Below are 55,287 nucleotides of genomic sequence, written 5' to 3'. Positions count from 1 at the left end.
CACGGTGACCCCGGGGCCGTCGTCGATCTCTACACCCGGCAGTGCGCGCTGCGCGTCGACGTCCACGACCTCGCCGTCATGGGCGCCACGCTCGCCAACGGCGGCGTCAACCCGTCGACCGGCGAGCGCGTGGTCGAGGCGGGCATGGCCCGCGACGCGCTCAGCGTGGTGGCCTCGACGGGCATGTACGAGAGGTCGGGCGAGTGGCTCTTCGAGGTCGGGGTGCCGGCCAAGAGCGGCATCTCCGGGGGCATCGTCATGATGTCGCCGGGGAAGGGCGCGGTGGCGGCGTTCTCCCCGCGGCTCGACGACGCGGGGAACTCCGTGCGCGGCCGCCGCGCGGGCGCCCTCCTGTCGCGCGCTCTCGGGCTCGACCTCTTCGCGTCCCGGCCTGCTGGCACGCGCTCCTGACCAGGCTCCCGCGCCGCCCGTCCTGCGCCGTCACGGACCAGCCCGCTCAGCGCCCGTGGGGGTCGGACGCGTTCAGGGTGCGCACGACGTCGTCGTAGTCGCCGCGCGCCTCGCCGAACCGCAGGAACTTCACGCGCTCGACGAGGATCTCGTGCGCGTCGGGCTGCGTGCGCAGCAGCTCGACGACCTCGGTGACGAACTCGTCCAGCGGCATGGCGATCGCGCTGTCGCGCTGACCAGGCATGAGGTCCGTCGCCACCGACGGCGGGACGAGCTCGACGACGTCGACGCGCGTGTCGGCGAGCTGGAGCCGCAGCGCCTCGCTGAGCATGTGGATCGCGGCCTTCGAGGCGTCGTACGTCGGCGTGGCCGCGAGCGGCGCGAACGCCAGCCCGGACGACACGGTGACGATCGTCGCGCGCGGCCGGGTCTGCAGGTGCTCGACGAACGCGCCGACGAGCCGGATCGGGCCGAGCACGTTGGTCGTGACGATCTGCTCCGCGGTGTCGAGGAAGCCCTCGGGGTGGTGCCAGTCCTCGGTGCGCATGATGCCGGCCATGGTGACGAGCGTGTCGAGGTCGGGGTGGCGGTCGAGGACCTCCTTCGCGGCCGTGGCGATGCTCTCGGGGTCGGTGGTGTCGATGCGCACGGTGTCGAGACCGGGGTGCTCGACGGCGATCCGCTCCAGGAGGTCGGTGCGGCGCCCGCCGACGACGACGGTGCTGCCCTGCTCGTGCAGCGCGACCGCGAGCGCCAACCCGATGCCGCTCGTCGCGCCGGGGATGAAGACGGTGCTGCTCGTGATGTCCATGCCTCGATCCTGAACGTCGTGCGCGCGGCGCGGCAGAGTCCGGTGGACGGGGGACCGGCGATCCCTGGCACGGGCGTCGCGCACCCCGGACGATGGGCGCATGGACCGCGCCGCGCTCGCCGACTTCCTCCGCCGTCGCCGGGAGGCGCTGCAGCCGAGCGACGTGGGGCTCCCGGCCGGGCTGCGCCGTCGGGCACCGGGCCTGCGCCGCGAGGAGGTGGCGCAGCTCGCGCTCATGTCGACGGACTACTACACGCGCCTCGAGCAGCAGCGCGGGCCGCAGCCGAGCACGCAGATGCTCGCGTCGATCACGCGGGCCCTGCGCCTGTCCGACGACGAGCGCGACTACCTCTACCGGGTCGCCGGGCACGGGGTGCCCGACCGGGCGACCGATCCCGGGCACGTGGCTCCCGCGCTGCAGCGCGTGCTCGACCGCCTGGACGACACCCCGGCGCTGATCCTCGACCCGCTCGCGCAGACGCTCGCGCAGAACGACCTGGCGCGCGCGCTCTACGGCGACGCGTCGGCGTACGCGGGGTGGGACCGCAGCGAGATCTACCGGTGGTTCGCCCACCCGGCGACGGCGCGGGCGATCTACCCGGCGGACGACCGGGACCGGCAGGGCCGCGCGCTCGTCGCGAGCCTGCGCTCGGCCGTGGCGGTGCTGGGCGCGTCGTCGCGCGCGGGCGAGCTGGTGCGGGTGCTGTCGCGCACGAGCCCGGAGTTCGTCGCGCTGTGGGACCGGCAGGAGGTGGCGCGCCGGTTCGTGGACCACAAGACGCTCGTGCACCCCGTGGTCGGGGAGATCGAGGTGGACTGCCAGGCGCTCACCACGGAGGACCAGCTCCAGGTGCTCCTCGTGCTCACGGCGGCGCCGGGCACGGAGGCGGCGGACAGGATCCGCCTGCTCGGGGTCGTGGGCACGCAGGACCTCGCGGTGCCGTCGTCCGGCCCGCAGCCCTCCTGACGCCTCAGGGGTCGAGGCGCCGGCGCAGCAGGCAGAACACGTTCCCCTCGGGGTCGGCGAGGACGTGCCACGGCTCGTCGCCCGTCTGGCCGACGTCGGCGGGCCGCGCGCCGAGGGCGAGGAGCCGCTCGAGCTCGGCGTCCTGGTCGCGGTCGGTGGGGTTGACGTCGAGGTGCAGCGGGAGCTTGCCGGAGCGCGGGTCGGTGCTCGGGCTGAGGATGAGGGTCGGCTGCGGGCCGCCGAACCCGACGTCGGGCGGGCCGATCTCGATCGAGCCGTCCTCCTCGCGGTCGAGCTCGACGTAGCCGAGCACGTCGCACCAGAACCGGGCGAGCAGCTCCGGGTCGGTGCAGTCGAGGACCAGCTCGCTGATGCGGGACGCCATGCCTCGCAGCCTACGGGGCGCCCGGTCCCGGCACCCGGCGGGTGACGCCCGATCGTGGCACCCTGGCCGTCACACGTGCGGCGAGAGAGGGAGCGGGATGGGTCTGGGCAGACGGCGGTCGGGCAAGCGGGCGGACGAGCGCACCGAGGAGGCTCCCGCCGCGGAGCGCGTCGCCGTCGCGGAGCGTGCCCCTACCGGGGAGACCGACACCGCTGCGGACCGGGCCGACGCCGTCGAGCCCGCGCGCCCGGCGGGAGCGTCCGCGCTCTGGTCGGACGGCCTCGGTCGCGCGGGCACGCGCTCGGTGCAGGTGCTCGCCCTGGTCGCGCTCGTCGCCGTCGCGGTGTTCGCGGTGACGCGGCTGACGCTCATCGTCATCCCGGTCCTCATCGCGCTCGTGCTCGCCGCGGCGATCTCGCCGCTCGTCGGGCTGCTCCGGCGCAAGGGCGTGCCGTCGTTCCTCGCGACGGTCGTCGCGCTGCTCGCGCTCGTCGTCGTGCTCGGCGTGGTGGTGTGGCTCGTCGCGGCGGCGGTCGTCAAGCAGTGGCCGGAGCTGCGCGACCAGGCCGTCGAGGGCTTCGACGAGCTCCAGACCTACGTGCAGAACCTGCCGTTCGACATCACCGAGGAGCAGATCGCGTCGGTGCGGGACTCGCTCGTCGGCCTGCTCCAGTCCGACGCGGTCGGCGCCGGGGCGCTCGCGGGCGCCTCCCAGACGGTCGACTTCGTCGCCGGGTTCTTCGTGATGATCGTCGTGCTGTTCTTCTTCCTCAAGGACGGCCCGGCGATCTGGGAGTTCCTGCTGCGTCCGTTCGAGGGCGTCCGGTACGCGCGCGGGCAGCGCATCGGCGAGACGACGGTCCGCACGCTCGGCGGCTACGTGCGCGGGACGGCGATCGTCGCCGCGGTCGACGCCGTCGCGATCGGCATCGGCCTCGCGATCGTCGGGGTGCCGCTCGTCCTCCCGCTGTCCGTGCTCGTGTTCCTGCTCGCGTTCATCCCGCTCGTGGGGGCCACGCTCGCGGGCGTCCTGTGCGCGCTCGTCGCGCTCGTCGCCGTCGGGCCGGTCGAGGCGCTCATCGTCGTCGCGATCGTCATCGCGGTGAACCAGCTCGAGGGCGACCTGCTCCAGCCCGTCGTCATGGGCCGCACGCTGCGCCTGCACCCGCTCGTCATCCTCATCGCCCTCACCGCGGGCACCGTGCTCGCGGGCCTCACCGGCGCCGTGCTCGCCGTGCCCATCGCGGCGTCCATCTGGCGCGCGATCCAGGTCTGGGACGGTCCCGACCTGCCCGCGCGGTTCGCGCGCCAGAAGCGGCACGAGACCGTCGACGGCGCGCCGGCGTCGTCGTCCTGACGGCGGGCGCGGGGCGGGCTCAGGTCGCGACGTCCGCGGTGGAGGCCGCGACCCGGTCGGCGACCGCCGACGCCACCTCAAGCGCGGCGTGCGCCGGCAGCCAGTGCCCGGTGTCGAGCTCGACGAAGCGGTACGGCGCCTCGACGTGCCGCTCGGTGTCCCCGGCGGCCCACCGCCCGAGCGCCGGGTCCGCCGCGCCCCACAGGTACGTCGTCGGGACCCGGACGGCTCCGACGGGACGCGCGCCCAGGGGCAGCGCGCGGTACCAGTCCAGGGCTGCGGTCAGGGCGCCGGGCTCGCGCATGAGCGCCCCGCACCGCTCCGCCTGCTCGGCGGGCAGGCCGGAGCGACGCAGCAGCGCGGGCAACCGCGGCCGCAGGAACGCCTCGGGCAGCGCGGGGAGCTGGAACAGGGCGACGTAGAGCGACCGCAGCGCCTGGTCCGACCGCACGAGCCCGCGTGCCATCGCGCGCGGGTGGGGCGTCGAGAGCACGGTCAGGCTGCGCACGCGCTCGGGCGCCCACGCCCCGAGCGCCCACGCGACGCCGGCGCCCCAGTCGTGCCCGACGACGTGCGCCGGCCCGGTGCGCTCCAGGAGGGCGAGGACGTCCGCGACGAGGAAGGGCAGCCGGTACGCCGCCCGAGCCTGCGGGCGCGCGCCGGGGGAGTAGCCGCGCTGGTCCAGCGCGACCGTGCGCAGCCCTCGGTCGTGCAGGAGCGGCGCCACGCGGGACCACGTCGACGAGTCCTCGGGGAACCCGTGCAGGAGCACGACGGGCGCTCCGTCGGCCGGACCGTCGTCGTGCACGTCGAACGTCAGGGTGCCGCGGCGCATCGTGGTCGGTCGGGTCTCGGTCATCGTCCCAGGGTGCGGCGGGGCCGCCGCACCGGCAATCGGCGGGCGGGGCCCGCGCCGCCGCGCCAGGATCGGAGCGGGACGTGCGCGTCGCCGTCCGCCCGCAGGAGGAGGAGACATGACCCACCCCGACGGCCCGCGGGGAGCCGGCACGCTCGACGACCTCGCGCGCGGCACGACGACGGCAGGGGCGCTCGCGTTCTTCGACACGCTCGCGCCCGTCGACGGCGAGGCGCTCCCGGGGTTCTGGTGGGGATCCGGGCTGCCGACGGGGCACGTGCTCGACGGCGCGCTCGAGGCGCTCGGCTGGGCGGGCAAGCGGTTCGAGCCCGGCGGCGACGCGCACCCCCTCCTGTTCGACGGCGCGGGCGGCGGCCTCGTGGACGTCAACCCCGCGCTCGTCCCGCTCCCGCTCGTGCTGCGGGCGGCGCCGGCGCTGCGCCGACCGCCGGTCGCCCGGATCGCGCGGGCGCTCCTGCCGCTCACCCGGACGCGTGCGCCCCGGGCGCGGGTGCGCGCCGTCGTGCACCGGGGCGTGGTGACCGCGGCGATGACCTACGACGCGCTCCCGGTCGAGGACGCGCTGCGCGCCGTCGACGACGACACGCTCGTCGGGTGCATGGAGGCGCGCGGCATGGGCCGCCCGTTCTTCTTCGTGCTGCGGCGTGCCGCGGGTCAGGACACATTGCCCTGGAGCAGCCGCCGCCAGTAGATCGTGGGCTGTAGGTAGCGGTCGAACAGCAGCAGGCTGCGGCGCGGGCGCGCGAGGTCGACGACGCCGAACCCCGGGTCGGGCCGACGGTCCCGGTCGAACTCCGCGAGGAGGAGGCGGTCGCGCGACGTCGTGACGGGCGCGACCGAGTAGCCGTCGTAGCGCTGCATCGGGGTGCCGCGCCGTCGGGCCTGGATGTTGCGCGCCACGACGGGCACCTGCCGGCGCAGGGCGCCGCCCGACGGCATCGCGTCGACCGACGCGGCGTCGCCGAGCCCCCAGACGCGCGGGTGCGCGACGTGCTGGAGGGTCTCGGGGTCGACCGCGACGAACCCGTCGCTCTCGGGGGTCGCGAGCCCGCTCGCGGCGACCCACGCCGGGGCGCGGTGCGGCGGCGCGACGTAGAGCGCGTCGTAGGAGACCTCGTCGGTCCCGTGCGGCCCGCGGAGCCGGACGGTGCGGTGGGTCGCGTCGACGGACACGAGCGACGTCGCGGTGCGCACCCGCACGCCGTAGCGCCGCGCGGCGGCGCGCAGCGCGGGCTCCGCGCGCGGGTCGTCGACGAGGCGCGGCGACTCGACCGCGAGCTCGACCTGGATCGCATCGAGGACGCCGGTGCGGCGCCAGTGGTCGGCGGCGACGAACAGCGGCTTGAGGCCGACGGGGAAGCACGGCACGTGCCTTGCCGAGATCGCGAACACCACCGTGCCGGAGGTGAGCGACGACAGCAGCTCCCACGTCTTCGGCGCAAGGTCGGGCAGGTAGCTCGTCGCGGCGAACGGCGTGCCCATCGCCTGCTCGGCGCCGGGCACGGCGTCCCAGTCGACCTCCGACCCCGGGCAGACCGCGAGGTCCCCGTAGCCGAGGGTGCGCCCGCCCGCGAGGTGCACGAGCGAGCGCTCGGGGTCGACGCCGACGACGCGGTCGGGGTAGACGCGCACGCCGTCGGGCACGACGTCCTCCTGCGGCCGGGTGAGGTCGTCGAGCGTCGCCATGCCCGACGCGACGTAGGAGAGCAGCGGCCGGTACTGGTGCGTGGTCCGCGGGTCGACGACGGCGACGTCGGGGCAGCCGTCGCGGCGCAGGCGCCCGGCGAGCGAGAGCCCGGCGTTGCCGCCGCCGAGGACGAGCACGTCGTGGCGTGCCGGTGCGTTCATGGCGGGTCCGATCTGCCGGGGGCGGGTCGCTCCACGCTACGGCGGGGTCAGCCCGCACGCCCTGCCAACCCGATGCAACCAGGGGGTTGCACATGGTCTGGATGACGTGCAACCATGAGATTGCATCACGAGCGCCGGTCGCGGGTCGCGCCGGCGGGACCGAGACCCGTTCGACGGGACGCACCGGGAGGGCGACATGACCGGACTGCTGGAGGACAGGGTCGCCGTGGTCTACGGCGGCGGAGGCGCGATCGGCGGGGCCGTGGCCCGGACCTTCGCGCGGGAGGGCGCGCGCGTCTTCCTCGCGGGCCGCACGCAGGATCGTCTCGACGCCGTCGCGCGCGACATCGCCGCGGCGGGCGGCCGCGCCGAGACGGCTCGACTGGACGTGCTCGACGAGCGGGCGGTCGGGGCCCACGCCGCGGCCGTCGCCGCGGCGGCGGGCGGGATCGACGTCGTGCTCGACGCGGTGAGCGTCCCCCACGACCAGGGCACCCTGCTCGGGGACCTCTCGTTCGAGGAGTTCTGGCGCCCGGTCGAGGGGTTCCTGCGCGGCCTGTTCCTCACGAGCCGGGCGGTGGCGCCCTACCTCGCGCGCGACCGGCCCGGCGTGCTCCTCACGCTGTCCGAGCCGGGCGCGCGGCTCGTCGTGCCGGGCATCCTCGGGCACGGCGTGAGCGCCGCGGGCAAGGAGACGCTCACCCGGCTCCTCGCGGCGGAGCTCGCCCCGGCCGGCGTGCGCGTCGTCGGGCTGCGGCCCCACGCGGTCGTCGACGGGCCGGCCCACGGCTCGTACGCGCGCGAGCTGTTCGCGCCCGCCGCGGCCGCGGCCGGGCAGACCGTCCAGGAGCTGCTCGACGACGGCCCCCTCGCCGCGGGGACGCTGCGGGGACGGCTCCCGACCGTCCAGGAGGTGGCCGACGCCGCCGCCTTCCTCGCGTCCGACCGCGCCGCGGCGATGACGGGGACGATCGTCAACCTCACCGGTGGCGCGGTGCCCGACTGACCGTCACGACGCGGCGACCGCGCCGAGGCGTCGGGCGACGGCGTCGCACGCGGCGACGAGCTCGGCCGGGCCCGCGGCGAGCACGTCGGCGTCGAAGGCCGCGACGCGCGCCGCGAGCGCCACCCACGACCACGACCCGAGCCGGACCCGGCAGCGCTCCGGGCCCGCCGCCTCGACCGCGCCGTCCTCGACGAACGGCGCGACCGCGCGCGCCGGGGCGGCGAGCTCGACCCAGCCCTCGCACGGCCACCCGGGAGCCGGGGTCCCCGGGGCCCGCGTCGCGCCCGAGCCGCGGGGCGCCGTGCTGCCGGCGTCCCGGAGGGTCTGCGGACCCGCGCCCGGGTCGGTGCTCGGGAGGGCGCCGACGAAGCGCGCGGCGACGAACGCGGCGACGTCCCCGCCCGGCACCTCGCGTGCCGCGAACCGCGGTCCCGTCGGGGTGCGCGACGTCATCCGGTCGAGCCGGAAGGTCCGCCAGTCGTCGCGGTCGAGGTCCCACGCGACCGCGTACCAGCGGCCGCCCCGCACGACGACGTGGTGCACCTCCGCGCGGCGCGGCGGCAGGGCGGTGCGCGGGTCGTCGGGGAGCGCGGTGCCGGGTGGGGCGTCGGGCGGCGTTCCCGGCGCCGCGGGCGCGTAGTCGAAGCGCAGCACCTCCCGGCGGCGGGCCGCCGCGCTCACGGCGAGCAGGACGTCGAGGTCGACCTGCGCGGCGGGGTGCCCGGGTGCCGCGGCGACGGTCGTGACGTCCACCGCGTCGACGCGGTGCCGGAGCCGTGCGGGGAGCACCTGCCGCACGGTCGTGAGCGCGCGGACGGCGGCCTCCGCGAGGTCGTCGCCGACGCCGCTCGCGGTGATCGTGCGCAGCGCGACCGTGAGGGCCACGACCTGCTCGTCGTCGAGCAGCAACGGCGGGAGCTCGGCGCCCGCGTCGAGACGGTAGCCGCCCACGCGTCCCCGCGTCGCGACGACGTGGTAGCCGAGCTCGCGCAGCCGGTCGACGTCGCGCCGCACCGTGCGGGCGTCGACGCCGAGGCGGGCGGCGAGCTCGGGCCCCGTGCGGTCCGGGCGCGCCTGGAGCAGCGCGAGGAGCAGGAGGGTGCGGCGCGACGTCTCGGTCATGGCTCCATGCTCGCGCAGAATGCGGACACCATCCGTCCTGATGGAGCGCGAGAGTCGTGGGGTGCGCACGGGTCGTCGGCCCGGCGCACGGCCCCCGGCGACCGTCGCGGGCCACGAGCCTCCCGAGGAGAGCCCATGTCCGTCCAGACCACCCCGCACCTCAACTTCCGCGGCGACGCCCGTGCCGCGCTCGAGCTCTACCGGTCCGTGTTCGGGGGCGAGCTCGTCGTCACCACGTACGGCGACCTCGGCCAGGCCGCCGACCCGGCGGCCGCCGACCTCGTCGTCTGGGGCCAGGTCAGCGCCCCGAGCGGGTTCCGCGTCATGGCCTACGACGTCCCCTCCGACCGGCCGTGGAGCCCGGGCGAGGCGCCGTTCTTCGTGTCCGTGCGCGGCGACGACGTCGAGGAGGTCCGCGGCTACTGGGACGCGCTCGTCGACGGCTCGACCGTCGTCGCGCCGCTGGCGTCGTCCGACTGGGCGCCCGCGTACGGCATGCTCACCGACCGCTTCGGCGTGACCTGGGTCCTGGACGTCGCAGCGCCCCGCTGACCCTGGGCCACCGGCCACCGGCCGGCAACGTCCACCGGCGAGCACGGGACGGGCGACCGGATCTCCCCGGATCCGGTCGCCGGTCCCGTGCTCGGGCGCGAGAGGGGCGCGGTGTACGTGCCGAGGCACAGGGGCCTCCCTCCAGGTGCAGGGGGACCGAACCGAGGGGGAACCCATGCCCGGAAGCAAGAAGTCGGCACCGCGGAAGCCGAGCCGGCGCGAGGTGCCGCAGACGCCCGACACTGTCGACGCGCTGTACCCGCCGCTGCCCGAACGCATCCCGTTGACGCTCGAGTCCATCGCGGGCGACGAGCCCACGTACGCGGAGATGCTCGAGTCCATCTGCGGCGCGACCGACGACTCCCAGCCCGTCGAGCAGTACGACGGCACGCTCGGCGTCACGCGCGCGTACGTGGACGCCCACCAGAAGCAGGCCGTGCAGGTCCAGTGGAACGCGGGGCTCGGCGGCGTCTTCACCAACCCCGGAAACGTCGACGGCGTGCGCTGGGGGAGCGGCACCCTGATCGCGCCCGACCTCGTCCTCACGTGCGGTCACCTGTTCGACCAGAGCGCCGACGGCTGGGTCCTGCCCCGGCAGAACGGGTCGATGCAGGTCCTCACGCCGCAGCAGATCGCGACGAGCATGCACATCAACGTGCTCTTCCAGGTGGACCCGTCCGGTGTCCTGCGCACCGAGCAGAGCTTCCCGATCGTCGCGCTCGTCGAGTACCGGCTCGGCGGCCTCGACATGGCCGTCGTGCGCGTGGGCGGCAACCCGGGCAGCACCTACGGGTTCACCGCTGTCGCCACGGCCAACCCGGCCGTCGGCGACATGCTCGCGATCATCGGCCACCCCGCCGGGATGCCCAAGCGCGTCGAGGCCGGCCCGGCGACGGTCGTCACGACGAACCAGATCCGCTACGACGACATCGACACGCTCGGCGGCAACTCTGGATCCGGGATCCTCGGGCCCGCGGGCGAGCTCGTCGGCGTCCACACGAACGGTGGCTGCAACGCGGCCGGGACCGGGTCGAACTTCGGCACGGCGATCGCGGGCATCCGCGCGGTGTCGCCGACGCTCCAGGCCCTGCCCCACGGGGCGCGCACCGCGACCGCCGACGACGGCTTCACGTCCCTCGCGCAGGACGTCATCGCGACCGTGAAGGCCGCCGACCAGGTCGGCACGCTCCTGGGCGCCGACACCGCGCGCGCCGTCGACGTGCTGACGATCCGGCAGGCCGACTCGCACACGGTCGCCGACCAGATCGGGACGTCGTTCCTCCGGGACCAGGGCGGCACGCCGCGCGCCCTCGACTCCGTCTTCCAGGGCGACACCCGCTTCGCCGCGGACAACCCCGTCGGCACAGGGCTCGCGGGCGACATCGGCTCCGGGCCCGGCGACACGCTCCAGGAGGGGATCGTCGACCCCGGCGACCTCTTCGACCCCGTGGTCAACCCCGCGATCGGGCGGCTCGTGCAGGCGGGCGCGCTCGCCGGGGCGCGGCCGTTCGTCCAGGGCGCGGAGTCGCTCGTGGACGAGGACGGTCCGGGCGAGGCGGTCGACGTCGTCGGCGCCCTCGTCGAGGCCGTCGCCGAGGCGCGCGCGACCCTCGAGGCCGTCGAGGCGACCCTCGCCGCGCTCCAGGCCGGGCAGTGACCCGGGCGACCTCGCCCACGGACCGGACCGGGAGCCCGCGATGATCGGCATCGTGTCGCACGCGGACGACCTCCACACCACGGAGGTCGTCCGCCACCTGGACGCGCTCGGCGCGCCCCACGCGCTCCTCGACACGGGGCACGCGCCCCGCGACGTGGCGCTGACCTCGACCCAGGACGCCGCCGGGTGGCGCGCCGACTGGGTCGACACGAGCGCCGAGGGCGTGAGCGCGGTGGACACCACCACGCTGCGCGCCGTGTGGTGGCGCCGCCCGCAGCCGTTCGCGCTGCACGACGACCTGCGCTCCGCCCAGGACCGCGGCTTCGCCCAGGGGGAGGTCGCCGCGGCGGTCTCCGGGCTGTGGTCGTGCCTGCCTGCGACCTGGGTCAACGACCCGGACCGCGACGAGGCCGGCTCCCGCAAGATGTGGCAGCTCCAGGTCGCCGCAGGGCTCGGGCTGCGCGTGCCGCGCACGTGCATGACGAACGACCCGGCCCGCGCCCGCGAGTTCCTGCACCGGGAACCGGGACGGGTGATCTTCAAGCCGTTCAGCGGCACGCCCGCGACCTGGCGCGAGACCCGCCCCGTGCGGGACTCGGACCTCGCGCTCATCGAGAGCGTGCGGTACGCGCCGGTCATCTTCCAGGAAGCCGTCGCGGGGTCGGACGTGCGCGTGACGATCGTGGGCACGGAGCTGTTCGCGGCCGAGCTGCGCACGGAGGAGTCGGCGTACGCGTACGACTTCCGCGTCGACACCCACCACTGCCCGACGTCCGTGCACGACCTCCCCGAGCACGTCGCCACCGCGCTCCTGCGGCTCATGGAGGTGCTCGGCCTCTGGTACGGCGCGGTCGACCTGCGCCGCACGCCCGAGGGCGACTACGTGTTCCTCGAGATCAACCCGGCCGGGCAGTGGCTGTTCGTCGAGTACGCGACCGGGCAGCCGATCGCCGCGGCGCTCGCGGCGCTGCTGGCCCGTCTCGACCGCGAGGAGGCACCGGGCGCGACGCGGCGGCGCACCTGGCGCGGCAGCGCGGACTGAGCTCTGGCCTGTCGCCGGCCCGTCGCCGGCCCGTCGTCGGGCCGTCGCCGGCCGGTCGCAGGCGGGGCGGTGTCCGTGCGCGTCAGCGCCAGCGGTCGCGCCACCGCTCCCACGGTGGCGCGACCGTCCAGTTGAGGCGCAGCGTGCGCCACGCGCGGTCCATGCGGCGACGGCGCTGGCGCCGCCCGCGCAGCGAGCGCGCCGACACCCCGACGCGCCACGACCGGTCGAGCACCGTGCGCCGGCCCGGGCCGAGGCGGAACGACAGGTCGAGGTCGTCGTGCACCTCCGGGTCGTCGCGCACGACGGCGTCGCGCACCGCGGTCCACGCCGAGCGGCGCAGGGCCATGCACGAGCCCCAGAGCGCGGTGTGGCCGAGCGCGAGGTGGCACAGCACGTAGTACGCGCCGAGGTAGGCGATCGCGACGGCGGCGCGCGCGCCGCGCGGCAGGTCGTCGAACGTGCCCGTGCCGGTCATCGCGTCGAGCGTCGGGTCGGCGGCCATGCGGTCCGCGACGCGCTGCACCCACCCCGGATCGGGGAGGGAGTCGGCGTCGAGCCGCGCGATGACGTCGCCGCGCGCGGCGTCGTACCCGGTCGCGGCGGCGGCCGGGATGCCGACGCGGTCCTCGCGCACGACGACGGCGCCCCAGCGGCGCGCGACGAGCGCGGAGTCGTCGCGCGACGCGTTGTCGACGACCACGACCTCGAGCGGCGCGACGGTCTGCCGCGCGATGCGCGCCAGGCAGCGGTCGAGCGCGGCGGCGTCGTCGCGGACCGGGACGACGACCGACACGGTCGGGGCGGTGCGGGGCGTCACGGCCGGTGCTCCCGGGCGGCGGTGCCGCGCGCGAGGAGGACGCCGGCGACGACCGAGCCGAGGAGCCCGGTCGCGAGGTCGGTGACGGTGTCGCCGTAGCCGACGCCGATCCGGTCGTCGAGGAACGTGTGCCCGGCCCACTCGCCGAGCTCCCACAGGATCGCGAGGACCGCCCCGAGACCCGTGGTCACCACGGCGACGCCCGTGCACCACGGTCGGTCGTCGGCGTGCGGGGAGGGCAGCGCCCCGACCCGGACGAGCGTCACCGTCGCGAGCGCCGCGACGAGCCCGGTGCACACGGCGTGCACGGGCAGGTCGAGCCACGGCACCGCGCGGTACCACTCGAGCTGGGCGGCCCACGCGGAGGCGAGCAGCGCGGCCCCGTAGCCGACGTCGAGCACGCCGGTGACCCCGAGGGCGCGCGGCACCATCGTCCCGCCGAGCACGAGCAGGAACAGCGCGACGCCGACGCCGTCGAGCGTCGCGCCGGCCACGACGACGCTGAGCGCGGCACCGGCCCGGACCGCGTCGCCCGCGAGGATCGCGCCGCGTGCCGGGGCGGCGAGGGAGCCCGCCGTGGGGGCGGGGGTGGCGGCCATGCGGTGCTCCTGGGAGGGTGGTGCGGCGGCGGGGATCACAGCCTCACACCCCGGCGTCGCGCTCGCACGCCCGTCCGCCGGGAGCGCTCGTGGTCGCGCCTCCCGCCGCGCTCGTCGCGCTCGTCGTCGCGCCCCCCGACGTGGCCGTCGCGCGCGTCCGTCCGCCGTGCCCCTGCGGCACGGCGCAGGGGGTCAGTCCCAGGTCGCGGTCGCCGGGTCCACGCCGTGCGAGCGCGCGTTCGCCTCGGCCGCGGCGCGCAGCCACGCGGCCAGGCCCGGGGCGAGGCCGTCGTAGTGGGCACGGAACCCGGCGTCGTCGACGAACCGCCGCGCGAGGCACACGTGCCGCGCCGGCGGGCAGTCGAAGTGCGCGCCCATCGAGGCACGGTGCCGCTCGGCGAGGGCGGCCGCCCGCGGCGACGCGGGGTCGACGCCCGCGCGGCACGCCGCCGCGAGGTCGGTCTCCAGGGCTGCGACGTCGTCGGCCAGGCGCTGCCAGTCCTCGGGCGTGCGCTCCGCCGACCGCTCGGCGTACTGCGCCCACTGCGCGGTGTCGCCCCAGAGCTCGCGCGCCTGCCCGGGCCACGCCGGGTCCCAGCCCTCCCCGAACAGCGCGACCTGCTCGGTGGGCGTGAGCAGGAGCCCGCGCTCGCGCGCCGCGACGAGGCGGTCCAGCGCGCGTGCGGTGCGCTCCATCCGGGCGATCCGCTCCCCGAGCAGCGCCCGGTGCCTGCGCAGCGCGTCCAGCGCCTCGGCGCCGGTCGCGTCGAGGAGCGCCGGGACGTCCTCGAGCGCCACGCCCAGCTCCCGGTACGCCACCACCCGCCGCAGCCGTGCGACGTCGGCCGCCGCGTAGAGCCGGTAGCCCGCCGGCGTCCGTGCCGAGGGGCGCACGAGCCCGACCGCGTCCCAGTGGTGCAGCGTGCGGACGGTGACGCCCGCCGCCGCGGCCGCGTCGCCGACCGTCAGCGGGTCGGCGCCGCGGCCGGGCGTCGGGTCGGTGGTCACGTGACCCAGTGTCCACCGCGGAGCCGCGGTGCTCACGGGGCGGGCGCCTCGATCCCGATGCCCTCCAGGAACCGGGCGGGGTCGCTCCCGGCGACGAACGGGCGCGCCGCCGTCATGACGACGCGCGCGTTCTCCGGCGTGCGGACCTCGACCTCGACGGACCCCCACGGCATCTCGCGCGGGCCCGTCGTGCAGCCGGGCGTCACGGCCTCGCACGCGGTGACGATCGCGTCGACCTGCGACAGCACGCACGAGAAGCTCACCGTCAGGGCCGGCAGGTCGGGCGCGGGGGTGCCCGGGACGAGGAGCACGTCCTGGAACGCCCAGCGGCGCAGGTGCACCATGCCGCCCGGCACGGAGAACAGGTCGAAGAACCCGAGCCCGTGCGTCCAGAGCTCGACGGACGCCGCGAGGTCGTCCGTCGGGACGGTCACGAACTGCGGCATCCCGTAGATGCCGCGGAACGGCTCCGGAGCGACGGCGTCGGGCCCCGGGGCGGGGACGGGGGAGAGGTCGAAGGCGGGGAACGTGTCGGTCATGCGGGCAGCCTGCGCCCTGACGTCGCGTCAGGGTCAAGTGCCCGCGCGCGCCTCGTCGGCCAGGAGCGCGTACACGACGCCGTCGACCCAGCCGAGGTCCCGGTGGAGGGAGTCGCGCACCCCCACGCCCTCGCGCCGCATCCCCACGCGCTCCATGAGCCGCCACGACGGCTCGTTCGCGAGGAACGCGCTCGCCACGACGCGCCGCAGCCCGAGGTCCTCGAAGCACACCCGCAGCAGCGCGCGCACGGCCTCCGTCGCGTAGCCCTGCCCCTGGTGCGCCGGGTCGAGCACCCAGCCGATCTCCGCCTCGTCGTCGTGCGGGCGGTCGACGACGTCGCGCTGCGCCCACCCGTCGCGCACCGCGAGGTAGAGGTCCCCGACCACGGCACCCTCGCGCTCCACGACGAGGGTCGTCGCGAGCCGCCCCGGCTCGACGTGGTGCTCGCGCCACTCCTCGACCGCGGTGAACCGCTGCGTGAGCCACCGGTCCACCTCGGGCAGGCCGCGGTAGGCGAACAACGCGTCGGCGTCGTCCGGCCGGGCGCGGCGCAGCGTCAGGCGAGCGGTCCGCACGGGCCACGCGACCCGCTCCAGGGCGTCGGGGCGCACGTCGGTGGCGTCGGTCATGCGCCCACCCTGGCACGTGCGTGGCCTGCGCATCGAGGGGATTCCCGCGGCGCCGGACCGTCGGCCCGCGCCGCGGTCCCGACGACGGGCGCGTACGACGGCACGCCCCGCGCCGGTCTAGGGTCGCCCCCATGACGCTGTTCCTCGACGACCCCGACGAGGGTCTGTCGCCCGCGACGAGCCACCCCGCCTTCGTGTCCCTCGCCCCGGAGCCGTTCTACGACGAGGGCGAGGACCTCGCGCCGTTCGGCAACGACGCCGGGCACGACGCGCTGCGCGACCTCGAGGAGTGGTACGCCGCCGACGGGCGCGACGACGCGCTGCCCGCCTTCGTCGACGGCCTCCTGGCGGCGTGGGACCTCGGGGTCCCCGAGGACGTCTGGGCGTCCGGGCGGCAGGGTGCGGCGGACCGGCTCCGGGGCGGCGACGTCGACGAGGCGGCGCTCGCGGCCGAGGCCCGCGCGCAGATCGCGATCGTGCTCGGCCAGCTGAAGATCCGCGGCGGCCTCACGCCTCACGCGCGGGCCCTGGGCGTCGCGGTGCTCGACGTGCTCGCCGCGCTCAACGACCACGCGCGGGTCGTGAGCCCGGGCTGGCGGCACGCCGACGCCGACGCCGCGGCGACCGCCGCGATGGCCGCCGTCGTGCGGGCCGCACCCGACCTGCCCTGACGGCCCGGCCGCCCCGGACCGGCGCTCAGCGGGCCGCGTGCTCCGCGCCCGGCGCCACCTCGTGGAGCGCGCCGTCCCGGTCGAGCTCGAGCCGCACGTCGACCCCGAGGCGGGCGAGGAACCCGTCGTCGTGGCTCACCACGAGCAGCGCGCCCGCGTAGCCCGACAGCGCCTCGACGAGCCGCTCGACGCTGCGCACGTCGAGGTCGTTCGTCGGCTCGTCGAGCACGAGGAGCTGGGCGGGCGGGTCGGCGAGCAGGAGCCGCGCGAGCGCGACGCGGAACCGCTCGCCGCCCGACAGGGTGCCCACCGGGCGGTCGACGGCCGACCCGCGCAGGAGCAGGCGCGCGAGGTGGTTGCGGACCGTGCCCGGCGCGACGCCCGGGGCGCCGTCGCGGACGGTGTCGAGCGCGCTGCGCGCGTCGTCGAGGCCGTCGCGCCGCTGCGGGAGGTAGCCGACCCGGTCCGTGAGGAGCGTCCCGCCGGCGCGTCCCGGCTCGGGTGCGCGCCCGGCGAGCAGGTTCTCCAGGAGCGTCGTCTTGCCGGTGCCGTTGGCCCCCACGAGCGCGACCCGCTCGGGCCCCTGGACGACGACCGTGCGGTTCGTCCCGTGCAGCTCGGCGAGCCGACGGCCGCGCGGGACGTCCGGGTCCGGCAGCACGAGGTGCACGTGCTCGTCGTCGCGCACCCGGGCCGCCGCCGCGTCGAGCGCCTGCTGCGCGGCCTGGACCTTGGCGTCCAGGCCCTGGCGCATCGAGCCCGCCGAGACCTGGGCCGCGGACGCGCGCAGCCCCATGGAGATGCGCGACCCGGTGCGGTTCGCCTGGGCGGTCCGCGCCGTCCGCTCGCGGCGCGCGAGCTTCGTCTCGGCCTCGACGCGCTGGCGCTTCTCGGCGCGCAGGGTCTGCTCGGCGCTCCGCGCGGCCTGCGCCGCCGCGGCCTGGTCGACCTCCAGCTGCGCGCGCCACGCGCAGTACGGGCCGCCGAACGTGGTCAGCGTGCCCGCGTGCAGCTCGGCGGTCTCGTCGACGTGCTCGAGCAGCTCCAGGTCGTGGCTCACGACGACGAGCGTCCCGGGCCAGTCGTCGACGAGCGCCGCGAGCCGGGCCCGGGTGGCGCGGTCGAGGTTGTTCGTCGGCTCGTCGAGCAGCGTGATCGCGCTGCGCCGCACGCGCAGGCCGCTGATCGCGACGAGCATCGCCTCGCCGCCGGACAGCTCGCCGACGCGCCGGTCGAGGCCGACGCCGTCGAGCCCGATCTCGGCGAGCGCCTGGGCGGCGCGCGCCTCGACGTCCCAGTCGTCGCCGACGGCGTCGAAGTGCCGCTCGTCGACGTCGCCGGACTCGATCGCGCGCAGGGCGTCGAGCGTGGTGTCGATGCCGAGCAGGCGCGCGACGCTCGCGTCGCGGCCGAGCGTGAGCGTCTGGGGGAGGTAGGCGACGTCGCCGGTGGTGGTCACGCGCCCGGACGTGGGCGTCAGCAGGCCGGCGACGAGGCGCAGGAGCGTCGACTTGCCGGCGCCGTTGTCGCCGACGAGGCCCGTGCGGCCGGCGCCGAACGTGCCGGAGAGGTGGGAGAGCGCGACGGTGCCGTCGGGCCACTCGAACGTGAGGTCGGTCAGCGTCACCGCGGACCGGTGCAGGGTGGACATGGGTGTGCTCCTCGGCCCGCGGTGCCGCGGGCGTGGTCGTGCCGGGAAGGTCGGGCGGGACGTCGTCGCGCGGGCGCGCGGACGGGCCGCCGGTGGCGGGAGCGGTGGGGCGTCGTCCAGGCACGCCGAGGCCGCGGCACGAGCCGGGCAGGGGTCGCCGACGAGGGCTCCGACGGGGCGGGGCGGGGGCGAGGGTGCGCTGGGGCGGGCCGCCGACGGCTCGGCGGCTAGAGTCTGTCGACCTCGATGAGCACGTGCCGATGCTAGCAGCGCGGCCCGGCGGGGTCCGCGGGCGCAGGGTCCGCGGGCGCGGGTCCCCTCACCCCGCCGGAGCCTGCTCCCGGCCTGTGACGAGCGAGGCGACGAGCGAGGCGACGAGCGCCGCGGCGGCCGCGCCCGGGTGCGGTCGCGTCACGAGCCCGAGGGACCACGCCTCCGGCGCGTCGAGCGGCACCGCGACCGCGCCCGGCGCGGGCTCGTACATGTCCGCGGGGACCACCGCCACGCCGAACCCGGCGGCGACGAACGCGGGCAGGTCGCCGACGTCGGCCACCTCCGTGTCCGCGCGCGGCGCGACGCCCGCGTGCGCGAACGCGCGCTCGGCGACCACCCGGTTGCCGAACCCGCGCGGCGTCGTCACGACGTGCTCGTCGGCCAGGTCGCCGGGCGCCACCGACCGCGCCCCGGCGAGCGCGTGGCCCGCGGGCAGCACCGCGACGAACGTCGACGACGTGAGCCGCGTGTAGCGCAGGCCGGGGTGGTCCTCGGGCCCGAGCCCGGTGAACGCGACGTCCACGACGCCGCGCCGCACGTCCTCTCCCAGCCCCGTGGACCCGGCGGGCGACGGGGTGAGGCGCAGCACCACGCCGGGGTGGCGGTCCCGGAACGCGGCGAGGGTGCGCGGCAGCCCGAGGTACCCGAGGTTCGTGAACACCCCGAGCCGCACGGTGCCGCGCACGTGGTGCGGCCCGGGGGCGACGGCGGCACGGGCCTGGTCGACGGCGTCGAGCACCGCCCGGGCCCGGGGGAGCAGCGCCTCGCCCTGCGACGTGAGCGCGACCGAGCGCCGCGTGCGCTCGAACAGACGAGCGCCGAGCTCCGCCTCCAGCGCGCGCACGCCCGCCGAGACGCTCGACTGGACGGCGAAGACGCGCGCGGCGGCGCGCGTGAAGCTCAGCTCCTCGGCCACGGCGACGAAGTACTCGAGCTGGCGCGTCTCCATGCCGCTCACCCTACGACGTCTCATCGCTGACATCGATCAGACGGATCGGTACAAGTCGTTGGACACGATCAAGCGCGCAGGCGCACGGTGGACGCATGACGACGACCTCGGCACCTCCGACCCGCCCCGCACCCGCGCGACCGGACGACGCGCAGCGGCCCTCCCGGCCGCCGCGTGCGCGGCGCGCGCGGCCGCTCGTCTCGCACGGGTCCGGGTTCCTCGTGGTGGCGCTCGCGTTCGCCACGGCCATGGCGTTCTCGACGGTCCCGACGCCGCTCTACCCGCTGTACCAGGCGCGTGACGGCCTGCCCACCGTCGCCGTGACCGTCGTCTTCGCCGCGTACGCCGTCGGGGTCGCCGCGAGCCTCTACCTCGTCGGGCACCTCAGCGACCGGTTCGGGCGCCGCCGCGTGCTGGTCCTCGGCCTCGTGGCCGAGCTCGTCGCGGCCGTGCTGTTCCTGCTGCTGGACGGTCTGGGCGGCCTCGTCGTCGCGCGGCTCGTCTCGGGCGTGGGGATCGGGGCCGTCACCGCGACGGCGACCGCCCACCTCGCCGAGCTCCGCGCGGCCGCCCGCCCCGGCGGCCCGACGGACACGAGCGCCGTCGCGGGCCTGGCGAACATCGGCGGCCTCGCGCTCGGACCGCTCGTCGGCGGGCTGCTCGCCCAGGCCGCGCCCGCGCCGCTCACGACGCCGTACGTCGGCTTCGCCGTCCTGCTCGCCGCGGCGGTCCTCGCCGCCGCGCTCGTGCCCGAGACCGTGCCGCCCGCCGCCGCCCCGTACCGCTACCGCCCGCAGCGCGTCGCCGTGCCGCGCGGCGGGCGCGGCACCTTCGTCGCCGCGGCGGCCGCCGCGTTCGCGGGCTTCGCGGTCTTCGGCCTCTTCACGTCCCTCACCCCGAGCGTGCTCGCGACCGTGATGCACGAGGAGTCGCGCCTCGTCGCCGGGCTCGTCTCGGCCGCGGTCTTCGCCGCGGCCGCCGTCGCGCAGCTCGCCACGGGCCGGCTCGCCCGCCGGCGCCAGGTCGCTCTCGCCGTCACGCTGACGCTCACCGGGCTCGCCGTGCTCGCCGTCTCCGTCGGCACCGCGAGCCTGCCCGGGTTCGTCGCGAGCGCCGTCGTCGCGGGCGCGGGCGTGGGCATCCTCTTCCGGGGCGCGCTCGCGACGGCGGGGGCCCTGGCGGAGCCCGGCCGCCGGGGCGAGGTCCTCGCGGGGGTCTTCCTCGTCGCATACCTGGGGCTCGCCGTCCCCGTGCTGCTCCTGGGGCTCTCGCTCACGGTCGAGCCGCTGCGCCTCATGGTCGTCGTGTTCGCGGCGGCCACCGCGCTGCTCGTCGCGGCGGCCGCGCCGGGCCTGGCACGCCGGTCCTGAGCGGGCGGGGCGGACCGCGGTCCGCCCCGCCGTGCCGTGGGTCAGCGGGCGAGCTCGACCCGCGCGACGCCCCAGCCGAGAGCGTCGTGCCCGACGACGCGCCACCCGGCGCGCGCCGCGAGCCGCGCCACGTCGTCGGGCGTTCGCGGTCCGGACCCCGTCGTCGCGAGGGACAGCAGCGCGTGCTCGTGCGCGTGCGGGCTCAGGCCGTCGGGCGTGAGGTCCTCGACGAGCACGGCCCGACGCGCGGCCGCCCCCATCGCGGCGAGGAGCGCGACCACCTCGTCGTCGGTGCGGTGCCCGGTCCCGAGCGCGCACACGGCCAGGTCGGCGCCGGGCCAGGAGCCGGACGTGGCGTGGGACGAGCCCGTGCCGGCCTGCGCGCGCAGGACGGCGAGCGGCACGGGGTCCTCGACGAGCGTCGTCGTGCGGTCACCGGGCACGTCCGCGAGCAGGTCGGCCACGACGAGGGCCCCCGGCCCCCCGACGGCCACGGATTGCGCGCCCGACCACACGGGCCACGTCGGGAGGCCGGTGAGCACGTAGGGCAGGACGTCGGCGCCCTCGACGACCTCCGCGGCGAGGTCGGCGTCGGCCTCGACCTCTGCGCGCAGGGTCCGGCCGCGCGAGCGCGCCCACGCCGGGGCGTCCTCGCGCAGCGCCGGGGCGAGCGCGGCGAGCGCGAGGACCGCGTCGGCCTCCAGGCCTTCGTACTCCTCGCGCGCGTGCTCGTCGTCGAGGAGGTCCTCGCCGGCGTCGGCCAGGGCCACCTTGTCACCGTCGGAGGTCACGACCCCCGACGCCGCGAGGACGCCCACGAGGACCCGGACCGCCGCGGGAGCGACGCGGGCCGCCTCGGCGAGCGCCGCGACGTCGCGCGGGCCGTCGCCGAGCGCGTCGAGCAGCCCGAGCTGGAGTGCGGCGCGCGTCGCGAACCACGGCACGGGGGACGGCACGCCCGCGGGCTGCGCCGTGGGGACGGTGCCGGTCGCGGTGCTGCCGGGCGCGTCGCTCGCGGTGATGCCCGGGACGCCGCCCGCGGTGTCGCCGACGGTGCTGCCCGCGGTGTCGCCCGGCCTCGCGCCCGAGGGCGCCGGCTGTGCGTGCCAGTATCCGGTGACATCGACGTGCGTGCGGGGCACGCCGCGCTCGCGCGTGAGGTGGCGGCGCACCGGCAGCAGGGCCCGGCTCTCGCTCGCGGCCCACGCGTAGACGCGCCCGGGCCACCACGTGATCGCGCGCACCGCCTCGCCGAGCGCGACGCGGTCGCCCTCGGGCGCGACGACCCAGCGGACGGTGTCGCCGTCGCGCAGCGCGAGGTCCTGGCGCGCGGACGCGTCGACGACCGTCACGACGACCTGCACGGGCACGTCGACAGGACGCTCGTCGAGGAAGCGGCCGATCGCGGGCAGCGCCGTCTCGTCGCCCGCGAGCAGGGCCCAGTCGACGTCGTCGGGCCACACGGTCGAGGCCTTGGGGCCGACGAACCACAGGGCGTCACCGGGGCGCGCCGCCCCGGCCCACGCGGCGGCGGGCCCGTCGCCGTGCAGCACGAGGTCGAGGTCGAGCTCGCCCGCCACCGGGTCCCAGCGGCGCGGCGTGTAGTCGCGACCCTGCCGGTTCGGCGCGGGCGGCCAGTCGATGCCGTGCGCGCGCTGCACGGGCAGCGCGGACGCGACGTCGCCGTCGGACGCGAGGACGAGCTTCACGTGGTCGTCGAACCCCGGGGCGTCGAACGCCGGCATCGGCATGCCGTCGCGCTCGAACGCGCCCAGCTCCGGCCCGACGAGCGTCACGCGGCGCATGCGGGGCGTCACGTCGACGACACGAGCGACCTCGACGCGCCGCAGGACGAGAGGGTGGGTGCGCAGGCGGTGCTGGGCCATCAGGAGAACTGCTCCTCGACGACGTCGAGCAGGGCCATCGCCTCGTGGTAGTCGCTGCGGATCGTCCACGTGGGCAGCTCGTGCGCGGTGCCGGCGGCGAACGACGGCAGCGCGGCGAACACCGGGTCGGCGGCGAGCGCGTCGAGGTCGACCTCCGCGCCGTTGAAGCCGATGACGAACACGTTCGGCGCCGTGACGACCGACGTCACCTGCTCGGCCGACACCTCGAACATGTCACCGCCCGGCGTGTACGGCTCGGCTCCGGTCTGCTCCTGGATCGGCTGGACCGCGAACCCGAGCCGCTCGAAGATCGCGGGCAGCCCCTCGCCCTCCTGGAGGGCGTACGTGGTGCCCTCCGCCGTGCGGGCGAGGAACGCCGTCTCGCCCGCGGGCACGGTGATCGCGTCGCGCACCTCCGTGAGCCGGTCCTCGTACCCGGCGGCGAGCTCCTCGGAGGTCTCCGCGTCGTCGAACACGTCCTCGGCGAGGAATGCGAGCTGCTCCTGCCACGTCGTGTACGTGCCGCTCACGAGGACGGTCGGGGCGATCTGGCTCAGGCCGTCGTAGACGTCCGTCGCCTGCTTGAGCGGGAAGCCCCACCCGCCACCGACGATGAGGTCGGGCTCGAGCGCGAGGATCGCCTCGAGGTTGAAGCCGTCGGCGCTCCACTCCAGGAGCTCCGTGCCGTCGGCCTCGGCCTCCTGCGCCCAGAGGGGGGAGAAGGCCGGCTCGGGGTCGTCGGTCACCTCGGGCACGGTGGCGAGGACCGGGACGTCGAGCGCGTAGAGGTACCCGGCGAGCGCGTGGTTGAGCACGACGACGCGCTGCGGGTCCGTCGGGACGGTGACGTCGCCCTGGTCCGTGGCGACGACGCGCTCGGCCGAGGACGAGCCGGTGGGCGCATCGGAACCCTCGGGCCCGGCGTCGGACGTGGTGGTGCCGCCCGAGCACGCGGAGAGTGCGAGCGTCGCGGCGGCGACGAGCGCGGCCAGCGCGGTGAGGGGGCGGCGGGTGGGACGGCGGGACGGCAGCATGGGACCTCGCACTCGGGAGCAGGGACGCGGGGGCCGCACGGCGTGACCGGGGCGCACCTCGCGAGGTTAGGCTAACCACACCTGCGTGTCGTGCCGCGCCCGGACATGACACGGACGCGCCCGGACACGACACGACCGGGCGCGCGACGTCGCACCGTGTGCCCCGGGACACGTCCGAGGTCGTCCCGCAGGAGGTTCGGACCGGAGGGCCCGGCCGAGGAGAGGAGCGCCGCATGACCCCGACCGCGCTGGGCGCCGTCGTCCCGGAGAACGCCGTCCGCTTCCTCGGCCACGACACCCACGCGCACGACGAGCCGCACCTGGTCCACGTCGTCGCGGGCACCGCGGAGCTCGTGGCCGACGGCGCGCCCCTGACCCTGCGCACGCACGAGAGCGTGTGGCTCGCCCCCGGCGTGCCGCACTCCGTGCGCCTGCCGGGCGGGGCGATGGCCCTCGGGCCGGTGCTCTCGCCGGGCGTCGAGCCCCCCGTCCGGGTGCACCGGCTCGGCGTCGTGCCGGCCGTCACGGACGTCCTGACCGCTGTGCTCTGCGCGGGCCCGGCGACCCCGGAACAGGTCGCGCCGTTCCGCGCAGCCCTCGAGGAGGTGCTCCGCGGGGTCACGGGCGACCACTTCGTGCTGACGCTCCCGTCGCACCCGGTCGCGCGCGCCGTGGCCGAGGACGCCCGGCGCGGCGGTGCGACGCTCGACGAGCTCGCCGACCGACGGCACGCGAGCGCGCGCCACGTCCAGCGGCTCTTCGTCGAGGAGACGGGGCTCCCGTTCGGGCGCTGGCGCACGCGCGCCCACCTCAACGTCGCGATCGCGCGCCTGCGCGGCGGCTCGCAGCTCGACGCGGCGGCGCGCGCCGCCGGCTACGCGACGCGCGCCGGCCTGCTGCGTGCCCTCAGCCGGGAGACCGGGCAGCCGGTCGCCGACCTCGCGCGGGACCCCCTGGCGGTCCTCGACCGCGCGCCACGGGACGCGGGACCCGGTGCCCGGGCGGCTCGCGCCGACGAGCGTCTGAGCGCCTGAGCGCCTGAGCCGGATCAGCGGTCGCGCACGACCCGGTAGCGCAGCGCGGTGCGGACGCCCACCTCGTCGACGCTCACCTTCTCCAGGGTGGCGGGGACGCCGCCGTCGAACAGCCGGACGCCGCCGCCGAGCAGCACCGGCATGACGTCGACGGCGAGCTCGTCGACGAGGTCCGCCGCGAGGAGCTGGCGGAAGAGGTCCGCGCCGCCCACGAACGTCACGTCGCGGTCGCCGGCGGCCTCGACGGCGCGGCGCACCGCCTCCTCGACGCCGTCGGTGACGAACTCGATCCACAGCCGCTCGTTGCGGCGCGGCGCGGCGGGCAGCGGGCGGTGCGTCACGACGAAGATCGGTGCCTGGAACTCGTAGTCCTCCGCGTAGCTGTCGGGGTCCTCGGCGCCGTCGAACGTACGTCGCCCCATGAGCACGGCGCCGGTCTCGTCCTGGAGCCGGCGCATGTAGTCGCTGCCCACGAGCGTGTCGAAGTCCGCGTAGAGCGCGGCGCTGCTCCCGGCGGCGTCCTGCACGAACCCGTCGAGCGACACCGTCGCCCCGGCGATCACCTTGGCCATGGATCCTCCTCGTCCCTGTTGCGTGGTCGAGGGGGAGACCCGGGGCGGCGCGCGGACTCATCGGTCGGCGGGCGGCCTCCGGGTCGGCCCGCTCCCGGACGACGCCCGCCGTCGGGCCGTTCGGCAGTTCTCATTATCGTGTTGACCCTGGTCACGGGCCGTCGTGAGAGTGGCTGCCGTCCCACCCGCTCTCTCACCGTGGAGGCAGCATGCCGGACGACCCTCGCCCACCCGTCCCTCGTCCCCTGACCCGTCGCGCGCTCCTGCGCGGTGCCGTCGTGCTCGGCGCGGCGACCGCGACCGGCGCGCTCGCCGGCACCGTGGGCGGCATCGCCGCCCCGGCGCCCGCGCACGCGGCGGTGCCCGGTTTCCCGACCTTCCGCTACCTCGGGCAACCGCTCGACCGGAGCGCGTTGCGGTACAACCCGACGAACGAGCTGATCTTCCCCTCGGTCCGGTACGTCGCCGGGCGCGTCGAGGACCCGCTCGGCCGCTGGTACATGTACTACGCCCCGCACGACGCCCCGGGCGGCATCTGCCTGGCCTACGCCGACTCCGTCACCGGCCCGTGGCGCGAGCACCCCGCCAACCCGATCATCCCGCGCACCTGGGCGGGCTTCGACGTGAGCCACGTGTCGAGCCCCGACGCGTTATGGAACCCGGCGGACCGCCGGATCTACCTGTTCTTCCACGGCGAGAACCACACGACCCGGGTCGCGAGCTCGGCCGACGGCCGCAGCTTCACGTACCACAACCGGGTCGTGGGGACGTACATGCTCCCGGGCGTGAGCGAGACGTCGTACGCGCGCGTCTTCCCGCACCCGACGCAGTCGGGGGTCTACGTCATGCTGCTCATGGGCAACCACGGCGGGACGCGCAAGATCTACGTCGGCTGGTCGCAGTCGCTGACGTCCGGCTGGCAGGTCAAGCCGGAGCCGCTCATCACGCCTGCCGCGGGGGAGGGCGGCCAGGTCTCCGGGGCGCACTACTGGTCGCGCAACGGCGGGGGCCACGTCGTCTACCACGCGGGCTCGGGCAACATCCACGTCGCGCGCGTGGGGACGGGCTTCGACCGCGAGGACCACCTCGGGGTCCTGTACGACTCGGGGTCCGCCGCACCGGACCACGGGCGCGCCGCGGCGCCGTCGTTCGTGGAGGTCGACGGCCGCCTGCACATGTTCTACGAGGCCGGCCAGCGCGGCTCCACGACGATCGCCCTCGCCCGCGCGGACTGACGCCCCGGCCGGGCGCCCACCGCCCCGGGCGCCCGGCCGGGCCCGTCACGCGAGGTCGACGTCGGCCCACAGGGCGGCGTGGTCGGACGCCGCGTGCACGGGCGAGGTCATCGTGTCGTAGTGCGGGAACAGGGTCCCGTCCTTCCCGCCCCACACACCGCGGCGGAAGACCGACCCGCCGACGGTGCGCTCGAACAGCGCGGGGGAGAGCAGGACGTAGTCGATCTTCTGGCTCGCGGTCCCGTTGCCGTACGTCCCGGGACGCCCGTCGCCCCGGAAGTCCGGGTGCACGCTCACGTCCCGCAGGTCGGTCCCCTCGAGGAGCGGGCGCAGCGGCACCGACCCCGGTGTGTCGTTGAGGTCGCCGACGACCACGACGTGCTCCTCGCCGCGGGCGCGCAGGCCGGCGTAGATCGCCGCGGTGCGGGTCGCCTGGCGGCGCCGGGTCGCGTCCGACTCGGCCTGCGTCCCGTACCCCTTGGACTTGAAGTGGTTGACGAGCACGGTGAGCGTGCCGCCGCCCGGCAGCGCGACGACGTACTCGGGGCAGTCACGACCGAAGACGAGGCGTCCGCGCGAGTCCCGGTCGTCGACGTGGGAGCGCACCGTCCCGATCTCGTACGGTCGCCGCGTGAGCAGCCCGACGTCGATCCCGCGGTCGTCGTTGCCGTCGATGACCATGACGTGCGGGTAGAGCGCGCGCCCGGAGCGGGTGACGCCCGCGTCGGTGAACCGCTTGAGCGCGACGCGGCTCTCCGCCTCGACGACCGCGAGGACGTCGGCACCGACGTCGGCCACGACGCGCGCCGTGTGGGCCATCGCGAGCTCGTCGACCCGGTCCTTGACGAGGTCGACCCAGCCGACCCAGTCGCCCCGCCCGGTCGCGACCACCTCCGTGCGGGCCGTCCCGGCGGCCTGCGACCCGGTGCGGCGCACGAACCGCCCCCGCACCTGGCGCAGCACCGCGAGCGCGGCGGCGTCGGCGCGCAGCAGGCCGAGCGTCTCCAGGTGCTCCAGGATCTCGGCGCGGACGTCGGGGCCGTACCGCTCCTCGGCGATCAGGGCGTTGACCCGGGCGTGCGCCGCCAGGGCCGCGTTCCCCGCGGTCAGCGGGCCCGCCATCGCGCGCGGCCGCTCGAACAGGTTCTCGACGTTGAACGTCCCGATCCGGACCGTCGCCATCGTGGGCTCCCTCGCGCGGCCCGGGACCCGAGATGGGTGCGCGGCGCGGACCGGCTCCACCTGGAGGGAGGGGCGCGGCCGGTGTCCCGGACGCCGCCGCGGGCGCGGTCGCGGTCACGGTCACGGTCGCGGTCGCGGTCGCAGGACCGCACCACGCGGCCGGCCCGGCCGGTGTCACCGCCACCGGCCGGGCCGCCCGTGACCGGCCGGGAACGCCTGGCCGGAACCCGTCAGCGTCTGCGCGGGGCGGGCGCCGACGGGTAGATGTCACGGAACGCGGGCTCGAACGGTCTGGACAGGAGCGACAGACCCGCCTGCTCGGGCGTGCGCCCGCCCTTGGCCGCGTTGCACGGCTCGCACGCGGCGACGGCGTTGAGCCACGTCGTCGTGCCGCCCTGGCACCGCGGGACGACGTGGTCCATCGTCGTCGCGGTGCCGCCGCAGTACGCGCACCGGTAGCGGTCGCGGCGCAGGAGCGCGGCGCGCGAGTACGGCACGCGGCCCTGGCGCTCGTACACCCAGCGCGCGTGCACGTACCGCACGAGCGCGACCGACCGGGGCCGCTGATAGGGCCCGAACGTCTCGCCCTCGACGGCCTCCAGCACCTCGGCGACCTGCCGGTGCAGCATGCGGATCGCGTGGCGCAACGACACGCGGCCGAGCACCTGGCTGCCGCCGAGGTTGTAGATGACCACCTCGCTCATCGTCGCTCCTCCTGTCGTGCGTTCGCGTGCCGTGCCCCGGGACGACGAGAGCCGCCCCAGGACGGTGCCCCAGGACGGCTCTGCAGGTGGACGACGCACGTCGTCTACCTGAGGAGCGCCCTTCGGGACGGGTCGACGGACCACTCGTGCGTCACGCGGGTCCACCTGCCCTTCACCGGTCGTCATGGTCGAGCGTCCGGGCGGGTGTCGACCGGACGCCACGAGGCTATGCCCGCGAGCGCGCGACGTCCACGGTTTTGCGCCGGGGGCGTCAGGCGTCGTCCCGCGCGTCCGCCTCCGCCGCCGTCCCGGCCGCCGTCGGGCCCGACGGCGCCGTCGGCGCCACGCGGCGTGCGCGCACCGCACCCGAGAGCTGGACGAGCAGCGCGCCCGACAGGACCCACACGAGCCCGGCGGCCGAGGCCGACCCGCCCGCGAGCGCGGCGACCGTCCCCGCGGCCACGACGGGCACGGCGAGGACCAGCGCGGTGCGGACGTCGCGCAGCACCGCGTGCACGCCCGCGGACGCCAGGCCGTGGACGGCGAACGCCCCGACGAGCAGCGCGAGCTCGGCCGGCTCGAGCGCGCGCGCCGGGCGGTCCAGCACGCCGCCGAGCGCGCCCGCGAGCGTGGCGAGGGCCCCCGTCGTCACGAGGTGCAGGAACCACGCGACCCGGGGCGGCACGCCGGCCGGGCGCAGGAGCGCCACGCCCGCGTACCCGGAGCGCACCGTGAGCGCCCACAGCCCGACCAGCAGGGTGAACGCCCCCGCGCCCGCCACGAGCAGGGTGCGGTCCCACTCGGCCTCGCTCGCGGCGTCGATCGCCTGGATGAGGCCCTCGCCGAGCACGATGATGACGAACAGCCCGAGCCGCTCGCCGAGGTGGGGCACGTCGCTCGCGGCGGCGTCGACCGTCGTCGGGACCTCCAGGTCGCGCCGCCGCCCGCGGTCCGGCGCGCCCGGTCGTGCACGACGGCCGCCGAGCGCACGACCCCGGCCCCGGCGCTCGCGGACCTCGTCGAGGCGTTCCTGCGCGCGCCGCACGAGCCGCTCGCCCGAGAGCGTGAGGAGCAGCAGCAGGTCGATCGCGAGGCCGACGCCCCACAGCACGTACCGGGTCTGGCCGTCGGCCCACCACGACACGACCCACGGCACGACGCCGGCGAGCGCCTGCACGACGGGCAGGTCCACGACGACGGTCGTGCGCCGCCACGGGCGTGCGGCCACGAGGCGGCCCACGACGTAGGCGACGGCGAACGCCCGGGCGTGCTCGTCGTGGATGCCGGGGACGGCGGCGATCATCACGGCGAGCGCGGCCATCCCGGCGAGGATCGGCAGGGACCGCGCGCCCTCTCCCGCGACGTTGCCGTACGTCGTGAAGCACGCCCACACGAGCCAGAAGGCCGTGTACGCCACGACGTACAGCGCGAGCCCGCCGCCGTCGTGGTCCTCCTGGAGGAGGTGGGCGAGCATGCCGATGCCCGCGACGACGACGAGGTCGAAGAACAGCTCGAGCCAGGAGGCGTGGCGCTCCTCGCCGACGGGCGAGGTCCCCGCCGCGGGGGCGGCCGTCACGGGCGGCCGTCGGGCGCGTCGGGCGAGGTGGGCGAGGTGGGGACGGGCGCGGGTTCGAGCGGGAGCCGCACGACGAACCGCGTGTCGCCCGGCACGGACGTCACGGCGAGGTCGCCGTGGTGCTTGTTGACGACGATGCGCCACGAGATGTCGAGACCGAGCCCGGTGCCCTGCCCGACGGGCTTCGTCGTGAAGAACGGCTCGAAGATGCGCGGGCGCACGGCGTCGGGGATCCCGGGGCCGGTGTCGGCGACCTCGACCTCGGCGTGGTCGTCGACGCGCCGGGTGGTCACGGTGAGGGTGCCGGTGCCGGCCATCGCCTGCGCGGCGTTCTCGACGAGGTTGGTCCACACCTGGTTGAGCTCGGCGGCGTACACGGGCACGGGGGGCAGGTCGGGGCCGTAGCGACGCACGATGTCGATGCCGTCGAGGGTGTGGTCGAGCATCGTCAGGGTGGAGTCGAGCAGCTCGCGCAGGTCCACGGGCCGGAAGGGCGCCCGGTCGAGCTGGGAGTACTGGCGGGCGGCCCCGACGAGGGAGGAGATGCGCACGGTGGCGTCCTCGATCTCGGCCATGAGCTGCTCGGTCTCGATGGTGTACGCGAGCCAGCTCACCGCGCCGGTGAGCGCGCCGGCGTCGACCCGTCCGGCGACGCGCTCGAGCCACGGCTCGTCGATGCCGGCCTGGACGAGCGCGGGGGAGACCCGCCACCCCTCGGGCAGGCCGTGGTCGTCGAGCCAGTCGGTGAGGCGGTCCTCGAGGTCGGAGGTCTCCAGGGCGCCCACCGCGTCCGCGGTGCGCGTGTCCGCGTACCGCTCGAGCGCCTCCTCCTGGAGCCGGATCAGCTCGGCGAGCGTGGCGCGGTCGTAGGGGCCGTCGGCGATGAGCGCGAGCTTGTGCCGCATGGCCGCGACGCGCTCGCGCAGGGTCCCGGTGGCGCGCACGGCGGCGGCGGCCGGGTTGTTGAGCTCGTGGGTGAGGCCCGCGGACAGGGACCCGAGCGCGAGCAGCCGCTCGCGCTGCCCGACGAGCTGCTGCGCGTCGCGCGTGCCCCAGAACACTCCCTCGAGCAGGTGCACCGCCATGGGGAACCACTCGGTCATGAGCTTGGCGAAGTCGTGGGCCGCGAGCACGAAGAAGCGCGAGGGCTCGAGCGCGCGCGCCGAGTGCAGGTAGGTCTGGGGCAGCCGGTCGCCGAGGTAGGCGTTCCAGGCGCCGAGGTAGACCCCGACCTGACGGGTGCGCGAGACCTCGACCTCGTCCTCGCCGACGCGGCGGTAGAGCGCGACGCCGCCGTCGAGCAGGACGTAGAACGCCTCGGCGGGCGCGCCCTCGTGCAGCAGCCAGCCCGCGTCGTGCCGCTCGACATGGCCGGTCGCGCACAGCCAGGCGAGCTGGTCGTCGGTGAGGTGCTCGAACAGGAACGTGGCGCGCAGCTCGTCGACGTCGCACGGCAGCCAGCCGCGCGCGGCGGCGGCCGCGGCGGTGCCGGGCGCGGTGCTGGCGCCCGCGGGGGGCGGGGTCGTGGTGGGGTCCTCGGTGCTGGTCACGGTGTCGCCTCCGGGTCGGTCGGGGCTGTGTCGTCGGGGCTGGGTAGCGGGAGCGTGGCGGGACGGGGTCAGAGCTGTTCGAGGTAGCGGTGGACGAGCATGACGGCCATGGCCCCCTCCCCGACGGCGGACGCGACGCGCTTGGCCGACTCCGCGCGCACGTCCCCGGCGGCGAACACGCCGGGCACGGACGTCTCCAGGTGGTAGGGCGGACGGTCGAGCGTCCACCCGGCGGGCGGGGCGCCGTCGTGCAGGAGGTCGGGTCCCGCGAGCACGAACCCGCGGGGGTCGCGCGCGACGACGCCGTCGAGCCAGTCGGTGCGGGGCGCGGCGCCGATGAACACGAACGCCCACCCGCACTCGACGCGCGACGTCGCGCCGGCGTCGAGGTCGCGCAGCTCGAGGTGCTCCAGGTGGTCGTCGCCCGACGCCGCGACGACCTCCGTGCGGGTGAGGACCCGCACGCGCGGGTGGGCCTCGACCTGCTCGACGAGGTAGGACGACATGGACCGGGCGAGCGAGTCGCCGCGCACGACGAGCGTCACCTGCTTGGCCTCGCGCGCGAGGTAGAGCGCCGCCTGCCCGGCGGAGTTCGCGCCCCCGACGACGTACACCTCCTGGTCCTGGCACGCGGACGCCTCGGTGAGCGCCGAGCCGTAGAAGACGCCGCGGCCCACGAGGTCGGCGAGGCCCGGGCCGTCGAGCAGCCGGTAGGAGACGCCGGACGCGAGGATGACGGTGTGCGCGTCGATCGACGTGCCGTCGGGGAACCGCACCGAGCGCGCCGGGCCGTCGACGTCGAGCTCGACGGCGTCGCGCGTCGTGACGATCTCGGCACCGAACCGCACGGCCTGGCGGCGCGCGCGCTCGGCGAGCTGGGCGCCCGAGATCCCGTCGGGGAAGCCGAGATAGTTGTCGATGCGCGAGCTCTGGCCGGCCTGGCCGCCGGTCGCGGTGCGCTCGACGAGCACCGTGCGCAGCCCCTCCGACGCCCCGTACAGCGCCGCGCTGAGCCCCGCGGGCCCGCCGCCCACGACGACGAGGTCGTAGAAGTCGGCCGCGGGGCGCGTGGCGAGCCCGACGCGCTCGGCGAGCGTCGCGTCGTCGGGCGCGACGAGGGGCTCGCCCTCGGGCGTGACGACGAGGGGGAGGGTCTCGCCGTCGGCCTGCGCGGCCGTGAGCAGGCGCGCCCCCTCGGCGGACTCGGACGGGTACCACCGGTAGGGGACGCGGTTGCGCGCGAGGAACTCGCGCACCTGCGACGAGCGCGCCGACCACCGGTGCCCGACGACGACGGTCTCGGCGGGCCGGCGGCGGTCGGTCGCGGACCACGCCTCGAGCTGGGCGTCCACGACGGGGTAGAGCTTCTCCTCGGGCGGGTCCCACGGCTTGAGCAGGTAGTAGTCGAGGTCGACGACGTTGATCGCCTCGATCGCGGCCTCGGTGTCCGCGTAGGCGGTGAGCAGGACGCGCCGCGCCGCGGGGAAGAGGTCCATCGCCTGCTCGAGCAGCTCGACGCCCGTCATGCCGGGCATGCGGTGGTCGGCGAGGACGACGGCCACGTCCTCGCCGCGCAGCGCGAGCTCGCGCAGCGCCGCGAGCGTCTCCGCACCGGACTCGGCACGCACGATCCGGTACCGGTCGCCGTAGCGGCGGCGCAGGTCGCGCGCGACCGCGCGCGAGACCCCGGGGTCGTCGTCCACGGTGACGAGGGCGGGGCGGGTCGTCGCGACGGTGGGTTCCACACGGCCTCCTCGGGCACCAGGACGGGCGACTGCCATCCTCTCCCCGCCGTGGCCGCGCGTCCACGGCGGACGTGGCGCAGGTCACTCTTGACGCGAGACCGCGCTGCGCTAGGTTAGGCAAGGCAAACCTCAGGTTGCCCCGTCGCGATCCGTGGCGGTCCTCTCCCCGTCCTGGAGCCTCGCATGCTCTCAGCACGATCCGGCGCGCCCGCGCACGGTACCCCGACCGCCCCCGCGCTGCTCACCGGCGCGACCGCGGGCGCCTACGTGAGCACCCTGCACGCCGTGGTGGACGACGTCGCCGCGCGCGTGGCCGCCGTCGACCAGCCCTGGTCCGGCGCGAGCCGCACGCACCTGGCCGCGCTCGTCGACGCCGCCGACCTCGACGGCCCCGGCGTCGGGACCGACGCGGCGCTGCGCGAGGCCGCCGACCTCTACGCGACCCACGCCGTGTGGTTCCACCACCCCGCCTACGCCGCGCACCTCAACTGTCCGGTCGCGCTGCCCGCCGTCGGGGCCGAGGCCCTGCTCGCCGCGATCAACACGTCCGTCGACACCTACGACCAGTCGACCGTCGCGACCCTCATGGAGCGCCGCCTCGTCGCCTGGACCGCGGGCCGCGTCGGCTACGCCGCCGGCGACGGCGTCCTCACGTCGGGCGGCACCCAGTCCAACCTCCACGCGCTCTTCCTCGCCCGCGAGCGCGCCGTCGAGCGCGCGGCCCGCGACGGGCTCGGACGCTCGGCCGTCCTGCCGCGCCTGCGCGTCCTGGCCGCGGGATCCAGCCACTTCAGCGTCGCGCGCTCGGCCCTGCTGCTCGGCCTCGCCGACGACGCGGTCGTGCGGGTCGAGGCCGACGCCGACGGGCGTGTCGTGCCCGCGGCGCTCGCGGCCGCCGTCGCCGCGGTGCGCGCCGCGGGCGATGTGGTCATGGCGGTCGTCGCGACCGCCGGCACGACCGACCGCGGCTGTGTCGACCCGCTCGCCGCGGTCGCAGACGTGTGCGACGCGGCCGACGTGTGGCTGCACGTCGACGCCGCCTACGGGTGCGGCCTCCTCGTGTCCCCGACGCGCCGGCACCTGCTCGACGGCATCGAGCGTTCGCGGTCGGTGACCGTCGACTACCACAAGGCGTTCTTCCAGCCCGTGTCCGCGAGCGCGCTGCTCGTGCGCGAGCGCGCCGACCTGGAGCGCGTCGCGCACCACGCGGACTACCTCAACCCGCGCGAGAACGCCGAACCGAACCAGGTCGACGTGTCGCTCCAGACGACGCGCCGCTTCGACGCGCTCAAGCTCTGGACCACGCTGCGCGCGCTCGGCCCCGGCGGGGTCGGCGCGATGGTCGACGCCGTGTGCGAGCTCGGCGCGCAGGTGCACGCCGACCTCGCGGACGACCCCGAGCTGCGCGTGCTCGGCCGCACGGACCTGTCCACGGTCCTGTTCCGCTACGAGCCGCCGGAGCTGTCCGCGGCGCACGCGGACCGCCTCGTGCCGCTCGTGCGGCGCGTGCTGTTCGAGTCCGGTCGCGCGGTGGTCGCCAAGACCGTGCTCGACGGCGTCCCGTGCCTCAAGCTCACGCTGCTCAACCCGACCGTGACGCTCGCGGACGTGCGCCACGTGCTCGACCTCGTGCGCACGACCGCCCAGGCGCTCGTCGAGCGCGACGAGCTGCTGCACGACGACGACGTCGCGACGCACGCCGCGGACCTCGTGGCGTCCCTCGCGACCGCCGGGGCGGTGACCCGATGACCACGACTGCTCGCACGACGAGCGGCCCCGCCCGAGCGCCCCACGACCCGGCGCCCCACGACCCGGCGCGCGTGCGCGACGTCGTCGGCGTGGGGATCGGGCCGTTCAACCTCGGCCTCGCCGCGCTGTCCGCGCCCCTCGACGACGTCGACGCCGTGTTCCTCGACGCCGCGCCCGAGTTCCGCTGGCACCCCGGCATGATGATCGAGGGCGCGACGATCCAGGTCCCGTTCCTCGCCGACCTCGTCACCATGGCGGACCCGACCTCGCCGTACTCGTTCCTCGCGTTCCTCAAGGCCACGGGCCGGCTCTACCCGTTCTACATCCGGGAGTCGTTCTACCCGCTGCGCGCCGAGTACGACGCGTACTGCCGCTGGGTCGCGGCCCGCCTGGGCTCGCTGCGCTGGTCGCGGCGCGTCGTCGCCGTCGAGCACGACCCGGCCGCCGACGCGTTCGTCGTGCGCGCCGAGACGCTCGCCCCCGACGGGAGCGTGACCGGTACCGAGGAGCACCGGGGTCGCCACCTCGTGCTCGGCGTCGGCACGTCACCGGTGCTGCCGCCCGCGCTGCGGGCGCTCGCGGACGAAATCGCGCGCGGCGAGCACCCGGGTGCCGGGCCGCTCGTGCACAGCGCGCAGTACCTGCCGCACCGCGACGCGCTCGCGGCCGCGGGCTCGGTCACGGTCGTGGGCAGCGGCCAGTCGGCCGCCGAGGTCTACCGCGACCTGCTCGACGGCGTGCACGGCGACGCGCGGCGCCCCGGCTACCGGCTCGACTGGGTGACGCGCTCGCCGCGCTTCTTCCCCATGGAGTACACGAAGCTCACGCTCGAGATGACGTCGCCGGAGTACACCGACCACTTCCACGCGCTGCCGCTCGAGCTGCGCCAGCTCCTCGGCCGCGAGCAGCGGGGCCTGTACAAGGGGATCAGCGGCGACCTCGTGGACGAGATCTACGACGCGCTGTACCGCCTGAGCCTGGACCGCCCGGTGCCGACGACGCTGCTCACCGACACCGAGGTCGTCGCCGCGCGGTACGAGCCGGCCGTCCGCGGGCGCGACGACACGGGCGCCGCCGGGCAGCCCGACGCGGCAGGCCCGGCCGGGGAGTACGTGCTGCGGCTGCGGCACGCGCAGCTCGGGCGGGAGGTCGAGCGTCGCACGCGCGCGCTCGTCGTCGCGACCGGCTACGCCGCCTCCGTCCCGGCGTTCCTCGACCCGGTGCGCCACCTGCTCCGGTTCGACGAGCTCGGGCGGTTCGACGTCGCGCGCGACTACACGGTCGACGACGCGCGCCGCGTCCACGTGCTCAACGGCGAGGAGCACACGCACGGCATCACCGCCCCGGACCTCGGGTTCGCCGCGTGGCGCAACGCCGTCGTGCTGCGCACCGTCACGGGCCGCGAGGTGTACCCGGTGGAGGAGCGCATCGCGTTCCAGACGTTCGGCCTGCCCGACGACGAGGCTCCTTCGGGTTCCCCGTCCCCGGCCACCACTCCCGCGACGACCCCCGCCACGTCGGACGCCGCGGCGCGCGTCGCGGCGGGCGAGCGCACGGGAGGTGAGGCTCGATGAGCGCCACCACCACGGCGACGGCGGCGTCGGCCGTGCCGTCGCCGGGCCCGACGGCGTCGGTCGACGCGGCGTCGGACGACGCGGCGTCGAGCTCGGGCCCGAGCGCCGCCTTCGCGGTGCGGGTCCGGCTCGGCGACGGCCGCGCGGACGTCTCGTTCGAGCCCGCCGACCCGGTGCGCGACGCCGCGCTCGTGCAGGGCTGGTTCGCGCACCCCCGCTCGGCGTTCTGGCAGCTGGGCCACCTCGACGTCGACGGCGTGCGGGACTACCTCGCCGGGTTCCGCGCCGACCCGCACCAGGACGCGTGGCTCGGTCGGGTCGACGGCGTGCCCGCGTTCCTCGTCGAGACGTACGACCCGGCGCGCGTCACGCTCGCCGACGTCCCCGCGGCCGTCGCGCTCCTGGAGCCGGGTGACGTCGGGATGCACCTGCTCGTCGCGCCCCCGGCCGGGCCCGCGCGCGGCGGGTTCACCTCGGCGGTGATGGGCGCCGTCGTGCGGTTCTGCCTCGACCCCGCGGGCCGGGGCGCCCGCCGCGTCGTCGTCGAGCCGGACGTGCGCAACGCCGCGATCGCGGCGAAGAACGCCGCGGCCGGGTTCCGCGTGCTGCGCGAGGTGGAGCTCCCCGGCAAGACGGCGCACCTCGCCGTCGCGACGCGCGCCGACCTCGACGCGAGCCCGCTGGGCGACGGCGTCGACCACGCCCCGCACCTGCGCCCCGACCTCGCCGAGCGCGCGCACCGCCACCTCGTCGCAAAGACGATCGCCGAGCTCACCCACGAACGGCTGCTCGCGCCGCGCGCCGAGGCCTGGCCGGTCGAGGCGGACGGGCCGGGGCGGTACGTGCTGCCCGTCGCGGACGGCTCGGTGGAGTACCGGTTCGTCGCGCGGCGGTACGCGCTCGAGCACTGGGTGCTCGACGAGGCGTCGATCCGGCGCACCGCGACGGCCGGGCACGGCACGGCGGGCCGGCCGGGCGACGCGGGCGACCCCGCGGGTGCGGACGGCACGGACGCGCGGCGTGAGCTGCCGGTCGACGCGCTCGACCTCGTCGTCGAGCTCCAGCCCGACCTGCGCATCCCGGACGACCTGCTCGCCACCTACCTCGAGGAGGTGTCGTCCACGCTCGCGAGCGCGACGGCGAAGCTCGAGCGGTACGAGCGCACCGGCGGGCCGAGCGCCACCGACCTCCTCGGCGCGTCGTTCCCGGAGGTCGAGGCGGCCATGACGGAGGGGCACCCGGGGTTCGTCGCGAACAACGGGCGCATCGGGTTCGGCCTCGCGGAGTACCGCGCGTACGCGCCCGAGAACGGGGGCCGCGTGCGGCTGCTGTGGCTCGCCGCGCGGCGCGAGCACACCCACCTCGCGCTCGGCGCCGGGCTCGACGAGGAGACGCACTACGGGGCCGAGCTCACGCCCGACGAGCGCGCCGCGTTCGCCGAGCGGCTCGCCGCGCGCGGCCTCGACCCGGCCGACTACCTCTACCTGCCCGTGCACCCGTGGCAGTGGGAGCACCGCGTGCCCATCACGTTCGCGGCCGACGTCGCGCGCGGCGACCTCGTCCCGCTCGGGCCGGGCGCCGACGAGTACCAGCCGCAGCAGTCGATCCGCACCCTGTTCAACCTCACGCGGCCCGGCCGCCACTACGTCAAGGTGGCGCTCGCGATCCAGAACATGGGGTTCCTGCGCGGGCTGTCGCCCGCGTACATGCGCGACACCCCCGCGATCAACGACTGGGTCGCGCACCTCGTCGCCGCCGACCCGGAGCTCGGCGGCCGCGGGTTCACCGTGCTGCGCGAGCTCGCCTCGATCGGGTACACCGGCGACGTCTACCACCGCACCGCCACGCCGTCCCCGCACCGCAAGATGCTCGCCGCCCTGTGGCGCGAGAGCCCCGTGCCGCGCACCGCGCCCGGGGAGCGCCTCGCCACCATGGCCGCGCTCCTGCACCGCGACCCCGACGGCGCCGCGCACGCGACCGCGCTCGTGCGCGCCTCCGGGCTCGACCCCGCCGACTGGGTACGCGCCTACCTCGACGCCTACCTGCGCCCGCTCGCCCACGCGTTCCTCGCGCACGACCTCGCGTTCATGCCGCACGGCGAGAACCTCATCCTCGTGCTCCGCGACCACGTCGTGGTCCGTGCGGTCATGAAGGACGTCGGCGAGGAGATCGCCGTCCTCGGTGACGCGCCGCTCCCGCCCGGCGTCGAGCGCGTGCGCGCCGTCGTCGACGACGAGGAGAAGGCGCTCGCGATCTTCACCGACGTGTTCGACGGCGTCCTGCGCCACCTCGCCGCGATCCTCGCCGGGGACGGCGTGCTGCCCGAGGACCGGTTCTGGCGACTCGTCGCCGAGTGTCTCGACGCCCACCGCGCCGACCACCCGGACCTGCGCGGCGGCGTCGACCTGCGCGCGCCGCGGTTCGCGCACTCGTGCCTCAACCGCCTCCAGCTGCGCAACACGCTCCAGATGGTCGACCTCGCCGACCAGTCCGCGTCCCTGCTGTACGCGGGCACCCTCGCCAACCCTGCCGCGCGGGAGGGCTGACGTGACGGCGAACCCCGGCGGGTTCTCGGTGCACCGCGACGCGTGGGGCGTCCCGCACGTGCGGGCCGCCGACGAGCTCGCGCTCGCGCGCGGCCAGGGGTACGTCACCGCGCTCGACCGCGGCTGGCAGATCGAGGTCGACCGGTGGCGCGCCGAGGGACAGCTCGCCGAGCGCCTGGGCGAGCCGGGCCTCGCGTGGGACCGGTTCGCCCACCGCGTCCGTCTCGCCGACACCGCGCGTCGCGCCTACGCGGCGCTCGCGGACGACGACCGCGCCTGGGTCGACGCGTACACCGCGGGCGTGAACGACGGTCTCGAGCGCGGGCGCGACGTGCCCGAGATGCACGCCCTCGCCGACGCGGCCTGGCCCGGAGGGGGCGACCTGCCGCCGCACGAGCCGTGGCCCGCGTGGGCGCCCCTCGGCGTCTTCCTCGTCGCGCACGTCCTGTTCTCCGGCTTCCCGCACGTGCTGTGGCGCGACCACGTCGCACGCACGCTCGGGTCCGCCGTCGCACGCTCCCGGCCCGACGTTCCCCTCACCGCGGTGCTCGACCTGCTCGCCGTCGACGGCGGCCCCGGCTCGGGGTCGAACGCGTGGGCGCTCGCGGGTGCCCGCACGCGCGGCGGGGCGCCGCTGCTCGCGGGCGACCCGCACCGCCTCCTGGAGCTGCCGGGCGTCTACCAGCAGGTGCGCCTGGCGTGCGACGCGTACGACGTCGTCGGCCTCGCCTTCCCCGGTGTCCCGGGGGTCCCGCACTTCGGGCACGCGGGCGCGGCGGCGTGGGGCGTGACGAACGCGATGGCGCACCACGTGGACGTCGTGGCGGAGCGGCTGCACCGCACCGCGGACGGCGGCGTCGTCGCGGAAGGGCCGGACGGTCCGGAGCCGGCGGACGTCGTCCACGCCACGGTCCGCGTGCGCGCGGTCGGCGGCCCGGTCGAGCACCGCGTGGAGACGATCGAGACGGTGCGCGGCGTCGTCGTCACGGGTGGGCCCGACGACCCGGGCCGGACGTTCGCGGTGCGTCTGCCCGCTCGCGTGGACGCCGACCTCGGGGTCGCCGCGTGGCGACGGCTCCTGCGGGCCGGGTCGGCGCGCGACGTGACGGACGCGTTCGCGACGTGGGTCGACCCGGTGGACCGCGTGCTGGCGGCGGACCGCGCGACCGTGCTGTCGGTGACGGCGGGGCGCGTGCCCCGCCGTGACCCGGCCGAGCGCGCGCTGCCCCTGCCGGGGTGGGCCGACGCCGGGCGCGCCCGCCCGTGGGTCGTGCCGCCCCCGCCCGTGGTCGTCGACGACGTCGCGGTCGACGCGAACGAGCGGCCCGCGCGGCCCGACCTCGACCTGGGCCGCACGTACGCCCCGCCGCACCGCGCCCGCCGGATCCGGGCGCTCCTCGCGGCGGCGGGCGACGACGCGACCGCGGCGGACCAGTCGCGCGTCCACGCGGACACGCTGCTCGGCGGCGCGGACGACCTGCTCGGGTGGCTCGACCGCGACGCCTACGCCTCGGGCGACGAGGCCGGGGCCGACGACGGCACGACCACGCGTCCCGACCCCGCGACGGTCCACGCGGCGGCGCGGCTGCGCGCGTGGGACCGCCGCATGGACGCGGACAGCGCCGACGCGGCGCTCTTCGCGGCCTGGCGCGGCGCGCTGGTCGGCCGGGTCGCGGCGCACCCCGCGCTCGCGCCGCTGCACGCGCCCCACGGCCTCGACCCGGTCTTCGCGCCGTGGCTGTCCGTCACCGCGCGGGTCGCCGACGCGCTGCCCGCGCTCCTCGGCGCCGCGTGGCTCGGGATCGACGGCGCCGCGCTCGCGTGGGCCGCGCTCGCCGACGTCGTGCGGGCGCGGGACGACGCGTCGGGCCCGGTCCCGGTGTGGGGCGACACCCACCGCGTGCTCGGGCTGCACGTGCTCCTCGACGTGCCGGGCGCGCCGGTCCCGCGCGTGCCGGACGTGCCGCTCGGGGGCGACACGGACACCGTGCGCTGCACCGCGAGCGTGCCGGGGGTCAGCGACGTGTGCGTGCGCGGGTCGGTCGCGCGCTGGGTGTGGGACCTCGCCGACCGGGACGCGAGCCGCTGGGGCGTGCCGTTCGGCGCGAGCGGAGACCCGCGCTCGCCCCACTTCACCGACCGGCTCGCCGCCTGGGCCGACGCCGAGACCGTGCCCGTCGTGACCGACTGGGCCCTGCTGCGCCACGAGGAGACCCGATGACCGCGACCGACCTGCCCGCCCCCGGCCGCCTGCCCACCGGCGCGCCCGGGGAGCTGCTCCTCACGCACCACGCGCCGGGCGGCGGCCGCCTGACGCTGCGCGTCCTCGACCCGGACGCGGACCTCGACGTGCTGCACGCCTGGGTGACCCGGCCGTGGGCACGGTTCTGGGGACTCGGGGACCTGTCCCGGACGGAGCTGCGCGACCTGTACGCCTACGTCGGCTCGCTGCCGACGCACCACGCGTTCCTCGTGCGGTGGGACGACGCCCCGGTCGCGCTCCTGCAGACCTACGAGCCGGAGCACGACCCCGTCGGGGAGGCGTACGCGGTGGCGCCGGGCGACGTCGGGCTGCACTTCCTGCTCGGCGGGCGCGGCCCGCGCGGGGCGGACCTGTGGGCCGCCGTCGGCCCGCTGGTCGTCGCGTTCTGCCTCGCCGACCCGCGGGTGGACCGGATCGTCGTCGAGCCGGACGCGGCGAACGAGCGGGCGCACGCCCGGATGCGGGCCCTCGGCTTTCAGGTGGCCGAGCGGGTGCGCGTGGGGGAGAAGGACGCGCTCCTCGCGTTCCTGTCGCGCGACCGCGCGCGCGACCTGCTCGACCAGGCGGAGAGGGCAGCGGCGCTGGAGTGACCGGCTGCGCCGCCGAGCGCGGTGCCGCGGTCCCCGCGCGCGGTGGCGCGGCGGCCGGGCGTCGGGTCAGCCGCCGGTGAAGGGGGCGGTCGTCAGCGGAGTCCCGAGCGCCTCGCACGCGTCGCCGAGGTCAGCCTGGGCCTGCGACCACTCCGGGGACCCCACCCCGGTCGACTCTGCGAACGTCCCGACCGCGACGGCCGGCGCGGCCGCCTGGAGGTCGCCGACCGCCGTCTGCACGGCGCTGTCCCCGCCGGACGGCAGGCGGCCGAGCACGCGGGTGGCGAGCTCGTACCAGCCATCCCGCTCCTGCTCCGCCATGCGGCCGTCAGCGAGGCCGAGGTCGGCGTTCTCCACGATCGTCATGACATCGCTGAAGGCGACGCAGGTCGCGGCGTCGTCCGGGGCGCCGTCCTGCGCCGGGGCGTCCGTGGCGGGCGACGGCGCAGCGCTGCTCGCCGCCTCCGGTTCCTCGGTCCCGTCCGCCGGGCCGGCACCGCCGGACCCGCACCCGACCAGGACCGCCGTGCTCAGCACCACGGCCGCTGCCGCCACCCACCCTCGCGCTCGCATCCGCGCATGCTACCGGTGCGGGGACCGCGTACGACGACGGACGGCGACCCGGGGGTCACCGAGGAGCGGCGACCGCGTGACCGGCGTCGCGCAGCACCCGGGTGGCCTGCTCGAGCCGCACCTCCGGGACCAGCACGAGGTCCGCGTGGAACGTGGACGCGACGAACACCGGCACGCCCGCCTCGCCCAGCGGCCCGACGACGGACGCGAGCACGCCCGACGTCTCCAGCCCGTGGGCCGAGCCGTAGAAGCCCGCCCACCGCTCGGCGTCGTCGAACGGCGAGGCGTGCCGCACGACCGTGAGCCCTTCGGGGGCGCGCACGAGCGCGACCCACTCGTCGTCCTCGGGGAAGGTGGCGCCCGGGACGTGGCCGAGCAGGAAGCGGTCGGGGACGACGTGCAGGTCGAACGAGGTCATGGCCGCACGGTAGCGGTGGGCGCCCACACCGGGGCGCGGCGAGACGACGGGCCGCTCGCCGGACGAGGGCAGCGGGCGGGTACCGCGACCGGCACGGAGCCGCCCGTCAGCGGGCCAGGCGCTCCACGACCGCCCCGTACAGCCACGGCGCGGCGCTCGCGGCGGGCACGATCGCGCGGCGGGCGGGGCTGCCCGCCCAGGCGAGCAGCCCGGAGGTGAGGACGCGATAGTCGCGCGTGGCGCGGGACCAGGCGCGCTCGTACCCGGCCGGGTCGTCGAGGTGGCGCACGGCGGCCTCGGCCTGGGCGAGCCCGACGCGCACGCCCTCGCCGGTGAGCGCGTCGACGTACCCGGACGCGTCGCCCACGAGGCGCACGTGCCCGGCGGTGCGGCGTCGGGCACGCTGGCGCAGCGGCCCCGCGCCGCGGACGCGCCCGAGCACGGGGGCGTCGCGCACGCGGTCCGCGAGCTCGCCGAACGCGTCGAGCCCGTGGTGCGCGTCCTGCGGTGTGCCGCGGGCGCCGTCGCGGTGGGCGAGGACGGCGACGCCGACGACGTCGGGCGCGACCGGGGTGACGTACGCCTCGGCGTGCGGTGCCCAGTGCACCTCGACGAGGTCGCTCCACGGGGCCAGCCGGTAGTGGGTGCGCAGGCCGAACCGGGCGCGCCCGTGCGGCGGGGCGTCGAGGCCGGTCAGACGGCGCACGGTGGAGTGCAGCCCGTCGCAGCCGAGCACGCGGGCGGCCCGCACGACCTCGTCCGCGCCGCCGTCCGGCCCGGGTGCCTCCCCGGCGGGTGCTCGCGCCGCACCGAGCACGACGTCGACCCCGCGGGCGTCCTGGCGCAGCGCCCGGAGCGTGGCGTGCTCGATCGTGACGCCCTCGGCGAGCGCGCGCTCGCGCAGGGCGGCGTGCAGCGCGGTGCGGCGCACGCCGCGGCCCGGGCCGGCGGCGAACGGGTGGTCGGCGTGGCGGGTGGCGTCGCGGTAGCTGATGCCGGCGAGCGGGTGGCCCGGCGGGTCGACGCCGAGGGCGAGGACCGCGGCGAGCGCGCCGGGGAGCAGGCCCTCGCCGCACGCCTTGTCGATGACGCCCGCGCGGCGGTCGACCACGAGGACGTCGTGCCCGGCGCGGCGGGCGTGCAGGGCGGCGGCGAGCCCGACGGGCCCGCCGCCGACGACCAGCACGTCGACCTCGCGGTCGGTCGTGCGGAGGTCGGTCGACCGGGGAGGGGTCACGGCACGGCCGGGTGCGCGGCGGCGCCGGCCTGGGTCGCGCGGGCCAGGGCGCGCTCCTCGGCGGGGATGCGGAAGCGGGCGAGCAGCACGGCGTTGAGCAGCGTGAACGCGACGGCCGTGATCCAGCACGAGTGCACGAGCGGCAGCGCGACGCCCTCGACCACGACCGCGACGTAGTTGGGGTGGCGCAGCCACCGGTAGGGGCCGCGTGCGACGAGCGGCAGGCCCGGCACGACGATGACGCGCGTGTTCCACCGCGGCCCGAGGGTCGCGATGCACCACCAGCGCAGGCCCTGGCTCGCGAGCACGAGGACGAGCATGGGCCAGCCGAGCCACGGCAGGAACGGGCGGTCGGCGAGCCACGCCTCGGCCACGCACGCGAGCAGCAGACCCGTGTGCAGGGCGACCATCGCGGGGAAGTGGCCGCGGCCCGACTCGACGCCGCCCCGGGCGAACGACCAGCGGGCGTTGCGGGCCGAGACGACGAGCTCGGCGAGGCGTTCGACGGCGGTGGCGCCGACGAGCACCACGTACCAGGCGAGGCTCATCCCTGGACCCCCTCGGCTCGCGCGACCGCGTGCTCGCCCGCGTGACCGGGCCCGTGCGCCCGGCGCGGGCCGCGGCCGTCGAGCCGCAGCAGGACGAGCTCGGTGCTCACCCCGGGACCGAACGCCATGAGGACGGCCGGCGCGCCGGGCGGCACGTCCGTGCGGGCCAGGGTCGCGCCGAGCACGTGCAGCACCGACGCCGACGACAGGTTCCCCACGTCGCGCAGGGACGCCCGGCTGAGCGCGAGCTCCTCCTCGGCGAGTCCCAGGGTGTCGCGCACCGCGTCCAGGACGCGGGGGCCGCCCGCGTGCACGACCCACGCCCCGACGTCGCCCGGCTCGAGGTCGTGCTCGGCGAGCAGGGCCTTGACGTCGCCCAGCAGGTGCGCCCCGATGAGCTCGGGCAGACGCGCCGACAGCACGATCTCGAACCCCGTGTCGCCGACGCGCCACCCCAGGTCGCCCGTCGTGCCCGCGTGCAGGTGCGAGCGCGAGTCGACGACGCGCACGCCCCGGGCGCGCCCGCCCGCGCCCGCCCGCCCGTACGGGCCCGGGCGTCGGGCGAGGCGGTGCTCGTCCCCGACGAGGACGGCCGCCCCCGCGCCGTCGCCGAACAGGCCCGACGCCACGATGTTCGCCGTCGACGGGTCGGTGCGCTGGAGCGTCAGGGAGCACAGCTCGACGGCGACGAGGAGCGCGACGTCCCGCGGGCGTCCCCGCAGCAGGTCGTCCGCCCGCGCCAGGCCCGCCGCGCCCCCGGCGCAGCCCCACCCGAACGACGGCGTGCGGCGCACGTCCGGTCGCAGGCCGAGCCGGGCCGCGACGAGCACGTCGAGCGTCGGCGCGCCCACGCCCGTGACGGTGGTGAGGACCACGTGGTCGACCTCGTCCGGGCGCAGGCCCGCGTCGTCGAGCGCCGCGCGGCACGCCTGCTCCGCGAGGTCGGTCCCGAGCGCGAGGAAGGCGTCGTTGGCCGAGCCGAACGACAGTCCGCCGTAGTCCTCCAGGGGCAGCGCGAGATGACGGGTCTCGACGCCCGCGTGGGCGTGCAGCCGGCGCGTGAGCGCACGGCGCACCGGGTCGTCGGTGAGCAGCTCGCTCGTGACCCGGGAGATCTCGTCCTGGCGGTACGCATGCGCGGGAAGCGAGGTCCCGACGGCGACGACGCGCGACATGCCCGCATCGTCCCACCGGCCCGGTCCGCCCGCGCGGGGGGAGGGGTGCGCCGCGGCGACGAGCCCGGGCGCCGGGCGCGCGACCCGGCGGCGGGCTAGGTTGCCGCCATGGTGACCGGTCGCTCGCGAGGGCTCGTGCGCGGCCTCGTGGTCGCGAGCCACCTCCCGCCCACCGTGATGGTCACCGCGTTCGCCCTCGCGCTCTCCGCGGGCATCGGCGCCGGCGCCCGCACGACGACGCTCGTCGCGCTCGCCGTCCTCACCGGCCAGCTCTCCGTCGGCTGGTCCAACGACTGGCTCGACGCGCGCCGCGACGTCGCCGTCGGTCGCGCCGACAAGCCCGTGGTCACGGGCCTCGTCACGGCGGCCACCCTGCGTGCCGCGGCGCTCGTGGCGCTCGGCGCGTGCGTCGTGCTGTCCCTCGCGACCGGGCTGCTGCCCGGGGCGGTGCACGTCGTCGCCGTCGGGGTCGCGTGGTCGTACAACGCGCTGCTCAAGGCCACGTGGTGGTCCTGGGCCCCGTACGCCGTCTCCTTCGGGCTGCTCGCCGTGTTCGTCGTGCTGGCCGCCCCCGGAGCGGGCCGCCCCGCCCCGTGGGCCGTCGCGGCCGCCGCGCTGCTCGGCGTCGGCGCGCACGTCGCGAACACGCTGCCCGACCTCGAGGACGACGCCGCCACGGGCGTGCGCGGCCTGCCGCACCGGCTCGGGCGCCGCGCGAGCTCCGTGCTCGCGCCCGTGCTGCTCGCCGCGGCGTCCGCGCTCGTCGTGCTCGCACCGCCCACGCCCCCCGGCCCCGTGACGTGGGCCCTGGGCGCCGTCGCCGTCGTGCTCGCCCTCGCCGCCGGCGCCGTCGGGGTCGTGCGCCCGCGCAGCCGCGCCCCGTTCGCGCTCTCCATGGCCGTCGCGGGCGTGTGCGTCGTGCTGCTCGTCCTCGCGGCGCCCGCCGTCGTCGTGCCCGGCTGACGGTCAGCCGGCATGACGGTCAGCCGGCCGCGCGCACCAGACCCTCGACCACGGCCGCCGCACCCGGGGACGGACGCTCCCCGTACGTGACCGCGAGCACGCGCCGCGCCGCCCCCGGCAGCGCCCGCACCGTCACCCGCGGGTCCCGGTGCGCCCGCAGCGCCAGCGCAGGCAGCAGGGACACCCCCACGCCCGACGCCACGAGCGCCTGCACCGCGACGTAGTCGTCCGTCTCGAACGCGACGCGCGGCGTGAACCCCGCCCGCTCGCACCGCCCCACCAGGTCCGCCCGGCACCGCTCGCAGCCCGCGATCCACGCCGCGTCCGCGAGCGGCGCGAGGTCCACCGCCCCCTCCTCGGACGACGCCGCGGCCCCGTCCGTGGCGGAGCGCGTGCCGGGGTGCGTCCCCGGGTGCGGGCCTGGGTGCGGGCCGGCCCCCGCCTGCACGAGGAACAGCTCCTCCGCGAGCACCGGCACCGCGCGCAGCCCCTCCACGTCCACCGGCGACCGGTCGTGCTCGAACACCAGCGCCACGTCCACCGCACCGCGCCGCAACCCGTCCAGCGCCTCCGGCGGCTCCGCCTCCACCAGCCCCACGCCCAGCCCCGGGTGCTCGCGCGCGAGGCGACCCACGACGTCGGGCACCAGCGTCGCCAACGCCGACGGGAAGGCCGCCAGCCGCACCCGACCCGCCGACAACGACACCAGGGCGTCCAGCTCCTCGCGCGCCGCGCCCACGCGCCCCACGATCTCGTCCGCCCGCGCCGCGAGCAGCCGACCCGCCGCCGTCAGCCGCACACCCCGGCCGTGCCGCTCCGTCAGCGGCACCCCCACCTCCGCCTCCAGGCGCGCCAGATGATGGCTCACCGACGGCTGCGCGTAGTGCAGCGCACGCGCCGCCCCCGTGACCGAGCCCTCGCGCGCCACCGCCGCCAGCACCCGCAACCGCGTCAGGTCCATGTCCACACCCTCATGCGCGAAGCATAGATCCCGTCGATCGGTCCCCACAGAACAGGCATTGGACCGATGAGACGGCCCGCGGGACCGTGGACCCATGCCCCCCGCAGACCTCGCCCCGCCCACCCTGCGCGACGTCCTCGACGCCCGCCGCCTCCTCGCCACCCACCTCCAGCCCACCCCCGCCCGCACCTACCCCGCGCTCGACCGCGCCACCGGCGCCCACGTCGTCGTCAAGCACGAGAACCACCAGCCCACCGGAGCCTTCAAGGTCCGCGGCGCCCTCAACCTGCTCCTGCGCCTCACCCCCGACGAGCGCGCCCACGGCGTCACCGCCTTCTCCACCGGCAACCACGCCCAGGCCGTCGCCCACGCCGCCCGCACCACCGCCACCCCCTGCACCATCGTCATGCCCACCCACCCCAACCCCACCAAGGCCGACGCCGTCCGCGACCTCGGCGCCCGCCTCGTCCTCACCGGCACCACCTTCGACGACGCCCGCGAGCACGCCACGGTGCTCGCGGCCGAGGACAGGTCCCGGCTCGTCAGCGCGGCGAACGAGCCTCTTCTCGTCGCCGGGGTCGCGACGGCGTACCTCGAGCTCCTCGCCGACGCGCCGGACCTCGACGTGCTCGTGGTCCCCGTGGGCGGGGGGAGCGGCGCGGCCGCGGCGTGCCTCGTCGCCCAGGCGCTCGCCCCCGGGCTCGAGGTGGTCGCCGTCCAGTCGGCCGCCTCGCCCGCCGCGCACGACTCGTGGCGCGCGCGCGACCTCGTCGCCCGGCCCAACACCTCGCGCGCCGAGGGCCTCGCCACCGGCACCGGCTTCGCGCTCACCCAGGCCGTCCTGCGCGAGCACCTCGACGACTTCGTGCTCGTCGACGACGACACGATCGACCGCGCCGCCGCGCTCTACCTCACCGCGGCCCGGACCGTCGCCGAGGGGGCCGGCGCCGCCGCTCTCGCCGCCGTCCTCGCCGACCCCGACCGGTTCGCCGGGCGCCGCGTCGGCGTCGTCTGCTCGGGCGGGAACGCGAGCCCGGCGGAGCTGCGCCGCGTCTCCGCGCACCTGCCCCGGTAGCCGCCTCGGAGCCGGAGCGCGCGACGACGGCGGCCCCGGCGGCCGGACCGCGGCCCCGGGCCTAGGCTCGCCCCATGGCCCGCTACCTCGACGTGCACCCCGACAACCCGCAGCCGCGCGCGATCGCGCAGGTCGTCGCCCTCCTCGAGGACGGCGGCCTCGTGGCCTACCCGACCGACTCCGGCTACGCGCTCGGCTGCCGCATGGACGACCGCGAGGGCGCCGACCGCATCCGCCGCATCCGCCACCTCGACGACCGGCACCACTTCACGCTCGTGTGCGCCGACTTCGCCCAGCTCGGCCACTTCGTCATGGTCGACAACGCGGCGTTCCGGTCGATCAAGGCCGCCACCCCGGGCCCGTACACGTTCATCCTGCGCGCGACGTCCGAGGTCCCGCGCCGCCTCGCGCACCCGAAGAAGAAGACCGTGGGCGTCCGCATCCCGGAGGACACCGTGGCCCAGGCCATCGTCGCCGCGCTCGGGGAGCCGATCCTGTCGAGCTCGCTCATCCTCCCGGGCTCGACCGAGGCGCTCACCGACGGCTGGGCGATCAAGGAGGAGCTCGACCACGTCGTCGACGCTGTCGTGGACGGCGGCGAGCGGGGCAGCGAGCCGACGACGGTCGTCGACTTCTCCGACGGCGCCCCCGAGGTCGTGCGCGTCGGCGCGGGCGACCCGTCCCGCTTCGAGTAGGACCCTGCCGGGCGTCCACGGGCGACGCGCGCGGGGTCCGGCCGCGCCACCAGTTGCTCACGCCCGCGGGCCCAGGAGCAGCCGCAGACGCTCGCGGTCGACCGGGTCGACGAGCGCCCCGCGCTCCTCGCGCACCCACCAGTCGCCCGTGCGTCGCCGCTCGGCGCGCGTCGTGTAGCGGTAACGGAAGACGCGGGCCCGCACCCACCGCGGGGCGGGGCCGTCGGGGTCGTCGGCGAACGGGTCCGCCGCGAGCAGGCGCAGGGTCGGGCGGTCGGCCTCCAGGAGCCGGAGCAGCAGCACCTCGAACCACCGCGTGCCGGGCGACCCGAGCGCGAGGAACCACATCTGCCAGTCCAGCCGCAGGTGGTACGGCGCGACCTGCGGCGGGCGGCGCCCCACGTCGCCCGGCTTGCCGCGGAACGCGTACTCGACCCAGTCGTCGGGACCGGGGGAGCGGGCCGTCGTCCCCTCCACGACGACCTCGTCGCGGCGCCGCGAGACCGAGCCGAACGCGCCGTACGCGTTGACGAGGCGGAACGGCTCGAAGCTCGCGTTCATGAGCTGCCGGCGCGCGACGAGGTTCCGCGCCGGGCGCACGCCGAGGACGAGCAGGAGCGCCGACACCGCGAGCACGGCCACGACGAGGGTGACCGGGCCGCCCAGGGCGGCGGCGCCGTCGGGCACCGGATCCTCGCCGCGGCCGAGCGCGGGCACGAGCCACGACCCGACGGCGGCCCACGCGCCGTCGCTCACGACGCCGAGCCCGAGCACGATCGTCAGCCAGTTCAGCCACGCGAAGTTCCCCGTCACGAGCAGCCACGCCTGCGTGAGCACCACGACCCCGCCCGCGACGCTCGCGACCGGCTGCGGCGCGAAGAGCGCGAAGGGCACGACGAGCTGCGTCACGTGGTTGCCCGCCACCTCGACGCGGTGCCACCACCGCGGCAGGTGGTGCGCGTGCCACGAGAACGGGCCGGGGAGGGGCTGCGTCTCGTGGTGGTATTCCAGGGCCGTGAGGTCCCGCCACGCGCGGTCCCCGCGGAGCTTGATGAGTCCCGCGCCGAGCTCGACCCGGAACAGGCACCAGCGGGCGAGGAGCAGCACGAGCAGCGGGGGAGGGGCGCCCTCGCCGGACGAGCCCAGCCACCCCACGAGGAACGTCACCTCGCACAGCAGCGACTCCCAGCCGAACCCGTAGAACCGCTGCCCGACGTTCACCACCGACAGGTAGACGGCCCACAGCACGAGGAAGGCGAGCGTCGTCAGCCACCACGGCCCGCGCTGCGGGACCCCCACGACGAGGAGCGCCGCCAGTCCTGCCGCGCCCCACGCGAGCGCGATGACGAACCGGTCCGAGCACCGCCACCGGAGCACGCTCGGGGCGTCGCGCCACGTCGTGCGCGCCACGAACGTCGCGGCGGGCAGCAGCCCACGCTCGCCCAGCAGCGGGCGCCACTGCCGCACGACGACGAGGAACGCGACGACGAGGATCGCCGCCGTGCCGCGCTGCAGCACCTCGCGCGCGACGTCGTAGCCGGGCGCCCAGAACCACGACCCGAGCCAGGTCGCCACGTCGTCGGGCAGGACGTCCGCCATCTGCCCACGGTAGGGCTGTGAGCCCTGTCTCACCCGCGGTCCGGCCGTCCCCGCGCCGGGCCACGACCGCGTCGCGCCCCTACCATCGGGGCATGAGCAGCCAGGGCCTGAGCCAGTCCACCGACCGCATGCGCGACGCGGGCGTCGCGCCCGCCGCCATCGACGTCTTCGCCCGCTTCTACCGGCTCCTCGAGTCCGGCGCGACCGGCATGATCCCGGAGGCCGACGTCGAGCCGCTCACCGACGTCACGCACCGCGACGAGCTCGAGGTGCCCGAGGACGCCGCCCGCGAGGCGCTGCGCCGCACGGCGGTCATCAAGCTCAACGGCGGGCTCGGCACGTCGATGGGCATGGACCGCGCCAAGTCGCTCCTCACGGTGCGCGACGCCGACCCCCAGCACCCCGACGGCGGGCCGCTGACCTTCCTCGACGTCATCGTCGCGCAGGTGCGCGCCGCGCGGCGCGCGACCGGGGCGCCGCTGCCGCTGCTGCTCATGAACTCGTTCCGCACGCAGGCCGACACGCTCGCCGCGCTCGCCCCGCACGACGACCTCGCCGTCGGCGACCTCCCGCTCGACTTCCTGCAGAACCGCGAGCCCAAGATCCTCGCGAGCGACCTCACGCCCGTCGACTGGCCCGCCGACCCGGAGCTGGAGTGGTGCCCGCCCGGCCACGGCGACCTGTACACCGCCCTCTACGCGTCCGGCGCGCTGCGCGCCCTGCTCGACGCCGGGTACCGCTACGCGAGCGTCTCGAACTCCGACAACCTCGGCGCCGCGCCCGACGCCGCGATGGCCGGCTGGTTCGCCGCGAGCGGGGCGCCGTTCGCCGCCGAGGTCGCGCGCCGCACGCCCGCGGACCGCAAGGGCGGCCACCTCGTCGTGCGCCGCAGCGACGGGCGCCTCGTCCTGCGCGAGACGGCGCAGACCCCGGCCGAGGACCAGGACGCCGCCGCCGACATCAGCCGGCACCGGTACTTCAACACCAACAACCTGTGGTTCGACCTCGAGGCGCTGTCGGCCGAGCTCGACCGCACCGGCGGGGTGCTCGAGCTCCCGCTCATCAAGAACACCAAGACCGTCGACCCGACCGACCCGTCGTCGCCCGAGGTCGTGCAGATCGAGTCCGCCATGGGGGCCGCGGTCGAGGTGTTCGACGGCGCCGTCGCGATCGAGGTCGGCCGCGACCGGTTCCTGCCGGTGAAGACGACGAACGACCTCCTCGTGCTCCGCTCGGACGTCTACGACCTCGACGACGCGTACCGGTTCGTCGCGCGCACCGACGCGCCGTTCGTGGACCTCGACCCGGCCCACTACAAGACCATCGCCGCGTTCGACGCCCGGTTCGACGACGGCACCCCGTCCCTGCGCGCGGCCCGCTCGCTCACGGTGCGCGGGGACTGGACCTTCGGCTCCGGCGTGACGGTCACCGGCGAGGCCGAGCTCGCCGACCCGGGCGGCTCCGCCCGCGTCCCCGACGGCGCCGTCGTCGGCCCGGACGGCGTCAGCGCCTGACGCCGGGGGAGAGCCTGGGTCGGCCGAGGTAGAGGCGTGGTCGGCCGGGATAGAGGCTAGGTCGGCCGGGGTAGAGGCGTGGTCGGCCGAGGTAGAGGCCCGGTCGGCCGGGGTAGAGGCGTGGTCGGTCGGGCGCTGCACGCGCCGGGCGGGTGCGCTGCCCTCGGCTCGCCTCGGCTCGCCTCGGCTCGCCTCGGCTCGCCTCGGCTCTCGGCCCGACGGCGGTGGCGCCCCGGCTTGTCGTGGTCGCCTGCGCCGACGGGTCGAGCGAGCAATCGTCGGTCTGCGGGCAGATCGGTTTCGCGCGACGACGGCTCTTCTTCGCGTGACCGGGCCTCTACCTCGCGCGACTACGGCTCTATCTCCCTGGACTACGGCTCTACCTCGGCCGACCACGGCTCTACCTCGCGGTGTGCGGGGTTCCTGCGCGGGCGCGCTCAGGCGGGGACGTCGACGACGCGGCTGTCGCCCCGGCGCGCGACGAGGGCGCCGGACGACGCGGCGGCGAGGTCGGCGTCGAACCGGTCGAGCTCGGCCGGGGGGACGAGGACGGTGAACGCGGCCGTCGTGCCGTAGTCGACGCCCTCGAGCGTGCCGTGGTGGTGGTCGCACCAGTCGCGCAGGACGCCGTGGAGGCGCCCGGCGTCGGCGTGCGGGGCGTCGACGTGCACCGCGGTGAGCACGGCGCGGCGCACGGGTCGCGCGAGGTCGAGCGCCTCGCTCACCGCGCTCGAGTAGGCGCGCACGAGGCCGCCGGCTCCGAGCAGGACGCCGCCGAAGTATCGCGTGACGACGGCGACGACGTCGGTCACGTGGCGGTGCCGCAGCACCTCGAGCATGGGGATGCCGGCGGTGCCGGAGGGCTCGCCGTCGTCGGTGGAGCGCTGCTGGTCGGCGTGCGGGCCGACGACGAGCGCGACGCAGTGGTGGCGCGCGTCCCAGTGCTCCTTGCGCACGCGCGCGACGACGGCGTCGGCCGCGGCGACGGACGGGACGGGGGAGAGGTGCGCGAGGAAGCGGGACTTCTTGACGACCAGCTCGTGGTCGACGGGTCCGGCGATCGTCCCCCACAGCTCCCCGGTGCCCGCGCTCACCCTGCGAGCCTAGCCGCGACGGCGCCCGGGTCGGTCGCCGCCCCGGGCGCCGTCGGTGGGCGTCGTGGCGGTCAGTCCGTGCCGGACTCCATCGCGGCGCGGTCGAGGAGCGCGTCGTCGCCCTCGGCCATGCCGCGCGACGCGATGACCTCGGCGCCGCCCTCGGGCATCGCGCCGATGAGCTCGGTGGACGCCTGCACGGCGCCGATGAGCGCCGCGTGCGTGGTGCCGACGATCCCGATGCCGGCGTACTGCTCGAGCTTGGCCCGCGAGTCGGCGATGTCGAGGTTGCGCATGGTGAGCTGGCCGATCCGGTCCATCGGGCCGAACGCGGAGTCCTCGGTGCGCTCCATCGACAGCTTGTCCGGGTGGTAGCTGAACGCGGGCCCGGTGGTGTCGAGGATCGAGTAGTCCTCGCCGCGGCGCAGGCGCAGCGTGACCTCGCCGGTGACGGCGGTGCTCACCCAGCGCTGCAGCGACTCGCGGATCATGAGCGCCTGCGGGTCGAGCCACCGGCCTTCGTACATGAGGCGGCCGAGGCGGCGGCCCTCGGTGTGGTACTGCGCGAGGGTGTCCTCGTTGTGGATCGCGTTGACCAGGCGCTCGTACGCGGCGTGCAGGAGCGCCATGCCGGGGGCCTCGTAGATGCCGCGGCTCTTGGCCTCGATGATGCGGTTCTCGATCTGGTCGGACATGCCGAGCCCGTGGCGGCCGCCGATCGCGTTGGCCTCCTGGACCAGCGCGACGGCCGACTCGAACTCCTCCCCGTTGATCGTCACCGGACGGCCCTGGACGAAGCCGATCGTCACGTCCTCGGTCGCGATCTCGACCGCGGGGTCCCAGAACCGCACGCCCATGATCGGGTCGACGGTCTCGATGCCCGTGTCGAGGTGCTCGAGCGTCTTCGCCTCGTGCGTCGCGCCCCAGATGTTCGCGTCCGTGGAGTACGCCTTCTCGGTGCTGTCCCGGTACGGCAGGTCGTGGGCCAGCAGCCACTCCGACATCTCCTTGCGCCCGCCGAGCTCCGCCACGAAGTCCGCGTCGAGCCACGGCTTGTAGATGCGCAGGTGCGGGTTGGCGAGCAGCCCGTAGCGGTAGAACCGCTCGATGTCGTTGCCCTTGAAGGTCGACCCGTCGCCCCAGATCTGGACGTCGTCCTCCTGCATCGCGCGGACGAGGAGCGTGCCCGTGACCGCGCGGCCCAGGGGAGTGGTGTTGAAGTACGCGCGTCCGCCGGAGCGGATGTGGAACGCGCCGCACGCGAGCGCGGCCAGACCCTCCTCGACGAGCGCGGCGCGGCAGTCCACGAGGCGCGCGATCTCGGCGCCGTAGGCGGTCGCGCGACCGGGCACGGAGCCGATGTCGGGCTCGTCGTACTGGCCGATGTCGGCGGTGTAGGTGCACGGCACCGCGCCCTTGTCGCGCATCCACGCGACGGCGACGGACGTGTCGAGGCCCCCGGAGAACGCGATCCCGACGCGCTCTCCCACGGGCAGGGAGGTGAGAACCTTGGACATGGGCACGAGTATGCAGCATTCTGCATACGTATTCAATTCGGTGGTCAGGGAGCCGCGGCGGGCCTGGCGGCGACACGCCCGCCAGTCGCTCTCGACACAAAAAGTGTGCCAAGCGGTAGGGTCCACCCATGCC

General features: G+C 76.5%; 50 protein-coding genes (1 of these 50 running past the window's edge). 21 read left to right on the top strand and 29 right to left on the bottom strand.

Annotated features, from left to right (window positions below; translation table 11 throughout):
• A protein-coding gene (gene glsA / locus HKK73_RS09900; protein WP_171467910.1) for a glutaminase A crosses the window boundary here: on the top strand, positions 1 to 411 show its end. The gene continues 582 nt to the left of window position 1, outside the view; the window shows 411 of its 993 coding nt (coding positions 583-993); its start codon lies beyond the left edge, outside the window; it ends in the stop codon at positions 409 to 411.
• Between the two features lie 46 nt (positions 412 to 457).
• On the opposite strand, the gene HKK73_RS09895 is transcribed toward glsA, so the two are convergent.
• Entirely contained in the window at positions 458 to 1,222 is a 765-nt protein-coding gene (locus HKK73_RS09895; protein ID WP_171467909.1) for an SDR family oxidoreductase, read from the bottom strand.
• A 100-nt stretch (positions 1,223 to 1,322) separates the two neighbouring features.
• Between HKK73_RS09895 and HKK73_RS09890 the strand changes: the two genes are divergently transcribed.
• Positions 1,323 to 2,189, top strand: coding sequence for a helix-turn-helix transcriptional regulator (locus HKK73_RS09890; RefSeq protein WP_171467908.1), 867 nt, complete (start codon positions 1,323 to 1,325; stop codon positions 2,187 to 2,189).
• A gap of 4 nt (positions 2,190 to 2,193) precedes the next feature.
• Here HKK73_RS09890 and HKK73_RS09885 read toward each other — a convergent pair whose 3' ends face one another.
• Positions 2,194 to 2,574: a VOC family protein gene (locus tag HKK73_RS09885; RefSeq protein ID WP_114553458.1), complete on the bottom strand. Its 381-nt coding sequence runs from the start codon at positions 2,572 to 2,574 to the stop codon at positions 2,194 to 2,196.
• 97 nt (positions 2,575 to 2,671) lie between these two features.
• Between HKK73_RS09885 and HKK73_RS09880 the strand changes: the two genes are divergently transcribed.
• Positions 2,672 to 3,931 (top strand): AI-2E family transporter, encoded by a 1,260-nt coding sequence (locus tag HKK73_RS09880; RefSeq protein ID WP_171467907.1) that lies wholly within the window; start codon positions 2,672 to 2,674, stop codon positions 3,929 to 3,931.
• 19 nt (positions 3,932 to 3,950) lie between these two features.
• On the opposite strand, the gene HKK73_RS09875 is transcribed toward HKK73_RS09880, so the two are convergent.
• Positions 3,951 to 4,790, bottom strand: coding sequence for an alpha/beta fold hydrolase (locus HKK73_RS09875; RefSeq protein ID WP_171467906.1), 840 nt, complete (start codon positions 4,788 to 4,790; stop codon positions 3,951 to 3,953).
• A 115-nt stretch (positions 4,791 to 4,905) separates the two neighbouring features.
• On the opposite strand from HKK73_RS09875, the gene HKK73_RS09870 reads away from it, so the two are divergent.
• Entirely contained in the window at positions 4,906 to 5,499 is a 594-nt protein-coding gene (locus tag HKK73_RS09870) for a DUF4334 domain-containing protein (RefSeq protein WP_171467905.1), read from the top strand.
• Here the strand turns inward: HKK73_RS09870 and HKK73_RS09865 are convergent.
• Positions 5,463 to 6,656, bottom strand: a complete 1,194-nt coding sequence (locus tag HKK73_RS09865) for an NAD(P)/FAD-dependent oxidoreductase (RefSeq protein WP_171467904.1) — start codon at positions 6,654 to 6,656, stop codon at positions 5,463 to 5,465. The genes HKK73_RS09870 and HKK73_RS09865 overlap by 37 nt on opposite strands.
• 196 nt (positions 6,657 to 6,852) lie before the next feature.
• On the opposite strand from HKK73_RS09865, the gene HKK73_RS09860 reads away from it, so the two are divergent.
• On the top strand, positions 6,853 to 7,662 hold the full coding sequence (locus HKK73_RS09860; RefSeq protein ID WP_043657821.1) for an SDR family NAD(P)-dependent oxidoreductase: 810 nt from the start codon (positions 6,853 to 6,855) through the stop codon (positions 7,660 to 7,662).
• A gap of 3 nt (positions 7,663 to 7,665) precedes the next feature.
• Here HKK73_RS09860 and HKK73_RS09855 read toward each other — a convergent pair whose 3' ends face one another.
• On the bottom strand, positions 7,666 to 8,784 hold the full coding sequence (locus HKK73_RS09855) for a YafY family protein (protein WP_085387915.1): 1,119 nt from the start codon (positions 8,782 to 8,784) through the stop codon (positions 7,666 to 7,668).
• A 135-nt stretch (positions 8,785 to 8,919) separates the two neighbouring features.
• Here HKK73_RS09855 and HKK73_RS09850 point away from each other — a divergent pair, with 135 nt between their 5' ends.
• The 3 genes from HKK73_RS09850 (at position 8,920) to HKK73_RS09840 (ending at position 12,035) form a co-directional block, all read left to right on the top strand.
• A complete protein-coding gene (locus HKK73_RS09850) occupies positions 8,920 to 9,336 on the top strand; it encodes a VOC family protein (RefSeq protein ID WP_034652300.1) in 417 nt (138 codons plus the stop codon).
• Between the two features lie 175 nt (positions 9,337 to 9,511).
• Positions 9,512 to 10,993, top strand: a complete 1,482-nt coding sequence (locus tag HKK73_RS09845) for a serine protease (protein WP_043657698.1) — start codon at positions 9,512 to 9,514, stop codon at positions 10,991 to 10,993.
• A gap of 40 nt (positions 10,994 to 11,033) precedes the next feature.
• Entirely contained in the window at positions 11,034 to 12,035 is a 1,002-nt protein-coding gene (locus HKK73_RS09840; RefSeq protein ID WP_171467903.1) for an MvdC/MvdD family ATP grasp protein, read from the top strand.
• Between the two features lie 82 nt (positions 12,036 to 12,117).
• Here the strand turns inward: HKK73_RS09840 and HKK73_RS09835 are convergent, their stop codons facing one another.
• From HKK73_RS09835 to HKK73_RS09815, 5 genes are all read right to left on the bottom strand, one after another.
• The gene (locus HKK73_RS09835; RefSeq protein ID WP_171467902.1) at positions 12,118 to 12,855 is read right to left on the bottom strand and encodes a glycosyltransferase family 2 protein; all 738 of its coding nucleotides are present in this window, start codon (positions 12,853 to 12,855) and stop codon (positions 12,118 to 12,120) included.
• Positions 12,852 to 13,454 carry a hypothetical protein gene (locus HKK73_RS09830; protein ID WP_171467901.1) on the bottom strand — a complete coding sequence of 201 codons (603 nt, stop codon included), beginning with the start codon at positions 13,452 to 13,454 and terminating at the stop codon, positions 12,852 to 12,854. Before HKK73_RS09830 ends, HKK73_RS09835 begins: the two co-directional genes overlap by 4 nt.
• A gap of 192 nt (positions 13,455 to 13,646) precedes the next feature.
• A complete protein-coding gene (locus tag HKK73_RS09825; protein ID WP_171467900.1) occupies positions 13,647 to 14,462 on the bottom strand; it encodes a MerR family transcriptional regulator in 816 nt (271 codons plus the stop codon).
• Positions 14,463 to 14,494: 32 nt separating this feature from the next.
• A complete protein-coding gene (locus tag HKK73_RS09820; protein ID WP_171467899.1) occupies positions 14,495 to 15,001 on the bottom strand; it encodes a VOC family protein in 507 nt (168 codons plus the stop codon).
• 33 nt (positions 15,002 to 15,034) lie between these two features.
• Positions 15,035 to 15,631, bottom strand: a complete 597-nt coding sequence (locus HKK73_RS09815; protein WP_171467898.1) for a GNAT family N-acetyltransferase — start codon at positions 15,629 to 15,631, stop codon at positions 15,035 to 15,037.
• 131 nt (positions 15,632 to 15,762) lie between these two features.
• On the opposite strand from HKK73_RS09815, the gene HKK73_RS09810 reads away from it, so the two are divergent.
• Complete coding sequence (locus HKK73_RS09810) at positions 15,763 to 16,302, top strand: hypothetical protein (RefSeq protein ID WP_051028402.1); 540 nt, start codon at positions 15,763 to 15,765, stop codon at positions 16,300 to 16,302.
• A 25-nt stretch (positions 16,303 to 16,327) separates the two neighbouring features.
• Here the strand turns inward: HKK73_RS09810 and HKK73_RS09805 are convergent, their stop codons facing one another.
• Both HKK73_RS09805 and HKK73_RS09800 read right to left on the bottom strand, forming a co-directional pair.
• Complete coding sequence (locus HKK73_RS09805; protein WP_171467897.1) at positions 16,328 to 17,953, bottom strand: ABC-F family ATP-binding cassette domain-containing protein; 1,626 nt, start codon at positions 17,951 to 17,953, stop codon at positions 16,328 to 16,330.
• A 319-nt stretch (positions 17,954 to 18,272) separates the two neighbouring features.
• The gene (locus HKK73_RS09800; RefSeq protein ID WP_034655259.1) at positions 18,273 to 19,175 is read right to left on the bottom strand and encodes a LysR family transcriptional regulator; all 903 of its coding nucleotides are present in this window, start codon (positions 19,173 to 19,175) and stop codon (positions 18,273 to 18,275) included.
• 95 nt (positions 19,176 to 19,270) lie between these two features.
• Here HKK73_RS09800 and HKK73_RS09795 point away from each other — a divergent pair, with 95 nt between their 5' ends.
• On the top strand, positions 19,271 to 20,545 hold the full coding sequence (locus HKK73_RS09795; protein WP_171467896.1) for an MFS transporter: 1,275 nt from the start codon (positions 19,271 to 19,273) through the stop codon (positions 20,543 to 20,545).
• Positions 20,546 to 20,586: 41 nt separating this feature from the next.
• Here the strand turns inward: HKK73_RS09795 and HKK73_RS09790 are convergent, their stop codons facing one another.
• Both HKK73_RS09790 and HKK73_RS09785 read right to left on the bottom strand, forming a co-directional pair.
• Positions 20,587 to 22,431: a siderophore-interacting protein gene (locus HKK73_RS09790; RefSeq protein ID WP_171467895.1), complete on the bottom strand. Its 1,845-nt coding sequence runs from the start codon at positions 22,429 to 22,431 to the stop codon at positions 20,587 to 20,589.
• Complete coding sequence (locus tag HKK73_RS09785; protein WP_171467894.1) at positions 22,431 to 23,465, bottom strand: ABC transporter substrate-binding protein; 1,035 nt, start codon at positions 23,463 to 23,465, stop codon at positions 22,431 to 22,433. Before HKK73_RS09785 ends, HKK73_RS09790 begins: the two co-directional genes overlap by 1 nt.
• 233 nt (positions 23,466 to 23,698) lie before the next feature.
• Here HKK73_RS09785 and HKK73_RS09780 point away from each other — a divergent pair, with 233 nt between their 5' ends.
• On the top strand, positions 23,699 to 24,499 hold the full coding sequence (locus tag HKK73_RS09780) for a helix-turn-helix domain-containing protein (RefSeq protein ID WP_114553523.1): 801 nt from the start codon (positions 23,699 to 23,701) through the stop codon (positions 24,497 to 24,499).
• 14 nt (positions 24,500 to 24,513) lie between these two features.
• On the opposite strand, the gene HKK73_RS09775 is transcribed toward HKK73_RS09780, so the two are convergent.
• Positions 24,514 to 25,071, bottom strand: coding sequence for a dihydrofolate reductase family protein (locus HKK73_RS09775; protein WP_171467893.1), 558 nt, complete (start codon positions 25,069 to 25,071; stop codon positions 24,514 to 24,516).
• Positions 25,072 to 25,280: 209 nt separating this feature from the next.
• On the opposite strand from HKK73_RS09775, the gene HKK73_RS09770 reads away from it, so the two are divergent.
• Positions 25,281 to 26,306, top strand: coding sequence for a hypothetical protein (locus HKK73_RS09770; RefSeq protein ID WP_171467892.1), 1,026 nt, complete (start codon positions 25,281 to 25,283; stop codon positions 26,304 to 26,306).
• A gap of 45 nt (positions 26,307 to 26,351) precedes the next feature.
• Here the strand turns inward: HKK73_RS09770 and HKK73_RS09765 are convergent, their stop codons facing one another.
• The 5 genes from HKK73_RS09765 to HKK73_RS09745 all read right to left on the bottom strand — a co-directional run bounded on the left by HKK73_RS09765 (position 26,352) and on the right by HKK73_RS09745 (position 33,063).
• On the bottom strand, positions 26,352 to 27,488 hold the full coding sequence (locus tag HKK73_RS09765) for an endonuclease/exonuclease/phosphatase family protein (RefSeq protein WP_171467891.1): 1,137 nt from the start codon (positions 27,486 to 27,488) through the stop codon (positions 26,352 to 26,354).
• Between the two features lie 230 nt (positions 27,489 to 27,718).
• Positions 27,719 to 28,192: an HNH endonuclease gene (locus HKK73_RS09760; protein WP_009863577.1), complete on the bottom strand. Its 474-nt coding sequence runs from the start codon at positions 28,190 to 28,192 to the stop codon at positions 27,719 to 27,721.
• A gap of 271 nt (positions 28,193 to 28,463) precedes the next feature.
• Positions 28,464 to 29,768, bottom strand: coding sequence for a low temperature requirement protein A (locus HKK73_RS09755; protein WP_171467890.1), 1,305 nt, complete (start codon positions 29,766 to 29,768; stop codon positions 28,464 to 28,466).
• Positions 29,765 to 31,318 carry an ATP-binding protein gene (locus HKK73_RS09750; protein WP_253705606.1) on the bottom strand — a complete coding sequence of 518 codons (1,554 nt, stop codon included), beginning with the start codon at positions 31,316 to 31,318 and terminating at the stop codon, positions 29,765 to 29,767. Before HKK73_RS09750 ends, HKK73_RS09755 begins: the two co-directional genes overlap by 4 nt.
• Before the next feature lie 68 nt (positions 31,319 to 31,386).
• A complete protein-coding gene (locus HKK73_RS09745; RefSeq protein ID WP_253705605.1) occupies positions 31,387 to 33,063 on the bottom strand; it encodes an FAD-dependent oxidoreductase in 1,677 nt (558 codons plus the stop codon).
• Between the two features lie 183 nt (positions 33,064 to 33,246).
• On the opposite strand from HKK73_RS09745, the gene HKK73_RS09740 reads away from it, so the two are divergent.
• The 5 genes from HKK73_RS09740 to HKK73_RS09720 are packed head-to-tail and all read left to right on the top strand — an operon-like array spanning position 33,247 to position 41,785.
• Complete coding sequence (locus tag HKK73_RS09740) at positions 33,247 to 34,812, top strand: pyridoxal-dependent decarboxylase (protein WP_171467888.1); 1,566 nt, start codon at positions 33,247 to 33,249, stop codon at positions 34,810 to 34,812.
• Positions 34,809 to 36,386 carry a lysine N(6)-hydroxylase/L-ornithine N(5)-oxygenase family protein gene (locus tag HKK73_RS09735; RefSeq protein ID WP_171467887.1) on the top strand — a complete coding sequence of 526 codons (1,578 nt, stop codon included), beginning with the start codon at positions 34,809 to 34,811 and terminating at the stop codon, positions 36,384 to 36,386. The genes HKK73_RS09740 and HKK73_RS09735 overlap by 4 nt, the downstream gene beginning before the upstream one ends.
• A complete protein-coding gene (locus tag HKK73_RS09730; RefSeq protein WP_171467886.1) occupies positions 36,383 to 38,932 on the top strand; it encodes a GNAT family N-acetyltransferase in 2,550 nt (849 codons plus the stop codon). The genes HKK73_RS09735 and HKK73_RS09730 overlap by 4 nt, the downstream gene beginning before the upstream one ends.
• A gap of 1 nt (position 38,933) precedes the next feature.
• Entirely contained in the window at positions 38,934 to 41,153 is a 2,220-nt protein-coding gene (locus tag HKK73_RS09725) for a penicillin acylase family protein (protein WP_253705604.1), read from the top strand.
• Positions 41,150 to 41,785 (top strand): GNAT family N-acetyltransferase, encoded by a 636-nt coding sequence (locus tag HKK73_RS09720; protein WP_137280509.1) that lies wholly within the window; start codon positions 41,150 to 41,152, stop codon positions 41,783 to 41,785. The genes HKK73_RS09725 and HKK73_RS09720 overlap by 4 nt, the downstream gene beginning before the upstream one ends.
• Positions 41,786 to 41,851: 66 nt before the next feature.
• On the opposite strand, the gene HKK73_RS09715 is transcribed toward HKK73_RS09720, so the two are convergent.
• The 5 genes from HKK73_RS09715 to HKK73_RS09695 form a co-directional block, all read right to left on the bottom strand.
• Positions 41,852 to 42,358: a hypothetical protein gene (locus tag HKK73_RS09715; protein WP_137280508.1), complete on the bottom strand. Its 507-nt coding sequence runs from the start codon at positions 42,356 to 42,358 to the stop codon at positions 41,852 to 41,854.
• Between the two features lie 55 nt (positions 42,359 to 42,413).
• Positions 42,414 to 42,776 (bottom strand): ACT domain-containing protein, encoded by a 363-nt coding sequence (locus tag HKK73_RS09710; RefSeq protein WP_137280507.1) that lies wholly within the window; start codon positions 42,774 to 42,776, stop codon positions 42,414 to 42,416.
• Positions 42,777 to 42,882: 106 nt separating this feature from the next.
• Positions 42,883 to 44,013: an NAD(P)/FAD-dependent oxidoreductase gene (locus HKK73_RS09705; protein ID WP_137280506.1), complete on the bottom strand. Its 1,131-nt coding sequence runs from the start codon at positions 44,011 to 44,013 to the stop codon at positions 42,883 to 42,885.
• Positions 44,010 to 44,561, bottom strand: coding sequence for an isoprenylcysteine carboxyl methyltransferase family protein (locus HKK73_RS09700; RefSeq protein WP_137280505.1), 552 nt, complete (start codon positions 44,559 to 44,561; stop codon positions 44,010 to 44,012). Before HKK73_RS09700 ends, HKK73_RS09705 begins: the two co-directional genes overlap by 4 nt.
• Positions 44,558 to 45,736: a type III polyketide synthase gene (locus HKK73_RS09695; RefSeq protein ID WP_137280504.1), complete on the bottom strand. Its 1,179-nt coding sequence runs from the start codon at positions 45,734 to 45,736 to the stop codon at positions 44,558 to 44,560. The genes HKK73_RS09700 and HKK73_RS09695 overlap by 4 nt, the downstream gene beginning before the upstream one ends.
• A gap of 108 nt (positions 45,737 to 45,844) precedes the next feature.
• Here HKK73_RS09695 and HKK73_RS09690 point away from each other — a divergent pair, with 108 nt between their 5' ends.
• Positions 45,845 to 46,699 (top strand): UbiA family prenyltransferase, encoded by an 855-nt coding sequence (locus tag HKK73_RS09690; protein WP_137280503.1) that lies wholly within the window; start codon positions 45,845 to 45,847, stop codon positions 46,697 to 46,699.
• Between the two features lie 19 nt (positions 46,700 to 46,718).
• Here HKK73_RS09690 and HKK73_RS09685 read toward each other — a convergent pair whose 3' ends face one another.
• On the bottom strand, positions 46,719 to 47,660 hold the full coding sequence (locus HKK73_RS09685; protein WP_171467885.1) for a LysR family transcriptional regulator: 942 nt from the start codon (positions 47,658 to 47,660) through the stop codon (positions 46,719 to 46,721).
• 94 nt (positions 47,661 to 47,754) lie between these two features.
• On the opposite strand from HKK73_RS09685, the gene HKK73_RS09680 reads away from it, so the two are divergent.
• Positions 47,755 to 48,735, top strand: a complete 981-nt coding sequence (locus tag HKK73_RS09680) for a threonine/serine dehydratase (protein WP_171467884.1) — start codon at positions 47,755 to 47,757, stop codon at positions 48,733 to 48,735.
• 74 nt (positions 48,736 to 48,809) lie between these two features.
• On the top strand, positions 48,810 to 49,430 hold the full coding sequence (locus tag HKK73_RS09675) for an L-threonylcarbamoyladenylate synthase (protein ID WP_076404853.1): 621 nt from the start codon (positions 48,810 to 48,812) through the stop codon (positions 49,428 to 49,430).
• 57 nt (positions 49,431 to 49,487) lie between these two features.
• Here HKK73_RS09675 and HKK73_RS09670 read toward each other — a convergent pair whose 3' ends face one another.
• Positions 49,488 to 51,029, bottom strand: a complete 1,542-nt coding sequence (locus HKK73_RS09670) for a lipase maturation factor family protein (RefSeq protein ID WP_171467883.1) — start codon at positions 51,027 to 51,029, stop codon at positions 49,488 to 49,490.
• 92 nt (positions 51,030 to 51,121) lie between these two features.
• Here HKK73_RS09670 and HKK73_RS09665 point away from each other — a divergent pair, with 92 nt between their 5' ends.
• On the top strand, positions 51,122 to 52,543 hold the full coding sequence (locus tag HKK73_RS09665; protein WP_043654956.1) for a UTP--glucose-1-phosphate uridylyltransferase: 1,422 nt from the start codon (positions 51,122 to 51,124) through the stop codon (positions 52,541 to 52,543).
• A 437-nt stretch (positions 52,544 to 52,980) separates the two neighbouring features.
• Here HKK73_RS09665 and HKK73_RS09660 read toward each other — a convergent pair whose 3' ends face one another.
• Together HKK73_RS09660 and argG are read right to left on the bottom strand one after the other, a co-directional pair.
• Positions 52,981 to 53,637, bottom strand: a complete 657-nt coding sequence (locus tag HKK73_RS09660) for a YigZ family protein (protein ID WP_085387942.1) — start codon at positions 53,635 to 53,637, stop codon at positions 52,981 to 52,983.
• Positions 53,638 to 53,708: 71 nt separating this feature from the next.
• Positions 53,709 to 55,154 (bottom strand): argininosuccinate synthase, encoded by a 1,446-nt coding sequence (argG, locus tag HKK73_RS09655; protein ID WP_085387943.1) that lies wholly within the window; start codon positions 55,152 to 55,154, stop codon positions 53,709 to 53,711.
• Between the last annotated feature and the right edge of the window lie 133 nt (positions 55,155 to 55,287).

The sequence above is a fragment of the Cellulosimicrobium sp. 72-3 genome (assembly GCF_013127315.1).
In the GTDB taxonomy this organism is placed as follows: Bacteria; Actinomycetota; Actinomycetes; order Actinomycetales; family Cellulomonadaceae; genus Cellulosimicrobium; species Cellulosimicrobium funkei.
This window is presented reverse-complemented; position numbering and strand designations above follow the sequence as displayed.

Bases quoted from the DNA above. Each gene is read 5' to 3' on its own strand.
- HKK73_RS09895 (WP_171467909.1), bottom strand. From the start codon at position 1,222: ATGGACATCACGAGCAGCACCGTCTTCATCCCCGGCGCGACGAGCGGC.
- HKK73_RS09890 (WP_171467908.1), top strand. From the start codon at position 1,323: ATGGACCGCGCCGCGCTCGCCGACTTCCTCCGCCGTCGCCGGGAGGCG.
- HKK73_RS09885 (WP_114553458.1), bottom strand. From the start codon at position 2,574: ATGGCGTCCCGCATCAGCGAGCTGGTCCTCGACTGCACCGACCCGGAG.
- HKK73_RS09880 (WP_171467907.1), top strand. From the start codon at position 2,672: ATGGGTCTGGGCAGACGGCGGTCGGGCAAGCGGGCGGACGAGCGCACC.
- HKK73_RS09875 (WP_171467906.1), bottom strand. From the start codon at position 4,790: ATGACCGAGACCCGACCGACCACGATGCGCCGCGGCACCCTGACGTTC.
- HKK73_RS09870 (WP_171467905.1), top strand. From the start codon at position 4,906: ATGACCCACCCCGACGGCCCGCGGGGAGCCGGCACGCTCGACGACCTC.
- HKK73_RS09865 (WP_171467904.1), bottom strand. From the start codon at position 6,656: ATGAACGCACCGGCACGCCACGACGTGCTCGTCCTCGGCGGCGGCAAC.
- HKK73_RS09860 (WP_043657821.1), top strand. From the start codon at position 6,853: ATGACCGGACTGCTGGAGGACAGGGTCGCCGTGGTCTACGGCGGCGGA.
- HKK73_RS09855 (WP_085387915.1), bottom strand. From the start codon at position 8,784: ATGACCGAGACGTCGCGCCGCACCCTCCTGCTCCTCGCGCTGCTCCAG.
- HKK73_RS09850 (WP_034652300.1), top strand. From the start codon at position 8,920: ATGTCCGTCCAGACCACCCCGCACCTCAACTTCCGCGGCGACGCCCGT.
- HKK73_RS09845 (WP_043657698.1), top strand. From the start codon at position 9,512: ATGCCCGGAAGCAAGAAGTCGGCACCGCGGAAGCCGAGCCGGCGCGAG.
- HKK73_RS09840 (WP_171467903.1), top strand. From the start codon at position 11,034: ATGATCGGCATCGTGTCGCACGCGGACGACCTCCACACCACGGAGGTC.
- HKK73_RS09830 (WP_171467901.1), bottom strand. From the start codon at position 13,454: ATGGCCGCCACCCCCGCCCCCACGGCGGGCTCCCTCGCCGCCCCGGCA.
- HKK73_RS09820 (WP_171467899.1), bottom strand. From the start codon at position 15,001: ATGACCGACACGTTCCCCGCCTTCGACCTCTCCCCCGTCCCCGCCCCG.
- HKK73_RS09815 (WP_171467898.1), bottom strand. From the start codon at position 15,631: ATGACCGACGCCACCGACGTGCGCCCCGACGCCCTGGAGCGGGTCGCG.
- HKK73_RS09810 (WP_051028402.1), top strand. From the start codon at position 15,763: ATGACGCTGTTCCTCGACGACCCCGACGAGGGTCTGTCGCCCGCGACG.
- HKK73_RS09805 (WP_171467897.1), bottom strand. From the start codon at position 17,953: ATGTCCACCCTGCACCGGTCCGCGGTGACGCTGACCGACCTCACGTTC.
- HKK73_RS09800 (WP_034655259.1), bottom strand. From the start codon at position 19,175: ATGGAGACGCGCCAGCTCGAGTACTTCGTCGCCGTGGCCGAGGAGCTG.
- HKK73_RS09795 (WP_171467896.1), top strand. From the start codon at position 19,271: ATGACGACGACCTCGGCACCTCCGACCCGCCCCGCACCCGCGCGACCG.
- HKK73_RS09790 (WP_171467895.1), bottom strand. From the start codon at position 22,431: ATGGCCCAGCACCGCCTGCGCACCCACCCTCTCGTCCTGCGGCGCGTC.
- HKK73_RS09785 (WP_171467894.1), bottom strand. From the start codon at position 23,465: ATGCTGCCGTCCCGCCGTCCCACCCGCCGCCCCCTCACCGCGCTGGCC.
- HKK73_RS09780 (WP_114553523.1), top strand. From the start codon at position 23,699: ATGACCCCGACCGCGCTGGGCGCCGTCGTCCCGGAGAACGCCGTCCGC.
- HKK73_RS09775 (WP_171467893.1), bottom strand. From the start codon at position 25,071: ATGGCCAAGGTGATCGCCGGGGCGACGGTGTCGCTCGACGGGTTCGTG.
- HKK73_RS09770 (WP_171467892.1), top strand. From the start codon at position 25,281: ATGCCGGACGACCCTCGCCCACCCGTCCCTCGTCCCCTGACCCGTCGC.
- HKK73_RS09765 (WP_171467891.1), bottom strand. From the start codon at position 27,488: ATGGCGACGGTCCGGATCGGGACGTTCAACGTCGAGAACCTGTTCGAG.
- HKK73_RS09760 (WP_009863577.1), bottom strand. From the start codon at position 28,192: ATGAGCGAGGTGGTCATCTACAACCTCGGCGGCAGCCAGGTGCTCGGC.
- HKK73_RS09740 (WP_171467888.1), top strand. From the start codon at position 33,247: ATGCTCTCAGCACGATCCGGCGCGCCCGCGCACGGTACCCCGACCGCC.
- HKK73_RS09735 (WP_171467887.1), top strand. From the start codon at position 34,809: ATGACCACGACTGCTCGCACGACGAGCGGCCCCGCCCGAGCGCCCCAC.
- HKK73_RS09730 (WP_171467886.1), top strand. From the start codon at position 36,383: ATGAGCGCCACCACCACGGCGACGGCGGCGTCGGCCGTGCCGTCGCCG.
- HKK73_RS09720 (WP_137280509.1), top strand. From the start codon at position 41,150: ATGACCGCGACCGACCTGCCCGCCCCCGGCCGCCTGCCCACCGGCGCG.
- HKK73_RS09715 (WP_137280508.1), bottom strand. From the start codon at position 42,358: ATGCGAGCGCGAGGGTGGGTGGCGGCAGCGGCCGTGGTGCTGAGCACG.
- HKK73_RS09710 (WP_137280507.1), bottom strand. From the start codon at position 42,776: ATGACCTCGTTCGACCTGCACGTCGTCCCCGACCGCTTCCTGCTCGGC.
- HKK73_RS09700 (WP_137280505.1), bottom strand. From the start codon at position 44,561: ATGAGCCTCGCCTGGTACGTGGTGCTCGTCGGCGCCACCGCCGTCGAA.
- HKK73_RS09695 (WP_137280504.1), bottom strand. From the start codon at position 45,736: ATGTCGCGCGTCGTCGCCGTCGGGACCTCGCTTCCCGCGCATGCGTAC.
- HKK73_RS09690 (WP_137280503.1), top strand. From the start codon at position 45,845: ATGGTGACCGGTCGCTCGCGAGGGCTCGTGCGCGGCCTCGTGGTCGCG.
- HKK73_RS09685 (WP_171467885.1), bottom strand. From the start codon at position 47,660: ATGGACCTGACGCGGTTGCGGGTGCTGGCGGCGGTGGCGCGCGAGGGC.
- HKK73_RS09680 (WP_171467884.1), top strand. From the start codon at position 47,755: ATGCCCCCCGCAGACCTCGCCCCGCCCACCCTGCGCGACGTCCTCGAC.
- HKK73_RS09675 (WP_076404853.1), top strand. From the start codon at position 48,810: ATGGCCCGCTACCTCGACGTGCACCCCGACAACCCGCAGCCGCGCGCG.
- HKK73_RS09670 (WP_171467883.1), bottom strand. From the start codon at position 51,029: ATGGCGGACGTCCTGCCCGACGACGTGGCGACCTGGCTCGGGTCGTGG.
- HKK73_RS09665 (WP_043654956.1), top strand. From the start codon at position 51,122: ATGAGCAGCCAGGGCCTGAGCCAGTCCACCGACCGCATGCGCGACGCG.
- argG (WP_085387943.1), bottom strand. From the start codon at position 55,154: ATGTCCAAGGTTCTCACCTCCCTGCCCGTGGGAGAGCGCGTCGGGATC.